The organism is Streptomyces flavofungini (assembly GCF_014650815.1).
In the GTDB taxonomy this organism is placed as follows: domain Bacteria; phylum Actinomycetota; class Actinomycetes; order Streptomycetales; family Streptomycetaceae; genus Streptomyces; species Streptomyces flavofungini.
In genome coordinates, this window is record NZ_BMVR01000016.1 from 57,672 (window position 1) to 114,332 (window position 56,661).

Consider the following 56,661-nt stretch of genomic DNA (forward strand, 5'->3'; position numbering starts at 1 on the left):
GGAGGCATGCACACATGGGCATGAGCGTGACCATCTCGGAGGCGGCCGACACGGACGCCGAACAGATCCTCAAACTGCAGTACCTCTGCTACCAGAGCGAGGCCGAGCTGTACGGCGACTACTCCATCGAGCCGCTGACGCAGACCCTCGACTCCATCAAGGCCGAGCTGGCCGCGGGCAGCGTCCTGGTGGCGCGGCTCGGCGCGGAGGTCGTGGCGTCCGTGCGGGGCACGGTCGACGCGGCGGCCACGGCCCGCATCGGCAAGCTCATCGTGCACCCGCGGATGCAGCGGCACGGCCTGGGCGGCCGCCTCCTCGAGGCCATCGAGCGCCGCCTCGCCGAGGGTGGCGTGGCCCAGCGCTTCGAGTTGTTCAGCGGCCACCGCAGCGAGAGCAACCTCCAGCTCTACCGCAAGCACGGCTACGCGCCGGTGAGCACCCGGCGCGTGGACGAGCGGCTGACGGTGGTGACCCTCTCCAAGGACGCGGAGGCGGGCGCGTACGTCACGAGCGCCTAGGCGTCGGCGGGACCGCCGGCCCCGGCGGTCCCGGTCCGCGCACGCGACTTCCGCAGCCAGAACACCGCGGTCACGGGCAGCAGCACGGGAATGAACAGATAGCCCATGCCGAAGTCCGACCAGACCGTGGCGTCCGGGAACGCGGAGGGCTCCGCGAGGGTCCAGGCCCCGACGGCGAGCACCCCGGCGAGCTCGGCGGCGCAGCACACGAGCGCCGCCTTGCGGGCCCGCTCCCCGCCGCGTACGAGCGAGTACGTGATGAAGCCGTAGACGACACCGGCGATCGCCGACAGCGTGTACGCCAGCGGGGCCTTGCCGAAGTCCGTGGAGATCTGGACCGCCGAGCGCGACACGGCACCCACGACCATCACGCCGTACAGCCACACCAGCAGGATGCCGGGGCCGGTGATCAGCTTCTGCCGCTGCGGCTTGTCCGTGCGGGGCTCGTCGTCCGTCACCGCCACCTCAGCCTCCCCAGATGTCATGGAGCCGCACTTCCAGCACGGCGAGGACCACGCCGCCCGCGGCGACGGTCACCGAACCCCAGCGGGTGCGCTCGGCGAGCGACATGAAGCCCGCCGCCGGAACGCACGCGAACGAGCCGATCAGATACGCCACGAAGATCGTCGTGCCCTGCTCGGGGTCCTCGCCCCGCGCCAGCCGCACGATGCCGACGATCAGCTGGACCAGCGTCAGCAGGGTGACCACACCCATGCCGATGAAGTGCCAGTCCTTCGTCGGCTGGTCCCGGTAGGCGGCGAAGCCGCACCAGGCCGCGAGCGCGAGCGCGGCCACGGAGGTCGCGACGGTCAGGGCAACAAGCATGCCGAGACCCTATTACGGGCCAAAAGGCCCGGTGTCCTCGGCCCCGGGGGCCCAGGATCCGCCGCCGCGCCCCCACGTACGCTCGAAGGCATGAAGATCCAGGCTGACGCGCTCCTGTTCGACAACGACGGCACCCTCATCTCCTCGATGGAGTCCGTCCGCCGCTGCTGGACCCGGTGGGCCCAGGAGTACGGGATCACCGCCGCGGACTTCGCCGAGGTCGAGCTGCACGGCCGCCCCGCCGTCGAGATCGTCGCCGACCTGCTGCCCGCCGATCTGGTCGAGGAGGCCGTGGCCCGGATCGAGGAGCTGGAGGTGTCCGACGTCGCGGGCGGCGTACTCGCCCTGCCCGGCACCCTCGACCTGCTCGCCGCGCTGCCGCCCGAGCGCTGGGCCGTCGTCACCTCCGCGACCCGCCGCCTGGCCGAGGCCCGGCTCGCCGAGGTCGGCATCCGCCCCAAGACGCTGATTGCCGCCGACGACATCACCCGCGGCAAGCCCGACCCCGAGCCCTTCCTGCTCGCGGCCCGGGTGCTCGGCGTGGACCCGGCGCGCTGCGTGGTCTTCGAGGACGCCCCCGCCGGTCTCACCGCGGGCCGGGCCGCCGGGATGACCACCGTGGCGTTGACCACAACGCATGGGGTGGGGGAGCTGTCCGCCGACGTCGTCGTCAAGGACCTGTCCGCGGTGTCGGTGCAGGCCACGGCGGGTGGCGTGGAGATCGTCACCGGCGCCTGAGCGCGGTGTCGGAGCGGGCAGGCCGTCTCGCCCGTTGTCCAAAGTCTGTCCGCTATTCGGACAGCGGTGGCGGGGCGCGCCCGCACGCGTGTTTTACTGGTCCGCATGACCACGACGAGCAGCCGCACCCTTGCGACCGAGGCGATCACGACGCCCGGTGCTCGTTGTATGTGTCGAATGTGCGCCTTCTGAGGGCCCCCGCACCACTGAGAGCCTCGCGCCCCGAAGCGAAGCCGCTGTGCCGCGCCACTACGCCACGTACGCATCCGTAGGAGTCCCGTACGCACGTAGGGAGCGAGCCGCCCCGCGCACACGTCCTCCGGTTCCATCGCCACCGCGAGAACCGTGCCGCGTTCCGAACGAATGCCCCGTGCCCGGCGTCACCGCGCCGCGCACTCGACAGTGACGGAAACCCAGTGATCACCACTTCCGGCCTGACCAAGGTCTACCGCTCACGCGGTCGTGAAGTAACCGCCATCGACGGAGTCGATCTCCATGTGCGCGAAGGCGAGGTGTACGGCGTCATCGGCCAGTCCGGTGCCGGTAAATCCTCGTTGATCCGCTGCGTGAACCTCCTGGAGCGCCCCACCTCCGGCACCGTGACCGTGGACGGCCAGGACCTCACCGCGCTCGCGGGCCGCGGCCCGCGAGCCGGCCGGGAACTGCGCGCCGCCCGCAACCGCATCGGCATGGTCTTCCAGCACTTCAACCTGCTGTCCTCGCGCACGGTCCAGGCGAACATCGAGCTGCCCCTCGAAATCCTCGGCCTGTCCGGCAAGGAGCGCTCCCGCAAGGCGCTCGAACTCCTGGACCTGGTCGGCCTCGCCGACAAGGCCAAGGCCTACCCGGCGCAGCTCTCCGGCGGCCAGAAGCAGCGCGTCGGCATCGCCCGCGCGCTGGCCGGCGAGCCGAAGGTGCTGCTCTCGGACGAGGCCACCAGCGCCCTCGACCCCGAGACCACCCGCTCCATCCTCCAGCTCCTGCGCGACCTCAACCGGCAGCTCGGCCTGACCGTCCTGCTGATCACGCACGAGATGGAGGTCGTGAAGACGGTCTGCGACTCGGCCGCGCTGATGGAGCGGGGCCGGATCATCGAGTCCGGCACCGTCAACGAACTCCTCGCCACGCCGGGCTCCCAGCTCGCCGCCGCGCTCTTCCCGGTCAGCGGCGACGCCACCGGCGCCGACCGCACCGTCGTCGACGTGACGTTCCACGGCGAGGCCGCGACCCAGCCGGTCATTTCCCAGCTGTCGCGCACGTACAACATCGACATCTCGATCCTCGGCGCCGCGATGGACACCGTCGCGGGCAAGCAGGTCGGCCGGATGCGCATCGAGCTGCCGGGCCGCTTCGAGGAGAACGTCGTCCCGATCGGCTTCCTGCGCGAGCAGGGCCTGCAGGTCGACGTCGCCGACGCGCCCGCCGGGTTCCTGGCGCAGGACGTGCCCGCGACCGCCGCCCCGCTGGTGAAGGAAGGTGCCAAGTGACCTGGTCGGAGATGCAGCCCCTGCTGGAGCAGGCCTGTTGGGACACCCTCTACATGGTCGGCTGGTCGGCGCTCATCGCCGTCGCCGTCGGGCTGCCGCTCGGCATCCTGCTGGTCCTCACCGACCGCGGCGGGCTGTTGCAGAACACGTTCGTGAACAAGGTGATCGGGCAGGTCGTCAACATCGGCCGCTCGATGCCCTTCATCATCCTCATGGTCGCCCTGATGGGCTTCACACGCTCCATCGTCGGCACCTCCATCGGCCGTGACGCCGCGATCGTGCCGCTCGCGATCAGCGCCATCCCGTTCTTCGCGCGCCTGGTCGAGACGGCCGTCCGCGAGGTCGACCACGGCCTGGTCGAGGCCGTGCAGTCGATGGGCGGCAACACCTGGACCGTGGTCCGCAAGGTCCTCGTGCCCGAGTCCCTGCCGTCGCTGATCTCCAGCGCGACCACGACCGTCGTCGCCCTCATCGGCTACTCGGCGATCACCGGCACCGTCGGCGCGGGCGGCCTCGGCGACCTCGCGGTCCGCTACGGCTACCAGCGCTTCGAGACCGAACTGATGTGGATCACCGTCGGCGTGCTCGCCGTGGTCATCTCGATCATCCAGTTCATCGGCGACTACGCCGCCCGGAGCCTGCACCGCCGCGGCGGTCACTCGGGAGCCGCGCCGCGGCTGAAGTTCCTGCGCGGCAAGGCGCCCGTGGCGGCCACGACGGCGTCGGTGAAGTCCGCCGGGCCGGCCGCCGCCGCGGACACCGAGCCGGACCGGGAGCCGGTCAAGGTCTCCTGAGCCCCTCAGCCCCCTGAGGCCTCTCAGGCACCTGAGGCCTCTCAGGCACCTGAGCCCCTCGGTCCCCTGAGTTCACCCAGCACCACCCCGCACCACCATCGCGGGGTTGTACCACCCATGGAGAAAGGCACTTTTCGTGCGTAACACCACCAAGATCACCGCTGCTGTCCTCGCCGCCGGAGCCCTCACCCTCGGCCTCACCGCCTGCGGCTCCGACAAGGGGTCCGCGGGCGACAAGGACGGCCCGCTCGTCGTCGCCGCCACCCCCACCCCGCAGGGCGCGATCCTCGACTACGTCAAGAAGAACCTGGCGAAGAAGGCGGGCCTCGACCTGGAGGTGAAGGAGTTCACCGACTACGTCACGCCCAACACCGCCGTGCAGCAGGGCGAGGTCTTCGCGAACTACTTCCAGCACAAGCCGTACCTGGACGACTTCAACAAGAAGAACAAGACGGACATCGTCCCCGTCCCGGGCGCGACGGTGCACCTGGAGCCGCTCGGCGTCTACTCCAAGAAGATCAAGAAGCTCGACGACCTCAAGAAGGGCGCGACGGTCGCCGTCCCGAACGACACGACCAACGAGGCCCGCGCCCTGAAGCTCCTCGCCGACAACGGCGTCCTCAAGCTCAAGGCGGGCGTCGGCTTCGCGGCCACCCCCAAGGACGTCGTGTCGAACCCCCTGAACCTCAAGTTCAAGGAGCTGGAGGCGGCCCAGCTCCCGCGCTCCATCGACGACGTCGACGCCGCGGTGATCAACGGCAACTACGCACTCGAGGCCGACCTCAGCCCCGCCAAGGACGCCCTCGTCGCCGAGAAGGCCAAGGGCAACCCGTACGGCAACTTCCTCGCCGTCAAGAAGGGCGACGAGAACGACCCGCGCGTGAAGAAGCTCGCCAAGCTCCTCACCTCGCCCGAGGTCAAGAAGTTCATCGACGATAAGTACGACGGCTCCATCGTCGCGGCCTTCTGACATGCGCCGGCCCGTTATCGCCGCCGCGGCCGGGGCCCTGGCCCTGTCGCTCGGCCTGACCGCCTGCGGTTCGGGCTCCGGCTCCGACGGCGACAAGCTCGTCGTCGGGGCCACCCCGACCCCGGCCGGTGAGGTCCTCGCGTACATCCAGCAGAACCTGGCGAAGAAGGCGGGCCTGGACCTGGAGGTGAAGGAGTTCACGGACTACGTGACCCCCAACACCGCGCTCCAGGAGGGCTCCCTCGACGCCAACCTCTACCAGCACACCCCGTACCTCGACGACTTCAACGAGTCCAAGAAGACGGACCTGGTGCCGGTGACCGAGGTGTACCTGCCCCCGATGGGCGTGTACGCGGACGGCGGCAAGCTGAAGGACGTGACGGGGCTGCGCTCCGGCGCGACCGTCGCCGTACCCAACGACACCACCAACGAGGGCCGGGCGCTGCAACTGCTCGCCTCCAAGGGCGTGATCGAGCTCAAGAAGGGCACGGGCGCGAACGCCACCCCCGAGGACATCGCGGCCAACCCGAAGAAGCTCACCATCAAGGCCCTGGAGCCCGCGCAGCTGCCGCGCTCCCTCAAGGACGTCGACGCGGCCGTCATCAACAACAACTACGCGCTCGACGCGGGCCTGAGCCCCAAGAAGGACGCCATCCTCCTGGAGTCGGCGAAGGACAACCCGTACAACAACGTCCTCGCCGTCAAGAAGGGCGACGAGGACGACCCGAAGGTCGAGAAGCTGGCCAAGCTGCTGACTTCGCCCGAGGTCAGGAAGTTCATCGAGGACAAGTACAAGGGGTCCGTGCTGCCGGTCACGGCGGGCTGACGCACACCTCTTTCCCGTCCCCGCCCACGGGGTCCACTCCACGATCCGGAGCGGACCCCGTGGTGCGTCCGCGCGCCGCCATGCTGCATGCTGGGCACTTCGGCAGGCCTGAAGGTCCTTGAGGCCCTTGACGGTTCAATGGTTCGACGGTTCACAGAGCGGCAGGCCCATGAAGCTTACGGAGCGGCGCATGACGACAGCCTCGGGGTTCCCCGACATCTCCATCAGCACGGAGCGGTTGGTGCTGCGCCCGTTCGAGGAAGCGGACATCCCGGCGTACGCGGAGATGATGAACGACGAACTCGTCACCGCCTGGACCGCCGCGCCCCAGCCGTACACCGAGGCCGACGCCCGCGAGTACATCATCGACGTCGCCCCCGCCGAGCGCGCCGAGGGCCGCGGGATCGTCCTCGCCGTGGCCGAGTTCCTCACCCAGCGCCTGGTCGGGGCCGTACGGCTGCGCCACACCGACTGGCGGATCCGCTCCAGCGAACTCAGCTACGTCACCGCGCCCTGGGCCCGCGGCGAGGGCTACGCCTCCGAGGCCGCGCTCGCCACCGCCCAGTGGCTCTTCCACGACCAGAAGTTCGAGCGCATCGAACTGCGCACGGCCGCCGACAACACCGCCGCCCAGCAGGTGGCCCAGAAGATCGGCTGCATCAGCGAGGGCGTCCTGCGCGGCGCGTGGATAGCACGTGTCAGAAACGGCGGCGACCCCCTCGGCGGCTGGCTCGACCTCCGCACCGACCTCATCGTCTGGAGCCTCCTTCCCGAGGACCTGGAGGGCGTCTCGGACCAGTTGACGGACAGCGGCTTCACGTCCTTCTCCGACTGGAACTGATTCCGGCGGGGGCGCCTCGACCGGCGTTCACGGCCCTGCGGGCCTCGTCCTCGATCGCCGGACGGGCTTTGTTTTCCCGCCCGGAACATTCCAGCGTCGCGGGGCCACCCCATGGTGTCGGGGAAGGGGTGGGCCCGGGAGCCGCCCGGCAGGGCACCAGGTACGCTCCCCTCCTGGCCGCACGCGGCGGCCCCCGCACCGCAGACCCAAGACCCCAGGAGACAGACGACCATGGCCGACCGGGTCACGGTGATCGGCTGGGACGGCTCGCCGCGGACCACCGCGGCCCGCTCCGCCCTGAGCGCCGCAACGCTCGTGGCGGGCGCCCCCCACCACCTCGCCCTCCCCGAGGTCCCGCCGACCGCGGAGCGCATCCGCCTGGGCAGCGTCGCCCTGGCGGCCCGCCGCATCGCCGCCCACCGCGGCACGGCGGTCGTCCTCGCGGACGGCGACCCCGGCTTCTTCGGCGTCGTACGCACCCTCCGGGCCCCCGAATTCGGCCTGGAGGTCGAGGTGGTGCCCGCCGTCTCGCCCGTCGCCCAGGCCTTCGCCCGCGCCGGTATGCCCTGGGACGACGCCGCGATCGTGGTCGCCCACCGCCGCACCCTGCGCCGCGCCGTGAACGTCTGCCGCGCGCACAGCAAGGTCGCCGTCCTCACCTCGCCCGGCGCGGGCCCCGCCGAACTCGGCCTGCTCCTCGAAGGCGTCCACCGCACCTTCGTGATCTGCGAGGAACTTGGCACCGAACGCGAGCAGGTCACCGTCGTCACCTCCGACAAGGCCGCCGACCACTCCTGGCGCGACCCGAACGTCGTCATCGTCATCGGCGGCCCCGGTGCCACCGGCGGCCCCGTCGCCCGCGACACCGGCTGGATCGCGGGCCGCGAACCGGGCACGGAACCGCGCGGCTGGGCGCTGCCCGCGGCGAGCTACGGCGGCGAGCAGGAACTCGGCGAGGGCGAGAGCGACCGCATCCGCGCCGCCCAACTCGCGCGCCTCGGCCCGCGCGTGGGCGACCTCGTCTGGGACATCGGCTGCGGCACCGGCGCCTTCGCCGCGGAGGCGGCCCGCTTCGGCGCCGCCGTCATCGCCGTCGACCGGGACGCGGACTCCTGCGCCCGCACGACCGCCGTCGTACGCCGCTACGGAGTGCACGCCCAGATCGTGCACGGCATCGCGCCGCACATCCTGGAGGACCTGCCCGAGCCGGACGTCGTGCGCGTCGGCGGCGGGGGAGTGGCCGTGGTCTCGGCGGTCGCCGACCGCCGCCCCGAGCGCATCGTCACGCACGCCGCGACCCGCGACGACGCCGAACTCCTCGGCCGGGACCTGACGGAGCACGGCTACGCGGTGGAGTGCGCGTTGCTGCAGTCCGTCGAACTCGACACCCGCGCCTGGACGGAGCGGAAGCGGACCGTCGTCTTCCTGGTCTCCGCGCTCCTTCTCGACCGAACGCCGTGACCCTGGCGCCCCTGTCGCGGCGCCGTGCGCGGTAGGCTGGACGATCGTTGTACCGCACCTGGGCGCCCGGCGATTCGTAGGTCTGTGTCAGTCAAAGTCCGGAAAGCTCGCCCGTTTTGGGGGGTGCGTGTGGTACGGCGGACCGCGGGACGCGCGACGTGGCGCAGTCCACAGCGGACCGTGGCCGATCAAGCTGCCGCGGCGGCGGTGCTACCGCGACAATGCCTGTGGTCCGTACGCGGTGCGTGCCGCGCGGCACGTGCGCTCGTTGTTGATGACGGGCGGTCAAAGAAGGACTAACCGATGGGCGAGGGGTACGCATGACCGACACCGGCCAGGTCCCGGGCGAGGGACTGCCGGAGAGCGCAGGCACGGTGGAGCAGCCGGGCCTTCCCGCCCCGGCGGCGTACACCTTCGCCGACCCCTCCGAGAACCCCGCCGAGGACGACGACCTGCTGCTGATGCCGGGTGCCCAGGGCGCGTGGAGCGAGGCGCAGACGGCGCAGCCCGGCGGCGGACAGCCGGGCCCGGCCCAGGGCGCGCACGCGCCGCCCGGGGCCGACGCGGCCCCCCGCACCCAGGAGCCGGTCGCGCAGGCGGCGTTCGGGCAGGGGGCCGCGGACCAGTCGGCCACCGCCCAGCCGTACGCCGACCCGGCCGTCGCAGGTCAGCAGCAGTACGCGGGCCAGGCGGCCGTCGGCCAGGCCGTGGCCGCCGACGCGCAGAACGGCCTCGCGGGCACCGGCAGACCGGCCTTCGCCCACCAGCCGGGACCGCACGAGACGTCAGGCCGGGACAGCGGCTCCGTCGACCTCACCGGCGTCCCCCTGCACGCCTCCCACGGCGCCTCCCCGGCCGCCCAGCACAGCCCCACCCGGCGCCCGCTGCACCGCGGCCCCGCCGCACCCGCTGTGCCCGACGGCGCCGGCAGCCCCGTGCGCTCCCTGGCCGACCGGGGCCCCGCGGGCGCCACACCGCATCCGATGCCCGCCCGGCACGCGGGCCCGCCGACCAGCGGCCCCGAATACCTCGACATCCCGCGCGACGACGCGGGCGCGCTGGCCGGTCCGCAGCTCGGCGAGATCCCGCCGCAGGCCGCGGCGCCGTGGACACCGCAGCCGCAGAGCCCCCAGGGGGCAGCAGCAGAAACGGTCGTCCCAGGGGGCGCGGGGGCCTCTGGGGTCACGACAGTCTCTGGGGACACGGGGAACTCTGTGGTCGCGGTGGACTCCGTGGTCACGGCGGACTCTGGAGTCGCGACGGCCGCTGGGGTCGCAACAGGCGCAGGGGTCACAGACGTCACACCTGGCACAGCTGTCCCCGGCGGGTCCGGTTTCGCTCCGGCTCCGGCCGACGTCTCGGCGGCGGGGGTGGGGGCCGGTCCGATGGACGGGCTTGTGCCGATGGACAGTGCGGTGCCGGTGGACGGGTCGGGGCCGATAAGTGGGTCCGTTCCGGTGGACGGCGGCGGATCGGTGGGTCGCAGCGTTCCGGTGGACGGTGGCGTTGCCATGAGCGGCGGCGTTCCTGCGGGCGGCAGTGCCGCGGTGGAGGGTGCGGTTCCGGCGGACGGGTTGGTTCCGTTGGACGGCACGGTGCCCGTGGGCGGCACGGTTCCTGTGGACGGCGGCGCGCAGCCGGGCGGTGCCGTCCTGGCGGATGGCTCTGTACCGGCGGACAACGCTGTTCCGGGGGACGGCTCTGCCTCGGGTGGCTCCGCCCCGGCGATCGGTTCCGTCCCGGTTGACGGCTCGACTCCGGCGGACGTTTCTGCTGCGGTCGACGCCACCGGCCCGGTCGACGGCTCTGCCCCGGCCGGTGCAGTGGCACCCGTAGGCCCCGCGGCGACAGCCGCCCAGCTCGGCGCCGCCGACCCGGCAGCGCCCGACGGTCCGGCCCAGGCCGGTCTCCCGGCCGCCGCGGCAGGCCCCGCGGACCCCTCCACCCCCGCGCCCGCCCCGCACGCCCCCGGCGTGCTGGAGGCATCGGGTGCACTCGAAGCGGGCGGCGCCCCGCACGCGCCCGCCGGAGCACAGGCTTCCGTCGAGGCGCAGGCCGCGCAGTCGGCGCACGCCTCCGGCGCCACGCCCGCTTCCGGCACCCCGGGTACGGCGGTCGCACCGGAAACGTCGGCCGCCGCGCACACCGCAGAAGCGGACACGCACGTCTCCCAGAAGATCGCGCCCGACCCGGCCACAGCCGAGGCCCTCGCGGCCGAGGCCGTCACCGCCGACGTCACCCCGGCCGACCCCGCCGCGCCCGCCCACGCGGACTCCCCGCTCGCGGGCGACAGCGGCGCCGACGCCTCGGCGACCCCGGCCGAGCCGACCGCGTCGACCCACGCGACCTCCCCCTCCGTATCTGAGGCCGAGCCACATACCGGAGCGGACGAGTCCGGTACCGGTACCGCAGTCCAGGACGCCGTGGCGACCCCCTCCGCTCCGGAGTCCCCGACCGCGCCCGAAGGTCCCGAACTCCCGTCCGCATCCGGCCCCGAATCCGCCGCGACCCCGCTCCCGCAGGCCGCGTCCCTCGGGGGAGCCGTCGCACCCGGAGCCCACCCGGGCACGCCGACCCCCGTCGGCACCCTCGGGTCGCCGGGTGCGCCCGGCGCGCACGCCGCGGCCCACGCGGCTGTCGCCCCGCAGGCCCCCGACGCCGCCCAGCCGTGGCCGGACGCGCACGCCGGGCAGGGCCCGCACCTCGCGGGGGCCACCTGGATGCCGGACGCCGACGGGTCCGCGCAGCCCTTCGTCGAGGTCCAAGAGGCGCCGCCCATCGGCCAGTTCGTGCCGGTCGACGGCCTGGTGCCGACCACCCCCCACCTGGCGCCGACGCCGCCGCGCCCCCTCTCCGTACCGCCGGAGTACTTCGCTCCGGAGCCGGTGGACGAGACCCGTACCCCGGCGGCCGGGCCCGTCCCGGCGGACGTAGCCCCGGAGCAGGCCGACACCACCCCGGGCGCCGAGCCGGAAGCGCAGCCCGCGCCCGGCACGCACCCCGAAACCGGGCAGCAGCCCGCAGCCACCGTGCCCGCACCCCGCGACGGAGCCCGGCCGACCGCCGCGCCCGCCGGGACGGCACCCGCACCCGTCGACGCGGCGGAGGACGGCACCGCCTTCCCGTCCGCCCCGGAGACGACCGACCCCGACGAGCCGATGCACGCACCTCACCCGGCCGGTCCGACCGACCCCGCAAGCCACCCCGAGCAGCCCGCCCCGGTCGTCCTCGTCGACGCCGACGAGGCCGAGGACCTGTCCGCACCCGCCGCAGCGGCGGACGTGGACGGCTCCCCGCAGCCCCTGCTGCTCATGGAAGACCCGGAAGACCCGGAAGGCCCCGGCGGCGATCCCGGCCTCGCCGAGCCCCTCGCCCCCGCGGCCGACACCTCGGTGGAGCCGCCCGCTCCGGGCTACGCCGACGCCGAGCGCGAGGCCGTGCTGCGCGTCATGCGCGAACGCCGCGACATCCGCAACGGCTTCCGCAGCGACCCCATCCCGCACGAGGTGCTGCTGCGCGTCCTGGAGGCGGCCCACACCGCGCCGTCCGTGGGCCACTCCCAGCCCTGGGACTTCGTGGTCATCCGCTCCGCCGAGACCCGCGGCACCATGCACGAACTGGCCCGCCGCCAGCGCGAGGCGTACGCGAAGTCCCTGCCCAAGGGCCGCGCCAAGCAGTTCAAGGAACTGAAGATCGAGGCCATCCTCGACACCCCGGTGAACATCGTCGTCACCGCCGACCCCACCCGCGGCGGCCGCCACACCCTCGGCCGGCACACCCAGCCGCAGATGGCCCCGTACTCCTCGGCGCTCGCCGTCGAGAACCTGTGGCTCGCCGCCCGCGCCGAAGGCCTCGGCGTCGGCTGGGTCAGCTTCTTCGACGAGCGCGAGATGGTCCGCGCGCTCGGCCTGCCGGAGCACCTGGAGGTCGTCGCGTACCTGTGTGTCGGCTACGTCGACGAGTTCCCGGAGGAGCCGGAGCTGATGCAGGCAGGCTGGTCCAAGCGGCGCCCGCTGTCCTGGGTCGTGCACGAGGAGACGTACGGCCGCCGCGCGCTGCCCGGCGAGGACCCGCACGACCTGCTGGCCGAGACCGTGGGCAACATCCGCCCGCTGGACGCCAAGGCGCTCGGTGAGGCGTGGGAACGTCAGAAGCGCATGACGAAGCCCGCGGGCGCCCTGGGCATGCTGGAGATCATCTCCGCGCAGCTCAGCGGCCTCTCCCGGATGTGCCCGCCGCCGATCCCCGAGCCCGCCGCGGTCGCGATCTTCGCGGGCGACCACGGCGTGCACGCCCAGGGCGTCACGTCCTGGCCCCAGGAAGTGACCGCCCAGATGGTCGCCAACTTCCTCGGCGGCGGCGCCGTCTGCAACGCCTTCGCCAACCAGGTCGGCGCGGAGGTCTGCGTCATCGACGTGGGCGTCGCCGGCGAACTGCCCGCCACGCCCGGCCTGCTGCCCCGCAAGATCCGCGCCGGTACGGCCGACATGACCACCGGCCCCGCGCTCACCCGCGAGGAGGTCAAGGCCGCGATCGAGGTGGGCATCGAGACGGCCCGCGACCTGGTGGCGGCGGGCAACAAGGCGTTGCTCACCGGCGAGATGGGCATCGCGAACACCACCGCGTCCGCCGCCCTCATCTCCGTCTACACCGACACCGACCCCGCCGACGTCACCGGCCGCGGCACCGGCATCAACGACGAGATGCACGCCCGCAAGGTCGAGGTCGTCCGCCGCGCCCTGGACCTGCACCAGCCCGACCCGGCCGACCCCATCGGCGTCCTCGCGGCGATCGGCGGCCTGGAGCACGCCGCGATGGTCGGCCTCCTCCTCGGCGGCGCCTCCCTGCGCACCCCCGTCATCCTCGACGGCGTCAGCGCGGGCGCGGCGGCCCTGGTCGCCCGCGCCATCGCCCCCGAGGTCCTCGCGGCCTGCATCGCGGGCCACCGCAGCGCCGAACCGGGCCACGTGGCCGCCCTCAACAAGCTCGGCCTGCGCCCCTTGGTCGACCTGGACCTGCGCCTGGGCGAGGGAACGGGCGCCCTCCTGGCCCTCCCCGTGGTCCAGAGCGCGGCAAGGGCGATGCACGAGGTGGCGACGTTCGACTCGGCGGGCGTGACGGAGAAATAGCCACGCGACGGGCGATCCCCGTGTCAGCCCGTCCGACGCTTGAGTACGAGGCCGACCCGTTCAGCCCGTCCGGCGTTCGAGGACGAAGCCGTCCAGGCCGATACGGGGGCCCGGGGGCGGAGCCCCCGGTTTCGGGAAGGGGTGGGATGGGGGAAAGCCCCGCAGGGCCCACCCCACCCCACCCCACCCCCGCCCCACCCCACCCCGCCCCCAGGAACGGCGCACAAGGAGCCCCCATGGCCGCAGAACACCCCGCCTACCCCGTAGGCCTCCGCCTCACCGGCCGCCGCACCGTGGTCCTGGGCGGCGGCCAGGTGGCCCAACGCCGCCTCCCGGCCCTCATCGCCGCAGGCGCGGACATCACCCTGATCTCCCCCTCGGCCACCCCCTCGGTAGAGGCGATGGCGGACGCGGGCGAACTCACCTGGCACCGCCGGACGTACGCCGACGGCGACCTCGCCGAAGCCTGGTACGCGCTGATCGCCACCAGCGACCCCACCGCCAACGCCGCCGCCTCCGCCGAGGCGGAACGCCACCGCGTCTGGTGCGTGCGCTCCGACGACGCCGACGCGGCGACGGCCTGGACCCCCGCCACCGGCCACAGCGAGGGCGTCACCGTGGCTGTCCTCACCACCGAGGCCAAGGGCCGCGACCCCCGCCGCACGGCCGCCATCCGCGACGCGGTGGTGGCAGGCCTGCGCGACGGCACGCTGGTCGCCCCGCACCACCGCACCCGCACCCCGGGCGTGGCCCTGGTCGGCGGCGGCCCCGGCGACCCGGACCTGATCACGGTCCGCGGCCGCCGCCTCCTCGCCGAGGCCGACGTCGTCATCGCCGACCGCCTCGGCCCGCGCGACCTCCTCAACGAGCTCCCGCCGCACGTCGAGGTGATCGACGCGGCGAAGATCCCGTACGGCCGTTTCATGGCGCAGGAGGCCATCAACAACGCGCTGATCGAGCACGCGAAGCAAGGCAAGTCGGTCGTGCGCCTCAAGGGCGGCGACCCGTTCGTGTTCGGCCGCGGCATGGAGGAGGCCCAGGCGCTCGCCGAGGCCGGCATCCCCTGCACGGTCGTACCGGGCATCTCCAGCTCGATCTCGGTGCCGGGCGCCGCGGGCATCCCCGTGACGCACCGGGGCGTGGCCCATGAGTTCACCGTGGTCAGCGGCCATGTGGCACCCGACGACGAGCGGTCCCTGGTCGACTGGGCGGCGCTCGCCCGGCTCCGCGGCACCCTGGTGATCCTGATGGGCGTCGACAAGATCGGCCGCATCGCCGAGACCCTGACCGCCCACGGCAAGCCGGGGGACACCCCGGTGGCCCTGGTCCAGGAGGGCACGACGGCCGCCCAGCGCCGCGTCGACGCCACCCTCGCGACGGTCGCGGAGGCCGTCCGCTCGCACGAGGTGCGGCCCCCCGCGGTGATCGTGATCGGCGAGGTCGCCGGGATGAACCCCGCCCCGCCCGCCTGACCGAGGTCCCGGACGGGACCCGGGACCGCCCCGCCCACACCAACGTAACCACCGGTAACGGAACTGGTTCCCAGCCGTTGGCACCTCACCCCGGACAAGGCAGTATCACCCTGTGGCCGATCTCCTCACCATCGAAGATCCCGACGACCCGCGCCTGCGCGACTACACGGGCCTGACCGACGTCGAGCTGCGCCGCAAGCGCGAGCCCGCCGAGGGCCTGTTCATCGCCGAGGGCGAGAAGGTGATCCGGCGCGCCAAGCTCGCGGGCTACGAGATGCGCTCGATGCTGCTCTCCGCCAAGTGGGTCGACGTCATGCGCGACGTCATCGACGAGGTCCCGGCGCCCGTGTACGCGGTCAGCCCGGACCTCGCCGAGCGGGTCACCGGCTACCACGTGCACCGCGGCGCCCTCGCCTCCATGCAGCGCAAGCCGCTGCCCACGGCCGACGAACTCCTCCAGTCGCACCGCCGTGTCGTGGTGATGGAGGCGGTCAACGACCACACGAACATCGGCGCGATCTTCCGCTCCGCCGCGGCCCTCGGCATGGACGCCGTCCTGCTCTCACCGGACTGCGCCGACCCGCTCTACCGCCGCTCGGTGAAGGTCTCCATGGGCGCGGTCTTCTCCGTGCCCTACGCCCGCCTGGACTCCTGGCCGAAGGGCCTCGAAGGCGTCCGTGAGGCCGGCTTCAACCTGCTGGCCCTCACCCCGGACGAGAAGGCGAAGACCCTCGACGAGGCGGCGCCCCACCGCATGGACCGCGTCGCCCTGATGCTCGGCGCGGAGGGGGACGGCCTGTCCAGGCAGGCCTTGGTCGCGGCCGACGAATGGGTCCGCATCCCGATGGCGCACGGCGTGGACTCGCTCAACGTGGGCGCGGCGGCCGCGGTCGCGTTCTACGCGGTGGCTTCGGGACGCCCGGGCGCCTGAGGCCGGGCTTCGGGGTGCTGCGCCCGCTCCTGTACGACGCTCACGCCGCCGTGCCCGTCACGGTCGGCGCCGAGCCCGCGCGCGGGGCCCTGGCAGCCCTGCGCGGCGGCGATCCCCAGGGCGACCAGCAGCGTCACGACGACGAACACGAAGAGCCGCTGCCGCAGCAGCCGCGGGTTGGCGGGCCGCAGCCCCGTGCCCGTGTTGCGCGGACCCTGCCGCCCGGTGCCGCTGCGGGGCGCGGGCCTGCCGCCCGAACGCGAGCCGCCACGCGACGCCGAGGGCCGCGACCCGGACTGCGACCCGCCGGTGCGGGAGCCGCCCGTACGGGACCCGCCGGTGCGCGAGCCGCCGGTCCGCGAGTCCCCGGTGCGCGGGTCGCCCGTGCGGGACCCGCCCGTACGCGACCCACCTGTCCGTGAACCCCCCGTGCGCGGGGCGCCGGGACGCGAGGAACCGGTCCCGAACTCCCCGTGCTCCGTGTCGACACCGCCGTACTCGCCGTACGCGTCGATGGCCGTCGGCCGGTCCTGATCCTGGCGGGGCGCGGGCGGCCGCACATCGCTGAGGCCCTGCGCCTCGCGAGCCGCGATCTCCTTGAGCCGCAGCGACAGTTGGAGCGTGCTGGGACGTTCCTCCGGGTCCTTGGCGAGACAGGCCCGCAGCAGCGGGGCGAGCGCGTCCGGCACCCCCTGGAGCTGGGCCTCCTCGTGCACGACCCGGTACAGCATCACTTCGGAACTGCCGTGCCCGAAGGGCGAGTCGGCCATCGCCGCGTACGCGAGCGTGGCGCCGAGCGCGAACACGTCGGTGGCGGGCGTGACGGCGGCGCCGCGCACCTGCTCGGGGGCGAGGAAGCCGGGCGAGCCGACGGCCGTGCCGACATGGGTCAGGGTCGAGGCCCCCGTCGCCCAGGCGATGCCGAAGTCGATGATCCGCGGCCCCTTCGGGGACAGCAGGATGTTGGACGGCTTGAGGTCCCGGTGCACGACACCGGCCTCGTGCACGGCGACGAGCCCCTCGGACAGCGCGGAGCCGACGACGGCGACCTCGGCCGCGGCCAGCGGGCCTTCGGCGGCGACCTTGTCGTGCAGCGAGGGTCCGGGCACGTACTGCGTCGCGAACCAGGGGCGGTCGGCCTCCAGATCGGCGGCGACGAGCCGGGCGGTGCAGCCGCCGCGGATGCGCCGGGCGGCCGACACCTCACGGGCGAAGCGCGAACGGAACTCCTGGTCCTCCGCCAGATCCGGCCGGATCACCTTCAGGGCGACGCGCTGACCACGGCGGTCGGAGCCCAGATAGACCACGCCCATGCCGCCGGCACCCAGCCGCCTGTGCAGCCTGAACGAGCCGACGACACGCGGGTCCTCGCGCCTCAGGCGCATCATCGCCATGTTCATCCCCGCTGCCCGGTCCGTCTGACGAGCCACAGCTTACGTTTCCGCGGCCGGGCACGTGCAGAGGCCGCGCCCTCGTGGGCCGACCGATTGTCAGTGCCTGGTGGGAAACTTGAAAAGTGGTCAGGCGCCGCGGTGCGCAGGGCACTCACCGCCGCCCGACCGCCCAACCAGCCGTCGCTGAAGGGGGATTGATCGCGTGAAGGGTGACCGCGTGGAGATAGTGGTGGACGCCGGCGACACGACGCGTACGTACGAAGTGGTGGCGAGCCGGGCGGGCCGACGGGTGGAGACAGCCGTCCGCAGGGGAGTGGTGGAAGTGAGCGAAGTCACCCGCTGGGGGCGCCCCCACGCCGTTTGGGCAGTGGGGGAGGTTCCGTGGTGCGCACGGCACGCTTCATGGCGACCCGGGTCCTGGCCCTCGTGGAGCAGCCCGTCCCGAGGGAGGACAGCTCCGAGCGGCCCGGACGCCCCCTCGGGGAAGACCCTGAGTCCTAGGTCCTCGTCTCCACCCACGGGAGTACTTGTGTGACGACCGGTCATCCTCGGGGAGGCCCGCCAATCGGTACGAGGGCATGACGACCAGCCCTCCCGGTGGACCTAGATTTGAGGTCAAGCGGCGGGTGCAGCACTCGTCCCCCGAGGTCAGACACCCGCCGCTGCCAGCCTCACCAGAACCGACAGAACACCAACAGAACGAACAACAAGGTCAGGAAGGGAGAGAACCATGGCTGACACCGCGCCGCGGACGATGATCCGCACTCAGGGGCGGAAGCTCTCCACCTTGGGCGTGCGGCCTTCCGGAACGCGCCACCCCCTGGTGGCCACGCTCATGGTCCTCCCCCTGGCAGCCCTGCTCACGGTCGCCTTCGGCGGCTGGGACGCAGTGGTCACACAAGCGTCGTCCGTGGGCGTGATGCTGGGGCGCTGAGCGGCGCCCCAGGCCCGGAAGAGCGGTCCGGGCGGGGACATCCGGCCATGAAACCCCGTGGGGACGGGGGTGCGGCGGACGGCACAACAGCCCGCGCAGCTGGGGAGCTGCGCGGGCTGTTTCTTTTCCCGCACATCGGGCACCGACCCGTCCCGGTCATCAGGCACCGACCCGTCCCGGTCATCAGGCATCGAGCCGTCCCGGCCACCGGGCACTGATTCCGTCCCGGTCACCGGGCCCGCCGGGGTCCCGTACGCTCACGCGGTACCCACAGCCGCACCCCGGGGGACCCGTGACCGCCCTGCTGCCCGCCCTGACCGCCCAGGCCAGACTCAGGGCCCGCCACAGCGACGACTGCGCCTGCAGCGACCCGCACGGCGTCCTCGCCGACCGCCCGGACGCCACCGTCGTCCGGCACGCCCAGGTCGTGGCGAAGGCACACGCCCCCGGCACCCCCGAACCCACGCTCACCGCCCGCCTCGCCGCGGCCGCCCACCCGGACCTGGCGGACACCCTCCTCGCCCCGCTGACCGCACGGCCCGACCGCCTCCACGACCGCCTGGTCACCCTGTGGCCGCACGGCACCCCGGTGGACCGCGACGACCCGGACGCCGCCCCCTGGGAAGCGGTGGCCGCCCTCCTCGCCCGGCTGCACCGCACGCCGCCCGCCCGCTTCCAGGCCGGGCTCCCGCCGATGCGCGGCCCCGAGAAGGCGGCCCGTGCCGTGGCCCGCATGCGCGCCTCGGCCCCCCACCCCGCCGCGTCCCCGGTGGAGCGGGCGTGGTCGGTCCTGCCGCCCTGGGCCCGCGACGAGGCTCCGTACCCGGGCCCGCCGCACCTGTGCCACGGCGACCTGCATCTCGGCCAGCTCGTCCGCACGCCCGAGGACCGGTGGCTGCTCATCGACATCGACGACCTGGGCACCGGCAACCCGGCCTGGGACCTGGCCCGCCCCGCGGCCTGGTACGCCTGCGGGCTGCTGCTGCCCGAGGAGTGGACGTCGTTCCTGAACGCCTACCGCGCGGCGGGCGGCCCCGCCGTGCCCGCCGACGGCGCCGACCCCTGGCCCGCCCTCGATGTGCCGGCCCGCGCGCTGACCGTGCAGACGGCGGCACTTGCGATCACGAAGGCGGTGGCGGGGGAGCGGGCCCTGGACGAGGTCGAGGAGACGCTCGTGGACGCCTGCCGCCGGATGGCCGCCGTCCCGCCCGATTTGGCGCCGACCTGCACGAAGTAGGGTGCACTGCACCACGGCCGGGCAGACATCCGGCGAAGCAGTCACGAACGGCGAGGAGTTGAGCCGCCCATGCAGTGCCCCAAGTGCCATGCACCGATGCACACGTACAACCGCAATGGCGTCCAGATCGAGCAGTGCAGCGGTTGCCGCGGGATATTCCTCGACTACGGCGAGCTCGAGGCGCTGACCCGGCTCGAGAGCCAGTGGAACGGTCAGCCCCCGCAGGCCCCACCGGCGGCCCCGGCCTACCCCGCCGCGCCCGCGCCCGCCTGGGGCGCCCCGCAGGGGAGCCACCACGGCCACGGACATCACGGTCATCACGGCCACAAGCGGCACAAGAGCTTTGGGCACATGCTCTTCTCCTCCTGAGCGGCGCACGAACCGAGCCGCACACGACGAAGCCCCCGGCCGTGGAGACGGCCGGGGGCTTCGTGTTCCTTGTGCGCGATACTGGGATTGAACCAGTGACCTCTTCCGTGTCAGGGAAGCGCTCTCCCGCTGAGCTAATCGCGCAGGTCGCCCTGCAGATGCAGAAGCTGGTGGGGCGTACTGCGTGCGCGATACTGGGATTGAACCAGTGACCTCTTCCGTGTCAGGGAAGCGCTCTCCCGCTGAGCTAATCGCGCGGGGAAACCTCTGAATGATCAAGAACCCATGATCAGAGATTCCAGTGGACGATACTGGGATTGAACCAGTGACCTCTTCCGTGTCAGGGAAGCGCTCTCCCGCTGAGCTAATCGTCCTTGGAGGTGGAGACGGGATTTGAACCCGTGTAGACGGCTTTGCAGGCCGTTGCCTCGCCTCTCGGCCACTCCACCAGGAGTTACGGGGGTTCGGGAAGATCCCCCGCGGTTCCTGCGAGCGGACGACCAGGTTCGAACTGGCGACCTCAACCTTGGCAAGGTTGCGCTCTACCAACTGAGCTACGTCCGCTTGTCTTTCCCGGCCCGCTTCCGCGTCCCGGCGACGTGTTGAACTCTAGCGGATTCCTGGGCCAGTACAAAAACGCGTTTGCGCAGCGTGCTGCGCTGGTCACCCGCTCCCCGAGGCCCGGGGCGCGCTCGGGGCGCCGGTCATAGACTCGACGCCGTGCACGACCTGTCTCCTCTGGCGCGCTTCGGCGGCCTCGTCGCGACCGATCTCCGGGACGTGACCAGCGACCCTTCCGCCCTGGACTCGTCCGGCTTCTGGGCGGTGTCCGCGGATTTCGAGGGCCGTCTGGTGTGCGCGCGCTTCGGGCGCGTGCGCCCGGAGCCCGTGCCCACGCCGGCCCCGGGCGCCTGGCGCGGTCCGGCCGCCGGTGACTGGACGTCGTCGCTCGACCGCGCCGCGTATACGGACGGCGTGCGGGTCGTCCGCGACCGCATCGCGGCCGGGGACGTGTACCAGGCGAACCTCTGCCGTGTGCTGTCCGCACCGGTCGCCGAGGGCGCCGACGTGGACGCCCTCACGGCGCTCCTGGCGCGCGGGAACCCGGCCCCGTACGCCGGTACGGTCCGCCTGCCCGGCCACGGCGTGGAGATAGCCACCGCGTCGCCCGAACTGTTCCTGCGCCGCGCGGGCGACGTCATCGAGTCGGGGCCCATCAAGGGCACCGGGCGCACCGAGGCGGACCTCCTGGAGAAGGACTACGCCGAGAACGTCATGATCGTCGACCTGGTCCGCAACGACCTGGGCCGGGTCTGCGGCACCGGCACCGTGACCGTCCCGGACCTGTGCGTCGTCGAGAAGCACCCCGGCCTCGTGCACCTCGTCTCCACCGTCCGCGGCGAACTGCGCCCCGACGCGGGCTGGCCGGAACTGCTCGCCGCCACCTTCCCGCCCGGCTCCGTCACCGGCGCCCCGAAGTCCAGCGCCCTGCGCGTCATCGACGCCCTGGAGACGGCGCCGCGCGGCCCCTACTGCGGCGGCATCGGCTGGGTCGACGCCGACCGGCGCACCGGCGAGCTGGCCGTCGGCATCCGCACGTTCTGGATCGACCGCGGCGAAGGCGTGCTGCGCTTCGGTACGGGGGCGGGGATCACCTGGGGCTCGGACCCCGAGGGCGAGTGGCGCGAGACGGAGCTGAAGGCCGAACGGCTGCTGAAGGTAGCCTCGGGCACGTTCGCACCCAGTGAAGGATCCCCCTCGTGAAGATTTGGCTCAACGGCGGCCTGCAGGATCTCGATTCCGCGCGCGTCTCCGTGCTCGACCACGGACTGACCGTCGGCGACGGCATCTTCGAGACCGTGAAGGCGGTCGCCGGACGGCCGTTCGCGCTCACGCGCCACCTGGACCGGCTGGCCCGCTCCGCCCGCGGCCTGGGGCTGCCCGAGCCGGACCTGGACGAGGTGCGCCGCGCCTGCGCCGCCGTCATCGCCGCCAACCCGATGGCGCTCGGGCGGCTGCGCATCACGTACACCGGGGGTCTCTCGCCGCTCGGCTCCGACCGCGGCGACCAGGGCCCCACGCTCGTCGTCGCGCTCGGCGAGGCCGCGCGCCGCCCCGACTCCACCGCCGTGATTACCGTCCCCTGGACCCGCAACGAACGCGGCGCCCTGACCGGCCTGAAGACCACCTCGTACGCCGAGAACGTCGTCGCCCTCGCCCGCGCCACCGAACAGGGAGCCACCGAGGCGCTGTTCGCCAACACGGTGGGGCAGCTCTGCGAGGGCACCGGGTCCAATGTCTTCGTCGTGCTCGACGGCGAGATCCACACGCCGCCGGTGTCCTCTGGGTGCCTGGCGGGGATTACGCGCGCGCTGGCCGTGGAGTGGACCGGCGCGCACGAGACCGACCTGCCGCTGGACGTCCTCGACCGCGCCGACGAGGTCTTCCTCACCTCGACGCTGCGCGACGTGCAGGGTGTGCACCGCGTCGACGACCGCCAACTGCCGGGCGCGCCGGGACCGGTGACGGCCAAGGCGATGCGGGTCTTCGACGAGCGCGCGGGCGACGACCTCGACCCGTAGGGGGCGAGCGGTCGCGGGGCCGGGACCGGGCGCCGAGGGCGCGTGGCGCGTAAATCCGGATGACGGGGCGGCGCCCAGTGGGTACAACTCCCGTGATGACCACGACCCTGCGGCCGTCCGGGCCGCTCCACGAGAGCTCCAAGGGCGCCAAGTCGCGCGACTACGACGTCTGCGTGAACAGCCGCCCTGTCGGCCGGATCAAGCTGGCCACGCACGCCGCCTTCGGGCCGGGCGTCGCCGAGATTCTGGACCTGCGCATCGACGACCCCGACCGGGGGCGGGGCCGCGCCACGGTGGCGGCGCTCGCCGCCGAGGAGGTGGCGCGCGGCTGGGGCTGCGCCCGGATCGAGGCGATCGTCCCCGCGGGCGCCCCCGGCGCGCTCGCCCTCGCGACGGCGCTCGGCTATGTGGAACGCAACCGGCTGATGGCCAAGCCGCTGCCCCTCAGCCCGCCCGAGCTGCCGGAAGGCACGACGGCACGGGCGATGACGGAGGACGAGTACACGGCGTGGGTCGGCCACACCAGGGCGGCCTACGCGCAGGACTGGATCGACCGGGGCGTACCGGCGGCCCAGGCGCACGCCAAGGCCGAGGCGGACATGAGCAGTTCCCTGGCCGACGGCCTCGCCACCCCCGGCGCCCGGCTCAGCGTCCTGGCCCACGGCGACGAGGTCGTCGGCACCCTGTGGGTCGCGGAGCGCGGCAGTGAGATCTACGTGTACGACATCGAGGTCCGTGCCGAGCACCGCGGCCGCGGGTACGGCCGCGGCCTGATGCTCCTCGCCGAACGACAGTGCCTGGAGGCGGGCAAGGACCGCGTCGGCCTGAACGTCTTCGCGGGCAACACCCCGGCACTGCGCCTGTACGAATCCCTGGGCTACGAGGCGACGGCGTACGCGGTGTACAAGCCGTTGCTCTAGGCACGGCCGCTGCAGGCCGCGGGCGGTCGCGCACGGCCCTGGCGTCCCCCTAGGGCCGACCCATCGGCCAGGCCCTAGCCCGCGAGCAGGCGGTCGGCGATCTCCTCGACGCGCTCGCGCAGGCCGTCCTGGCTCTTGCCGCCGTCCAGGCGCTCCCCGCCCACGACGTACGTCGGCGTCCCGGTGACCCCGATCGCCTTGCCCTCGGCCTGGTCGGCGTCGACGATGAGGATGTGCCGGCCGTCCACCAGGGCGGTGTCGAACTCCTCGGCGTCCAGACCCAGTTCGCGCGCCACCTCCACCAGGAGGGGTTCGCCCTTACGGTCCAGGTCCCCGACCCGGGCCAGGACCGCCTCGACGTACTCCCAGCCCTTCCCCTGCGCCAGCGCCTCCTCGGCGGCCTGCGCGGCGGCGAAGGCGTGCTTGTGCTTCTCCAGGGGGAAGTGGCGCAGCCGCAGCTCGGCCCGGTCGCCGTAGCGGGCCCGTAGGGCGCGCACGTCGTCCAGGGCGGTGCGGCAGTCGGGGCACTGCAGTTCGCACCAGAGGTCGATGACGAGGGGGACGGCGGGGGCCGCGGGGGAGGAGTCGCTCATGCGCACAGTCTCCCAGCCCGCGGGAGCGGGCCCCAACCGGGACCTGTGGCCCGCCCACCGGCACCTGGGGAGGATTCCTGACCCGGATATCTCCCTGATGTCCTCGGTGACCATGGCTTCCGGCGCCCCACCAGGTGCAGGATGGAGGGGAGACCAGCGACACCGCACCGCGCCCGCACGCCTGGAGGACCGGGATGATTGCCGAGACCATCTGCTCCGCCGTAGCCGCGGCCGGCCTCGGCATCGCGGCCGTCACGGCCTACCGCAAGCGTTTCCTGGCCGCGGCCCGCCTGGCCGCGTACGCCCTGGTCCCGATCGGCCTGGTCATGACCGGGGCCGTGGAGTGGGCCGCCGAGACGGCCTTCAGCCCGGTCGCGTGGACGGGCTTCGGCGTCCTCGGCGCGGCCTGGCTGCTGTTCCTGGCGACCCGCGCGGTGGAGCGCCGCACCGGCGGCACCCGCAAGGAGCGCAGGGCCGCCGCGAAGGCCGCCCAGCGCGAGGCCGTCGCCCCCGCCGCGTCCGCCCCCTCCCTGGGCCAGGCCGCCCGCCCGCAGGCCGCGCCCGCCGCCAGGCAGAAGCAGCAGAAGGCCGGCGGCGGCGAGGACTTCAGCGACATCGAGGCGATCCTGAAGAAGCACGGGATCTGAGGTGCCGCAGCGGCACTGAGGAAGGGCTGGCCGAAGCACTGAAGGAGCCCTGACCGAAGCGCTGAAGGGGCACGGAACGCGGCGCGCGCACCGGGCCGCGTTCCACATTCCGGGACCTCGTTCGAGCGTATCCACGGACACCGTTCGCAGGTGCGCCGCGCCGGGCCCACCAAGGTCACGGAATGCGGCGAACTCCCCCATGATCCGCGCGTGTTGGTAAGCGGCGCCCACCGCGCTGCGTCATCATCACCGCGAGATGCTGGACACCACCACACAGAGCGATCCCGCCCCGCTCGACGAGCGGGCAACCGCCGCCGCGGAGCGCGGGACCGACGACGAACCGCGAGGCTGTCTCTTCGCGCTCTCCCAGCCACCGCTGATGATCTTCCTGGCGGTGATCGGCGGCCTGTTGCTCATGGCCTCCCTGCACGACCTGCTGCTGCTCTAGGAACTGTCCGAGCCGCGGGGCCCACGTCGCGCCCTGGGCGCCCGCGCGGGGCCCGGTGTCCCGGTGGGGCACCCGCGCGGGGCCCGGCGCTCTAGACCACCTTCTGGTGCTCCCTGACGTCCGCCGCGCGCGGATGCTGCGGGTCGCCGGTGTCCTGCGCGTCCTGTTCGAGGCCCGCGGCCTCCCGGCGGCGGGCCCGGTACGCGGCGACGTGCAGCCGGTTCCCGCAGGTGCGGCTGTCGCAGTAGCGGCGCGAACGGTTGCGGGACAGGTCGATGAAGGCCCGTCGGCAGTCCGGCGCCTCGCACCGGCGCAGCCGCTCCTGCTCGCCCGCGACGACGAAGAAGGCGAGCGCCATCCCGCAGTCGGCCGCGAGGTGGTCGGCGACGGAGGCGCCCGGCGCGAAGTAGTGCACGTGCCAGTCGTAGCCGTCGTGGTCGGTCAGGCGCGGCGTGGTGCCCGCCGCCGCGATCAGCTCGTTGATCAGGGTCGCCGCCGCATGCGGCTCGGTGGCCGCGAAGACCTCGGCGAACCGGCCCCGGATGCGGCGCACGCCCGCGAGATCCCGCTCCGTGAGCACACCGACGTCGCTGATCGCGTTGCGCTGCACGAACGCGTTGAGCGCCGCCAGGTCCGCGAGCCCGTCGGCGCTCTCAGCGCGGCCGCCGTGCCCGCTGCTCTCCCCGCTTTCGCCGCTCTCCTCGTCTGGCGCGGAGTTCACCAGATCGACCACGGCGTCGAGCGCACACCGGGTGTCGTGGGTGATCAGCACGATTCGCTCCCTGGCCTGGGGGTCGGGCCGGCGCCCGCCTGATGCTGGCCGATGCTAGCGGCTCGCGCCCAGCACGCCACGGCGCCGGTGCCGCGGAAATCCGCGGCACCGGCGCCGGTGCCTGCTGCCTGCCGATATGTCGTTGTCGTACCCGCGCCGTCGCCCCGAGTCGGACGGCGCCCTGCGGCTCCCGGATCTTGGCCGGACTAGCTTTCGGCCAAAATGTGCGAGAGCTCCGTGTCGAGATCGAAGTGGCGGTGTTCGGTGCCGGGCGGCACGGCCGCGTCGGTACGCTTCAGAAACGATTCCAGGGCCCGCGCCGGGGCCTCGAGCAGAGCCTCACCCTCGGGGGAGCTCAGGGCGATGCAGACAACGCCCTGGCCATGGCTTCGGGACGGCCAGACTCGGACGTCTCCGGTGCCGGTGGGCCGGTGCAGGCCCTCGGCGAGGAGATCACGGGCGAACACCCATTCGACAGTCTCCTCGGCTCCGGTGTGGAAGGTGGCGTGCACGGCATAGGGATCGGCCGTGTCATACCGCAGTCCTGCGGGTACAGGCAGTGAGGACTCGCTCGACACAACGAGGCGCAGGTGCAGCTCGCAGCTGACCGTGGTGTTCATAAGCGCCAGGGCCTTTCGCTCAGTGTGCGCTCGGGGATTCGCACGTCGGCGAAATCGACATGCCACCTACGGTGCCGTTGTAAACCCCTCTGGGAGTTTTGGGTGTCTTTAGGTGGCTCGTATGGCGGACTGTCCGATTGGTTCGTACGGCCATTCCGGTGACGGGTTTCTGTCCGGTAAGGTTTGGCTGCATGAATACGGGGAGTGACGAGTCGAAGGTGGTCGACACCGTCGACGACGTGGCCGGGCAGGCCAAAGCCGAGAAGCCCTTCGGATCGCGGGCGCCTGAGTTCATCAAGGCCCGCCGGTCGCTGCACCTGAGCTGGCAGGTCGGCGTGTTCATCGTGGGTCTGGCTGTGGTCGTCGCGGGCATCATCATGCTGCCCCTGCCGGGGCCGGGCTGGGTGGTGATCTTCGGCGGCATGGCGATCTGGGCGACCGAGTTCGTCTGGGCGCAGCTGGTGCTCCGCTGGACGAAGCGGAAGGTCACCGAGGCCGCGCAGCGCGCCCTCGACCCACGGGTGCGCCGCCGCAACATCATCCTCACGAGCATCGGCCTGTTGATCTTCGCGGCCCTCGGCGGGATCTATCTGTGGAAGTTCGGCATCCAGATGCCCTGGAAGATCAACGATCAGTGAGGCGGGCCCCGTCGGGGTGCGTGCCACCCCGGTCGGGGTGGTCGGAGGCACCCTCTGACATGGGGTAATGTTCTCTCTGCGCCCGGGCGATTAGCTCAGTGGGAGAGCGCTTCGTTCACACCGAAGAGGTCACTGGTTCGAACCCAGTATCGCCCACCCGGGATTGTGGCCCGGAGGCTGGAAACAGCCTCCGGGCCACAGTCGTATGCCCAGACGCATGCCGGGTCGTATACACGGCCGTATGTGACGGCCTTTCATGGAAATTCACACCCCGTGCGAGCCTTGCGGAATAACTCGTTCCTATTTCTGTGAGTTGACGATCCGTCCGCTCTGTCGCGCGGAAATCACCCCGGGCGCAGACTGGCCCCATGGACTGGTGCCATTACCGCTTCCGCAGCGTATGGAATCTGCCCGCCGCCCCCGAGACGGTGTACGCCGTCCTGGAGCAGGCCCAGGACTACCCGCGCTGGTGGCCGCAGGTGCGCGCCGTGGCCCCGCTCGACGAGCGCACCGGCACCGCACGCCTGCGCTCCCTGCTCCCGTACGACATCGTCGTCACCGCCGAGGAGCGCCGCCGCGACCCCGGCCACGGCGTCCTGGAGATCGCCATGACCGGCGACCTCGAAGGCTGGGCACGCTGGACCCTCACCGCCGCCGACGGCGGCACCCGGGCCCGCTACGACCAGGAGGTCGAGGTCCGCAAGGCCCTCATGCGGCGCCTCGCCGTACCCGGCCGGCCTCTCTTCCGCGTCAACCACGCCCTGATGATGCGGTCGGGGCGGCGGGGGCTCGTCGCGTACCTGGAAGCGGTTTGAACCAACCGCGTCCGGACCTGTATTGTTCAGTGCGTTCCCGGGCGATTAGCTCAGTGGGAGAGCGCTTCGTTCACACCGAAGAGGTCACTGGTTCGAACCCAGTATCGCCCACCCGGAGAATGCCGGTCCGTCCCCGACGGACCGGTTTTTTCATGCCCGCGCCCGACGGGCCGCGCCCCGACGGTCAAGCCGCAGCGGGCAGTTCGGGACGCAACGGCCACGCGGGATCCACCAGCTCCGGCGTACCGCTGCGCGCGAACCACGCCTGCAGCCCACGCGCCTGCGCCGCGTGCCACACCGCCTGCAACGTGTGCAACTCGGCGGGGGACAGGCGCTCCAGACGACCGGAGAAACGGCGCCCCACCGCACGCACGACATCCAGCGCCGCCTGCGCGTCGGCCGCCGCGTCGTGCGCGCCCGCCAACTCCACCTCGTAGTGCTCGCACAGGTCCGTCAGCGTGCGACGGCCCTTGCGATAGCGGTCCAGATGGCGGTCCAGGACCCGCGGATCCAGGACGCACAGCGGACGACTCTCCAGATAGCGCGAGAGCGACGAGGCCCGATGCCTGCGCAACTCCCGGTCGAACAGCGTCAGATCGAACGGCGCGTTCATCACCACCAACGGCCTGCCCGCCGCGCCCTGCTCCGCCAACTCGCGCCCTATCTCCTCCATCACCGGAGCCGGCCAACGGCCGTTGCGCTCCAGATGCTCCTGTGTCAGCCCGTGCACCGCGGTCGCGGCGGCGGGCACCGGGACGCCCGGGTTCACCAGCCATCGGGTGACACGGGGCCGGGCCCCCGCGCCGTTCTGGACGACGACGGCGGCCGACACGATCCGGTCGGTCTCGACGTCCACACCCGTGGTCTCTGTGTCGAATGCGGCCAAAGGGCCCTCGTACCAGCACGTCATCCTGACGCAACTCCTCGTTCAGCTCCGGCAGTTGACCTGCGTAACTGCCCACGCTGGTGATACCCGAGCCGTTTGCGCCGAACCCGGCCCGGAGACAACACAGGTACAGGGCACGGACATCGACCGGCCCGAGCGGGAAAACGTCTGGTTCGGAAGGCTTGTTGAACATGGCGCTCGCGCAGCCCGAACAGGGTGGGCTGCTGCCCGAGCGGATCGCACCGCCGCGCGGCACACTCGCCACCACCGCCTGCATGGAGACCCTTCAGGTGGGCTATCTGCACGCCGTCGCGGCAGCGGCCGGGTGCTCGCTCTCCCAGCCCTTTCCGGACAACGGCATCGACTGGCACGTCAGCCACAGCGCCCCGGGGCACACGGTCGACGACGAAGTCACCATCAAGGTGCAGCTCAAGTGCACCTACCAGATCCCGCCCCGACCGGCCGGGCCCGCCTTCTCCTTCACCCTGGACAACCCGCACCTGGAGAAGCTCGCCCGTACCCCCGTGTCGGTGCACAAGATCCTCGTCGTGATGATCGTGCCCCGCTCCCGCGACGACTGGCTGCGCGCCGGACACGACCGGCTCGACCTGCGGCACTGCTGCTACTGGACCAACCTCGCCGGACACCCGGTGACGGGTCGGCGAAGGACCACCGTCCGCGTCCCGACCTCGCGGATCTTCGACGACCGCGCGCTCTGCGAGATCATGACGCGGGTCGGGACGGGAGGGAGACCCTGATGCACCGCCCGATCGACGAGCCCCCGCCGCCCCGCGGCCCCCGGCCCCACCCCGTCCACACCCCCGGCCTCTGGTCCGACCCGCCCGCACCCGGCCAGGTCGACCCCGCCGTCCTCGGCGCCCTCCTCGACCGGCACGGCTGGCACCGCCGCGGCGGCGCCGCCGGACGCTACTCCCGCTGGACCCCACCAGGACCCGGCACCGGCGGCACCAGCCTGCTCGTACCGGAGAGCCGCGCCTTCCCCGACTGCGAGGACCTGATCGGCGAGGCGCTGACCGCACTCGCCCGCAGCTCCTCGCCGTCCGCCCGCGAAGTCCTCGTCTCCCTCACCGTGCCCAGCGACGAGATCCGCTGGTGGCGCGACGTGCCCAGCGGGCCCGCCGACACCGCGCCCTGGACCGTCGAGGAACGCCTGCGTGCCGCCGCCCGCCGGATGCTGCTCGCCGGAGCACTCGCCGCGCGGGCCCGCGCCGGGTACTACGGCGCACGCCACCGCCGCCCCGCGACCGCACTCCTGGAGGAGATCCTCGTCGGCCCCGCCCCCGGCGGACGCCGCCTGACCGCGTTCGTACCGGTCACCGCCGGGCGGCCGCTCGCCGTCCGGCTGCACCAGGCGCTGTACGCCGCCCGTGAGGCCGTCGACTACCGGCGGGCCACCGGCGGCATGGACGCCTTCGACGGAGCCGTCGCCGCGGGCGTCAGCCACGAACTCATCGAGGCCGTCGTCGCCCTCGTCCGCGGCACCGAGGGCGCCCGGGTCGAAGTCGCCTGGTCACCCGCGGCCGGGGTGCCCGAGGGCTGCGCCGCGGCCGTCGAGCCCGTCGAGTTCTCGCCCGGGGACCTGCCCGTGCTGCGCGAGGCCAGCGCCCGCTATCGGCACGCGGAGCCGTCGGTGCCGGTGCGGATCACCGGGGCCGTGGTGCGCATGCGGCGGTCGGGGCCGCGGGGGGCCGGGACGGTGCGGGTGCGGGTGCTCGCGGGCGCGGAGGTCCCGCACGTCCGGATGGCCCTCGACGAGGAGGACTACCGCATCGCCGGGCAGGCGCATCTGGTCGGCCTGCCGATCCGGGTGCACGGCCGTCTGGAGAGCCGGGGCGGCTTCCGCAGGCTCACGGAGGCGGCCGAGGTGGTGCCGGTGCAGGTCGACGAGGCCGAGCGGGACCGCCTGATGAAGTCGCTCCAGGAGAATCTGGACTTCTTCGAGGAGGCGTGCAGCGGGGACTGAGGAGGCGCCCGGCGGGGACTGGAGGGCGTGCGGCGGCCGGGACTGGAGGGCGGGGCGGGGGCTTGCGCGCGGGCGGTGGCGGGCGTGGTGGGCCGGGGCCGTGCTTAACCGTTTCGCGATGGGCCCCCGGGGCTCGGTACGATTCGTTGCGCGTGCAGGAGCAGATCTGCCGCGGCCCGCTTCCAGGCAGGGCAGCCCCCTTCAGGCAGGAGAAACCGGTGTCAGACGTCCGTGTGATCATCCAACGCGATTCCGAGCGGGATGAACGCGTGGTGACCACGGGCACCACGGCCGCCGACCTGTTCGACGGCGAGCGCACCGTCGTCGCGGCCCGCGTGGGCGGCGAGCTGAAGGACCTGGCCTACGCGGTCGCCGACGGCGAGGTCGTCGAGCCCGTCGAGATCTCCTCCGAGGACGGCCTGAACATCCTGCGGCACTCCGCCGCGCACGTCATGGCGCAGGCCGTGCAGAACCTCTTCCCCGACGCCAAGCTCGGCATCGGCCCGCCCATCCGGGACGGCTTCTACTACGACTTCGACGTCAAGGAGCCCTTCACCCCCGAGGACCTCAAGCGCATCGAGAAGAAGATGCAGGAGATCCAGAAGCGGGGCCAGCGCTTCGCGCGCCGCGTCACCAACGACGACGACGCCCGCGTCGAGCTCGCCGACGAGCCGTACAAGCTGGAGCTCATCGGCCTCAAGGGCAACGCCGCGAACGCCGCCGACGGCGCGGACGCGGAGGTCGGCGCCGGCGAGCTGACCATCTACGACAACGTGGACGCCAAGACCGGCGAGCTGTGCTGGAAGGACCTCTGCCGCGGTCCGCACCTGCCCACCACCCGGAACATCCCCGCGTTCAAGCTGATGCGCTCCGCCGCCGCCTACTGGCGCGGCAGCGAGAAGAACCCGCAGCTCCAGCGCATCTACGGCACCGCGTGGCCCTCCAAGGACGAGCTGAAGGCGCACCTGGAGTTCCTCGCCGAGGCCGAGAAGCGCGACCACCGCAAGCTCGGCGCGGAGCTCGACCTGTTCTCCTTCCCGGAGGAGCTCGGCCCCGGCCTCGCGGTCTTCCACCCCAAGGGCGGCGTGGTCCGCAAGGTGATGGAGGACTACTCGCGGCGCCGCCACGAGGAGACCGGCTACGAGTTCGTGAACACCCCGCACATCTCGAAGGAGCACCTCTTCGAGACCTCGGGGCACCTGCCGCACTATGCGGAGGGCATGTTCCCGCCCATCGAGTTCGACGGGCAGAACTACCGCCTCAAGGCCATGAACTGCCCGATGCACAACCTGATCTTCAAGTCGCGCGGCCGTTCCTACCGTGAACTGCCGCTGCGCCTCTTCGAGTTCGGCACGGTGTACCGCTACGAGAAGTCGGGCGTCGTGCACGGCCTGACCCGCTCGCGCGGCTTCACCCAGGACGACTCGCACATCTACTGCACCAAGGAGCAGATGGCCGAGGAGCTGGACAAGCTCCTCACCTTCGTCCTCGACCTGCTGCGCGACTACGGCCTGAACGAGTTCGAGCTGGAGCTGTCCACCCGCGACGAGTCGGACAAGTTCATCGGCACGGACGAGGACTGGGCCGAGGCCACGGAGGCGCTGCGCCAGGCCGCCGAGAAGCAGGGGCTGCCGCTGGTGCCGGACCCGGGCGGAGCCGCGTACTACGGCCCGAAGATCTCCGTGCAGGCGCGGGACGCGATCGGCCGGTCCTGGCAGATGTCGACCCTCCAGGTGGACTTCAACCAGCCCAAGCGGTTCGGTCTCGAGTACACCGCGGCGGACGGCTCCAAGCAGCAGCCCGTCATGCTGCACCGCGCGCTGTTCGGTTCGATCGAGCGGTTCTTCGGTGTGCTGCTCGAGCACTACGCGGGCGCCTTCCCGGCGTGGCTGGCGCCGGTCCAGGCGGTCGGGATTCCGGTCGGGGACGCGCACGTGCCGTACCTCCAGGAGTTCGCGGAGGAGGCCAGGAAGCACGGGCTCCGGGTCGAGGTGGACGCCTCGTCCGACCGGATGCAGAAGAAGATCAGGAACGCGCAGAAGGCCAAGGTCCCGTTCATGATCATCGTCGGTGACGACGACATGAACGCGGGCGCGGTGTCCTTCCGCTACCGGGACGGGTCGCAGGAGAACGGGATCGCCCGTGCCGAGGCGATCGCGAAGCTCGTGGACGTGGTGGAGCGCCGCGCTCAGGCGTGATGTCCGCCGCCTGAGGCGGCCAGGCACGGAGGGGCGGTCCCGTTCGGGGCCGCCCCTCGTCACGTCCTCATCGGGGAATATGCTGGCGACCATGACGATTGAGCCGGAGCAGCAGATCGGAGTGGGGACGCAGGACGCGTTCCAGCGCCTGTGGACGCCCCATCGGATGGCGTACATCCAAGGGGAGAACAAGCCCACCGGTCCCGAAGCCGACGACGGCTGTCCGTTCTGCTCGATCCCGGCGAAATCGGACGAGGACGGACTCGTCGTCAAGCGCGGCGAGCACGTGTACGCGGTGCTCAACCTGTACCCCTACAACGGTGGCCACATGATGGTCGTCCCGTACCGGCACGTCGCCGATTACACGGACCTCACCGGGCCGGAGACCGTCGAGCTCGCGGAGCTGACGAAGCAGGCGATGACCGCGCTGCGCAAGGCGTCCGGCGCCCACGGCTTCAATCTGGGCATGAACCAGGGCACCGTCGCCGGTGCCGGTATCGCCGCCCACCTGCACCAGCACATCGTGCCGCGCTGGGGTGGCGACACGAACTTCATGCCGGTCGTCGGCCACACCAAGGTGCTCCCGCAACTCCTCGCGGACACCCGCAAGATGCTCGCGGAGGCGTGGCCTGCGGCCTAGCGTACGGACGTACGCGAAGGGGGGGGCGGCGCGATCCGATCGCGCCGCCCCCCTTCGCGTGGCCGGAGCTACGTCCCGTACACGTCGGCGTTGCGCGGCATCGGGTCCTGCACCGCTCCGCTGAGGAACGTGGCGCGGCCGCTGAAGCGGTCGGTGTTCACGCCGTTCTCCTCCAGGACCTTGATGGCCGCGGAGTGCACGACGCGCAGCACCGGGGTGGCGGCGCGCAGCGCGTCGTCGGCCATGAAGCGGTGCCGCCAGGGCTTGTCGGCCCAGGCGTGGCGGAGGCCGAAGGGCTCGGGCAGGACGAGCTTGCCGCCCAGGTAGTCCAGTATCGGCGGATACCAGGTGAAGGGGGCGCGGACGGCGAGGCGCACCACCTCCTGGGCGTCGACGAGCGGCAGTTGCCGGGTCTTGGTCTCCCAGAACTTGATGGTCTTGCTGACGGTCTTGGTCTTGGGGGAGGGCTTGCTGGTGAACAGCGAGTGCACGGGGCCGAGGGCGTGGCCGGTGACCTCGATGCGCAGGGTCTCGTGCAGGACGGTCACGGTGATGAGCATGGTGATCACCAACTGGCCGTCCCAGAGGGTGAACTGAACGCCCAGGTAGTGCCGGTCGCCGCTGCCGAACTGCTGCTCGTTGCAGATGCGCTGTATTTCGTGGCCCTTGATCTGGAAGGCGTCGACGTCGGTGCCGGAAGGGCGGGAGACTGATCCGGCGTTCTCTCCGATGGGGGTGACGACCCAGTGCCTTATCGACGGCGTGGGGAAGCCGCCGGTGTGCAGCGGGCCGCGCTCCAGCATGCGGAGCTGGTCGTGCACCGCGCGTATGACGTCCCAGCTGCGGAACGGGTTGATCTCCTTGCCCTCGTCGCGTGGGGTGAGCTCCTCGGCGAGCTGCCAGCTGCCCCAGCGGGTGCCCATGCCCAGTATTCCCTTGGGCCCGGCGTAGAAGACGGAGTTGGACTGCTGCTCGGCGGAGAGGCGGGCGAGGCCCTGGCGCAGCCGCTCGGCGGCGGTCTCGCCGGGGCTGCCGGGGACGGCTTCGGGGATCTTGGCGCCGATGCCGCCGCCCGCGAGCAGGCTGTCCCAGCGGTCGCGCAGGTCCCTGGCGGTGCCTTCGGCGACGTGCTTGGCCCAGAACCAGCCGAGCACGGGCACGATGAGGCAGATCCGCAGATACCAGGCCCAGAAGCCGCCGAAGGGCAGCTTGATCAGGAGCAGCACGACGAGGACGCCGAGGGCGACGAGGAGGGCCGTGGCGATCGCCTGGGTGCGCTTGTCCTTCTGCTTGGAGATCCACCGGCGGGCGGTGAAGACCAGGAGCCAGGCCAGCAGACCGGGCAGGAAGAGCAGTCCGCACAGCACCATGACGGCCGTGAGCCAGCTGTCGCGCTGCCTGCGGATGCGGTTGGCCGCTAGACAGTGCTCGACGACCGCCTGCGGTTCGGTGCCGAAGGACTGGATGAGCGCCGGGCGGGCGCCGCCGAGCATCCGGACCTGCACGGTCCGTGAGAAGGCCTCGCCCAGGCTGGGCTTGCACAGCGACCACAGTCCGGGCTTCACCACGGATTTGTGCCAGTCGCTGTTGGCCTTCAGGATGTCGTCGACCTCGCCGTCGCGATACGCCGCCGAGGCCAGGGCATGCGTCGCCGCGGTCTGCCCGGCGGCTCCCGACAGCGGGACCTGGGCCCCCGGCCTGAAGTCGAATACGTCGTCCGCCACCTGCCGCCCCCAACGCCGCATCGCCCCTGGCGCCGCGACTCTTCCCGACTGCGTTGTTCCCGAGATTCCCGACTGCGCTGCCCGGCACACCTGTTGACCTGGCCGGTACAGCTTTTGATCAGGTCATCAGCGTATCGGTGCGCACTGACATCCGGCAGGGGGCGGTGAAATGCCGCCCGCCGAAGGGGTTCTCGGCGGGCGGCATCGTGGCCGGTCGGGTCAACTAGACGCCGTTTTCGGCCTGTTCGCGGATCTTCTGGGAGAGCTGCGGGGGCATCGGTTCGTGCCGGGCGTAGCACCGGCTGAAGCGTGCGGTGCCCTGGGAGAGGGAGCGCAGGTCCACCGCGTACCGGCCGATCTCGATCTCGGGCACCTCGGCCCGTACCAGGGTGCGTCCGCCCGGGGCCTGTTCGGTGCCGACGACGCGGCCGCGCCGTCCGGACAGGTCGCTCATGACGGAGCCCACGTGCTCGTCGCCGACGAGGACGCGCACCTCGGCGACGGGTTCGAGCAGGTGGATGGTGGCGTCCGCGGCCGCTTCCCGGAGCGCGAGCGCGCCGGCCGTCTGGAACGCGGCGTCGGAGGAGTCCACCGAGTGCGCCTTGCCGTCGAGGAGCGTGACACGTACGTCGATGAGCTGGTAGCCGGCCGCGACGCCCTTGGCCGCCTGGGCGCGGATGCCCTTCTCCACGGAGGGGATGAACTGCCGGGGCACCGCGCCGCCGACGACCTTGTCGACGAACTCGATGCCGCTGCCGCCGGGCAGCGGCTCCACCTCGATCTCGCAGATGGCGAACTGGCCATGGCCGCCGGACTGTTTGACGTGGCGGCCGCGCCCGGTGGACTTGCCGCCGAACGTCTCCCGCAGGGAGACCTTGTGGGGTACGAGGTCGACCTGCACGCCGTAGCGGTTGCGCAGCCGCTCCAGGGCGACGTCCGCGTGCGCCTCGCCCAGGCACCACAGGACCACCTGGTGGGTGTCCTGGTTCTGTTCGAGCCGCATCGTCGGGTCCTCGGCGACGAGCCGGGAGAGGCCCTGGGAGAGCTTGTCCTCGTCGGCCTTGCTGTGCGCCTCGATGGCCAGCGGGAGCAGCGGGTCGGGCATGTCCCAGGGCTCCATCAGGAGCGGGTCGTCCTTGGCCGAGAGGGTGTCGCCGGTCTCGGCGCGGCCGAGTTTGGCGACGCAGGCCAGATCGCCCGCGATGGCCTGGCTGAGCGTGCGCTGCTGCTTGCCGAACGGGGAGGACAGGGCGCCGACGCGCTCGTCGACGTCGTGGTCCTCGTGGCCCCGGTCGGCGAGGCCGTGGCCCGACACGTGCACGGTCTCGTCGGGGCGCAGCGTCCCGGAGAAGACGCGGACCAGCGAGATTCGGCCGACGTACGGGTCGGAGGCGGTCTTGACCACCTCGGCGGCGAGGGGGCCCTCGGGGTCGCAGGTGAGGGCCGGACGGGGCTTTCCCGCGGGGGTGGTGACGGCCGGGGCGGGGTGTTCCAGGGGGGTGGGGAAGCCGCCGGTGATGAGCTCCAGGAGTTCGACGGTGCCGATGCCCTGGCGGGCGCCCTCGGCGGCGGGGGCGGCGGCGAGCACGGGGTGGAAGATGCCGCGCGCGACGGCCCGTTCCAGGTCCTGGACGAGGGTGTCGTAGTCGATGTCCGCGCCGCTGAGGTAGCGGTCCATCAGGGACTCGTCCTCGCTCTCGGCGATGATCCCCTCGATGAGTTTGTTGCGGGCCTCCTCGATCAGCGGCAGTTGGTCGGCGCCGGGTTCGGACTCCTTGCGTTCGCCCGACGCGTAGTCGAAGACCCGCTGCGAGAGCAGTCCGACCAGGCCGGTGACGGGCGCGTGCCCGTCGGGTCCCTGCTCGCCGTGGAGCGGCAGGTACAGCGGGAGCACGGCGTCGGGGTCGTCGGCGCCGAAGGCCTCGGCGCAGCACCGCGTCATGTCCGTGAAGTCGGCGCGCGCCGCCTCCAGGTGCGTGACCACGATGGCCCGGGGCATGCCGACGGCCGCGCACTCCTCCCACACCATGCGGGTCGCGCCCGTGATGCCCTCGGCGCCCTCGGCCGCCGAGACGACGAAGAGGGCCGCGTCCGCGGCGCGCAGACCGGCCCTCAGTTCACCGACGAAGTCGGCGTATCCCGGGGTGTCCAGGATATTGATCTTGTAGCCGCCCCATGCGACGGGGACGAGGGACAGCTGTACGGAGCGTTGCTGGCGGTGCTCTATGTCGTCGTAGTCCGAGACCGAGGTGCCGTCCTCCACCCGGCCCGCCCGGTTCACCGCCCCCGCGGTCAGCGCGAGGGCCTCCACCAGAGTCGTCTTGCCCGATCCGCTGTGGCCGACCAGCACCACATTCCGTACGGACGCGGGATGGTCGGCCGTCGCTGCCCTGCCGGCGGCTCCGGGGTGTGCATTCGCCTTGTCGCCCATGCCTTGGCCTCCCGGTTACGCGCATGGATGAGGAGGCTCAGCCCCCTCAGGGATGCTGGCTGTGCGCGGACACGCGGGACCCGCGTGCGGGGGCGGCTCCGGCGACGCCCGCGGTGCTTCCGAGCTTTGCACTCGTGTCACGGTGCGTCCATACGTCGTACGCGATCGTGAGGGGGCGAGCCGGTGTGTCGCGGGCGTGACTACGATGGGCCAGCCGGTGGCCAACGGGGCCGCCATGGGCACCGACCCTCGGGAAGGCCATGCTGAACAAGTACGCGCGTGCATTCTTCACGCGTGTCCTCACACCGTTCGCCGCGTTTCTCATCCGCCGCGGGGTCAGTCCCGACACGGTGACGTTCATCGGCACGGCCGGTGTCGTGGCGGGAGCGCTGGTCTTCTACCCCAGGGGAGAGTTTTTCTGGGGCACGGTCGTCATCACGCTGTTCGTGTTCTCGGACCTGGTCGACGGCAACATGGCACGCCAGCTCGGCCGCTCCAGCAGGTGGGGGGCGTTCCTCGACTCCACCCTCGACCGGGTCGCGGACGGCGCGATCTTCGGTGGCTTCGCGCTCTGGTACGCCGGGTCCGGCGACGACAACATCCTGTGCGCGGTCTCCCTCTTCTGCCTGGCCAGCGGCCAGGTCGTGTCGTACACGAAGGCACGCGGCGAGGCGATCGGGCTGCCGGTCGCCGTCAACGGCCTGGTCGAGCGGGCCGAGCGCCTGGTGATCTCGCTGGTCGCGGCGGGCTTCGCGGGGCTGCACAAGTTCGGGGTTCCGGGCATCGACGTGCTGCTTCCCGTCGCCCTGTGGATCGTCGCCGTCGGCAGCCTCGTCACGCTGGTGCAGCGCGTGGTGACCGTGCGCCGCGAGGCGGAGGAGGCGGACCAGGAGGCCGCCAACGAGACGCCCCAGGAGAGCGAGACGGCCTCATGAGCCGCACTACGGAGAAGCTCACTGACGCGCTGTACGGCCTCGGCTGGAGCACCGTCAAGAAGCTTCCCGAGCGCACCGCCGTGCGCCTGGGCCGCACCATCGCCGACCTCGCCTGGAAGCGGCGCGGCAAGGGCGTCCTGCGCCTGGAGGCGAACTACGCGCGCGTGGTGCCCGACGCGTCCCCGGCGCGCCTGGCCGAGCTGTCCAAGGCGGGCATGCGCTCGTACATGCGGTACTGGATGGAGTCCTTCCGGCTGCCCGCCTGGAGCAAGGACCGGATCAGGAACGGGTTTGCCGCCGACGATCTGCACCACCTCACCGACGGCCTGGCCTCGGGCCGGGGCGTGATCCTCGCGCTGCCGCACCTGGGCAACTGGGACCTGGCCGGGGCCTGGGTCACCACGAAGCTGGAGACCCCGTTCACGACCGTGCAGGAACGGCAGAAGCCCGAGTCCCTGTACGACCGCTTCGTGGCCTACCGCAGCGGCCTCGGCATGGAGGTCCTGCCGCACACCGGCGGCTCCGCCTTCGGGACGCTGGCACGCCGCCTGCGCGCGGGCGGGCTCGTCTGCCTGGTCGCGGACCGCGACCTGTCGGCTTCCGGCGTCGAGGTGAAGTTCTTCGGCGAGAGCGCGCGGATGCCCGCAGGGCCCGCCGCGCTCGCCCAGCAGACCGGGGCCCTGCTGCTTCCGGTGACGCTCTGGTACGACGACTCGCCCATCATGCGCGGCCGCGTCCACCCGCCGGTCGACGTGCCCGAGACGGGGACGCGCGGCGAGAAGACGGCCGCCATGACGCAGGCGCTCGCCGACGCGTTCGCCACGGGGATCGCCGACCATCCGGAGGACTGGCACATGCTGCAGCGCCTGTGGATCGCGGACCTGGACCCGGCGAAGGCGCCGTCTTCGGAGTCATCGCCTTCCGAACCGTCGCCTTCCGAACCGTCGCCTTCCGCGCCGACGCCTTCCGCACCGTCGCCCACGGAGACATCGCCTTCCACATCGAGGTCTACGGAGACGCCGGGCGAGGGGTCGCCGTGAAGGTCGGCATCGTCTGCCCCTACTCCTGGGACGTGCCGGGCGGCGTCCAGTTCCACATCCGCGATCTGGCGGAGCACCTCATCCGCCTGGGACATGAGGTCTCCGTCCTCGCGCCTGCGGACGACGAGACCCCACTGCCGCCGTACGTGGTGTCGGCGGGCCGGGCCGTTCCGGTTCCCTACAACGGCTCCGTGGCACGGCTGAACTTCGGATTCCTTTCGGCCGCGCGGGTGCGGCGGTGGCTGCACGACGGCACCTTCGACGTGATCCACATCCACGAGCCGACCTCCCCGTCGCTCGGCCTGCTCACGTGCTGGGCGGCGCAGGGTCCGATCGTCGCCACGTTCCACACCTCCAACCCGCGCTCGCGAGCCATGATCGCCGCGTACCCGATCCTGCAGCCCGCCCTGGAGAAGATCAGCGCGCGCATCGCGGTCAGCGAGTACGCGCGCCGCACGCTCGTGGAGCACCTGGGCGGCGACGCGGTGGTCATCCCCAACGGCGTCGACGTCGAGTTCTTCGCCCGCGCCGAGCCCAAGCCCGAGTGGCAGGGCCAGACGATCGGCTTCATCGGGCGCATCGACGAGCCCCGCAAGGGCCTGCCGGTGCTGATGCGGGCCCTGCCCCGGATCTTCGCGGCGCGCCCCGAAGCCCGCCTCCTGGTGGCCGGCCGCGGCGACGAGGAGGAGGCCGTCGCCTCCCTGCCCGCCGAGCTGCGCTCCCGCGTGGAGTTCCTCGGCATGGTCAGCGACGAGGACAAGGCGCGCCTGCTGCGCAGCGTCGACGTGTACGTCGCCCCGAACACCGGCGGCGAGAGCTTCGGCATCATCCTCGTCGAGGCGATGTCCGCGGGCGCCCCCGTACTCGCCAGCGACCTCGACGCCTTCGCCCAGGTCCTCGACCAGGGCGCGGCGGGCGACCTGTTCGCCAACGAGGACGCCGACTCCCTGTCCGACGCGGCGATCCGCCTCCTGCGCGACCCCGGCCGCCGCGAGGAGCTGCGCGAGCGGGGCAGCAAGCACGTCCGCCGCTTCGACTGGTCGACGGTCGGAGCGGACATCCTGTCGGTCTACGAGACGGTGACGGACGGCGCGGCGGCGGTGGCCACGGACGAACGCACGGGCCTGCGGGCACGCTTCGGCTTGGCGAAGGACAAGTTGTAGCGCTGGGCGCGACGGGGTGCGGGGGCCCGTCCGGCCGACGGGGGAAGCAATCAGCCCGTCCGGCGCTTGAGGACGAAGGCGAAGGCCGATATCGGCACCCCGGCGGACGGCGCCTCCGGGACGGCCCGAGGCCGCGGCCGACCAGCCCCCGCTGTCCAGGGCGCCCCCGCCAGATACCTTTGCGGGCGTGACCTCCACGTTGATCTGGATCGCCGTCGGCCTCTTCGCGATCGGCCTCTACCTGAGCTGGACCGCCGGCCGCCTCGACCGGCTGCACGCGCGCATCGACGCGGCCCGCGCCGCCCTCGACGCGCAACTGCTGCGCCGCGCCTCGGTGACCCAGGAGGTGGCCACCTCCGGCGTGCTCGACCCGGCGGCGTCCATCGTCCTGTACGAGGCGGCGCACGCGGCCCGGCAGGCGGAGGAGGAACACCGTGAGGTCGCCGAGAGCGAGCTGAGCCAGGCGTTGCGGGCCGTCTTCGAGGACGCGGGGCAGGTCGACGCGGTGCGGGAGGCCCCGGGCGGCGAGGGGGCCGCGACCGAGCTGGCCCAGGCGGTCCGCCGGGTGCCGATGGCCCGGCGCTTCCACAACGACGCCGTACGCGCCGCCCGCGCCCTGCGCCGCCACCGCAAGGTCCGCTGGTTCCGGCTCGCCGGACACGCCCCGTTCCCCATGGCCTTCGAGATGGACGACGTGGCCCCGCCGGTGCTCGCGGACCGGCCGGGGACGTAGAACGGGCCGGGGACGTAGAGACGTAGAACGGGCCGGGACGTAGAACGGGCCGCCCGGAGCGTAATCGCGCCACCGCTCACGGCGAAAAACGATCCACGGCCTCACCATTGGCCCTTGCTGTGGCCTGGTCCCGGGACGTTTCCTCGATACCAGCGGAAACGCGACGGAAGCCGGACGGGAGCCGGATTCCGGCCGCCGTCCCCGCCCGGCGGCGCCCCCGCGGCGTGCCCGCCCCCTGTCACCGCCTTCGCACCGAGTGAGGTCAACCCGTGTCCAGCACGCTCTCCAGCAGCCCCCAGCCCGCCGAGAACACCGCGACCGGCACCGCCCGCGTGAAGCGCGGCATGGCCGAGCAGCTCAAGGGCGGCGTGATCATGGACGTGGTCGACGCCGAGCAGGCGAAGATCGCCGAGGACGCGGGCGCCGTCGCCGTCATGGCCCTGGAGCGGGTCCCGGCCGACATCCGCAAGGACGGCGGCGTGGCCCGGATGTCCGACCCGAACATGATCGAAGAGATCATCGAGGCCGTCTCCATCCCGGTCATGGCCAAGTCCCGCATCGGCCACTTCGTCGAGGCCCAGGTCCTGCAGTCCCTGGGTGTCGACTACATCGACGAGTCCGAGGTCCTGACCCCGGCCGACGAGGTCAACCACAGCGACAAGTTCGCGTTCACGACCCCCTTCGTGTGCGGTGCCACCAACCTCGGCGAGGCCCTGCGCCGCATCGCCGAGGGCGCCGCCATGATCCGCTCCAAGGGCGAGGCCGGCACCGGCAACGTCGTCGAGGCCGTCCGCCACCTGCGGCAGATCAAGAACGAGATCGCCAAGCTGCGCGGCTTCGACAACAACGAGCTGTACGCCGCGGCCAAGGAGCTGCGCGCCCCGTACGAGCTGGTCAAGGAGGTCTCCGAGCTGGGCAAGCTGCCGGTGGTCCTCTTCTCCGCCGGTGGTGTCGCGACCCCCGCCGACGCCGCGCTGATGCGCCAGCTCGGCGCCGAGGGCGTCTTCGTGGGCTCCGGCATCTTCAAGTCCGGCGACCCGGCCAAGCGCGCCGCCGCCATCGTGAAGGCCACCACCTTCTTCGATGACCCCAAGATCATCGCGGACGCGTCCCGCAACCTCGGCGAGGCCATGGTCGGCATCAACTGCGACACCCTGCCCGAGTCCGAGCGCTACGCCAACCGCGGCTGGTAACCCGTGAACGACACCCCCGTGATCGGTGTCCTGGCCCTCCAGGGCGACGTACGGGAGCACCTCGTCGCCCTGGCCACGGCCGACGCCGTGGCCAGGCCGGTGCGGCGCCCCGAAGAACTCGCCGAGGTGGACGGCCTGGTCATCCCCGGCGGCGAGTCGACCACCATCTCCAAGCTGGCGGCGCTCTTCGGCCTTCTTGAGCCCCTACGCGCGCGCGTGCGTGAAGGCATGCCGGTCTACGGCACCTGCGCGGGCATGATCATGCTCGCCGACAAGATCCTCGACCCGCGTTCGGGCCAGGAGACGCTCGGCGGCATCGACATGATCGTGCGCCGCAACGCCTTCGGGCGGCAGAACGAGTCCTTCGAAGCGGCCGTCGACATCAAGGGCGTCGCGGGGGACCCTGTGGAGGGCGTCTTCATCCGCGCGCCGTGGGTGGAGTCGGTCGGCGCCGACGTCGACGTGCTCGCCGAGCACGAGGGACACATCGTCGCCGTACGCCAGGGCGACGCGCTCGCCACGTCCTTCCACCCCGAGCTGACGGGCGACCACAGGGTGCACGCCTTGTTCGTCGAGATGGTGCGGGCGAAGCAGGCGCCGCGGTCCTTGTAGGATCTCTGGCGTTCGTACTGGTTGGTTACGCGAAGGAGACAGGCAGATGTCCGGCCACTCTAAATGGGCTACGACGAAGCACAAGAAGGCCGTGATCGACGCCAAGCGCGGCAAGCTCTTCGCGAAGATGATCAAGAACATCGAGGTCGCGGCCCGCACGGGCGGCGCCGACGTGTCCGGCAACCCGACCCTCTTCGACGCCATCCAGAAGGCCAAGAAGAGCTCGGTGCCGAACAAGAACATCGACTCCGCGGTCAAGCGCGGCGCCGGTCTCGAAGCCGGTGGCGCCGACTACGAGACGATCATGTACGAGGGCTACGGCCCCAACGGCGTCGCGGTGCTCATCGAGTGTCTGACCGACAACCGCAACCGCGCGGCGTCCGACGTGCGCGTCGCGATGACCCGCAACGGCGGCTCGATGGCCGACCCGGGCTCCGTGTCGTACCTCTTCAACCGCAAGGGCGTCGTCATCGTCGCCAAGGGTGAGCTGACCGAGGACGACGTCCTGGGCGCCGTGCTCGACGCGGGCGCCGAGGAGGTCAACGACCTGGGCGAGTCGTTCGAGGTGCTGAGCGAGGCCACCGACCTGGTCGCGGTGCGCACCGCGCTCCAGGAGGCCGGCATCGACTACGACTCGGCCGAGGCCAACTTCGTCCCGACCATGCAGATCGAGCTGGACGAGGACGGCGCCCGCAAGATCTTCAAGCTCATCGACGCCCTCGAGGACAGCGACGACGTGCAGAACGTCTTCGCCAACTTCGACGTCTCCGACGACGTCATGGCCAAGGTCGACGCCTGAGCGGCACACCACGGCAACCGGCGAACGGGCCGACGGGACACACCCCGTCGGCCCGTCGCTTTGTCAGTGGCACCCGATAGCCTGCACAAACAGGCGATCGAAGAGGGGGAGTCGAGTGCGGGTTCTGGGGGTTGACCCGGGGTTGACCCGGTGCGGCGTGGGTGTGGTCGAGGGCGTCGCCGGCCGTCCGCTGACCATGCGCGGCGTCGGCGTCGTGCGCACCCCCGCGGACGCCGAGCTCGGCCACCGCCTCGTCGCCATCGAGCAGGGCATCGAGGAGTGGCTGGACCAGTACGAGCCCGAAGTCCTCGCCGTGGAGCGGGTGTTCAGCCAGCACAACGTGCGCACGGTCATGGGCACCGCCCAGGCCAGCGCCGTCGCCATGCTGTGCGCGTCCCGCCGCGGCATCCCCGTCGCCCTGCACACCCCCAGCGAGGTCAAGGCCGCCGTCACCGGCAGCGGCCGCGCGGACAAGGCCCAGGTCGGCGCGATGGTGACCCGCCTGCTCCGCCTGGACGCGCCCCCCAAGCCCGCCGACGCGGCCGACGCCCTCGCCCTCGCCATCTGCCACATCTGGCGCGCCCCCGCGCAGCACCGCCTCCAGCAGGCAGTCGCCCAGAACCGCCTCCAGCAGGCGACAGCCCGGCACGCCCAGCAGGCCCAGCGAGGCCACCAGGCCCTGCAATCCAAGCAATCCAAGCAAGCCCAGCCAGCCCAGCCAGCACTGAAAGGCCGTACGCCATGATCGCCTTCGTCAGCGGCCCGGTCGCCGCCCTCGCCCCGGACTCCGCCGTGGTCGAAGTGGGCGGCATCGGCATGTCCGTCCAGTGCGCACCGAACACGCTGTCCGGGCTCCGCATCGGCCAGCAGACCAAGCTCGCCACGTCCCTGGTCGTGCGCGAGGACTCCCTGACGCTGTACGGCTTCGCGGACGACGACGAGCGCCAGACCTTCGAGCTGCTCCAGACCGCGAGCGGCGTCGGCCCCCGCCTGGCGCAGGCGATGCTCGCCGTGCACAGCCCGGACGCCCTGCGCCGCGCGGTCGCCACGGGCGACGAGAAGTCCCTGACCGCCGTGCCCGGCATCGGCAAGAAGGGCGCCCAGAAGCTGCTCCTGGAGCTGAAGGACCGCCTCGGCGAGCCGCTCGGCACCGGCGGCCCCGCCATCGGCGCCCCCGTCACCCAGGGCTGGCGCGACCAGCTGCACGCGGCGCTGATCGGGCTCGGGTACGCGACGCGCGAGGCGGACGAGGCGGTCACCGCCGTCGCTCCGCAGGCCGAGGCCGTCGAGGGCATCCCGCAGGTGGGCCAGCTCCTGAAGGCCGCGCTCCAGACGCTGAACCGCACGCGCTGAGCCCCCGCCGGGCGGGCGCCCCGCTGATCCGCAGCCGGACGCGGCCAGCCGCCCGACGCGGGCCGATCCACCGCTACACGCAGACCGCAGACTCACGTACGGACGCGAGGCACACCGCATGAACTGGGACGACACGAGCGACGAGACCACGGCCGACGCGGCCGAGCACCTCGTCGGCCCCGCCGAGGAGCGGCTGGTGGGCTCGGTCGCCGACGGCGAGGACCAGGCGGTCGAGGCCGCCCTGCGCCCCAAGGACCTGGGTGAGTTCATCGGCCAGGAGAAGGTCAGGGAGCAACTCGACCTCGTGCTGCGCGCCGCCCGCGCGCGCGGTGCCACCGCCGACCACGTGCTGCTCTCCGGCGCCCCCGGCCTCGGCAAGACCACCCTGTCGATGATCATCGCCGCCGAGATGGGCGCCCCGATCCGCATCACCAGCGGCCCGGCCATCCAGCACGCGGGCGACCTCGCCGCGATCCTGTCCTCCCTCCAGGAGGGCGAGGTCCTCTTCCTCGACGAGATCCACCGCATGTCGCGGCCCGCCGAGGAAATGCTGTACATGGCCATGGAGGACTTCCGCGTCGACGTGATCGTCGGCAAGGGGCCCGGCGCCACCGCCATCCCGCTCGAACTGCCGCCCTTCACGCTCGTCGGCGCCACCACGCGCGCGGGCCTGCTGCCGCCGCCGCTGCGCGACCGCTTCGGCTTCACGGCGCACATGGAGTTCTACGAGCCCGCCGAACTGGAACGGGTGGTCCACCGCTCCGCGAACCTGCTGGACGTCACCATCGACGCCGCAGGTGCCGCCGAGATCGCGGGCCGCTCCCGGGGCACCCCCCGTATCGCCAACCGCCTGCTGCGCCGCGTACGGGACTATGCGCAGGTCAAGGCCGACGGCGTGATCAACCGCGAGATCGCGGGCGCGGCCCTGAGCGTGTACGAGGTCGACGCCCGCGGCCTGGACCGCCTGGACCGCGCGGTCCTCGAAGCCCTCCTGAAGCTGTTCGGCGGCGGCCCCGTCGGCCTGTCCACCCTCGCCGTCGCGGTGGGGGAGGAGCGGGAGACCGTCGAGGAGGTGGCCGAGCCCTTCCTCGTCCGGGAGGGGCTGCTCGCCCGGACGCCCCGGGGGCGGGTGGGGACGCCCGCGGCATGGGCCCATCTGGGTCTCGTACCGCCCCGGCAGGGAGCGGGAACTGGACAACAGGACTTGTTCGGGTCGTGACCTGAAGCGCGGCGGCGCGGAGAGTCGCACCATCCGGAACTGCGGTGCCATGCTGAGCGTTGTTCGTATGGTGCGGACTCGCTTAGACTCCGCCGATGCCGCCCTTGTGGGCGGCGCCGCCCACCCCCATCCATCAGGCCGCACAAGAGCGCGGTCGTGCGAAGGAAACTCCGTCCCGTGAATATCGTGACCCTCCTCCCCTTCATCGTGCTCATCGGGGCCATGTTCCTGATGACCCGGTCCGCCAAGCGGAAGCAGCAGGCGGCCGCCCAGATGCGCAACGACATGACGCCTGGCACCGGCATCCGCACGATCGGAGGCATGTACGCCACCGTCAAGGAGGTCCACGACGACGCGGTCCTCCTCGAGGTCGCCCCCGGCGTCCACGCGGTGTACGCGAAGAACTCCATCGGCGCCGTCCTCGACGACGACGAGTACAACCGCATCGTTCACGGCACCGAGGACGACCTGAAGTCCGACGACGCCCCCGTGGTGCCCGACGACGCCTCCTCCCTCACCGAGACCGACGAGGCCGCCGACGCTTCGGACGACTCGCGCATCGACCTCGGCAAGAAGGACACGGCCGACCCGGTCGACGAGGCCCCCGAGGCCGCAGACGCAGAGCCGAAGAAGACCGACGGCGAGTCCGGCGCGAAGTAGTCACGGCCGGGGGCCGGACCTGCGCCCGCTCGCGCACCGCGGCCCCCGCCCCAGGTGATTTCGCGCCGCGTCTCGACACAACTTCATGGCCGCCCGCCCGGGGCCCCTCCCGCACAGGCCTCCGCTCAGCGCAGGTGACAGGGGAGACACCCCGCAGGCCGGACGGTTGGACAGGGAGAACGAGAAGGTGGCAGCACCCAAGAAGGGCCGTAGGCAGGCCGCCCCGGGGAAACCGGGCCGCACCCTGGTCCTGATCATGATCGCCCTGGTGGCGCTCACCGGCGGGATGTTCCTCTCCGGGCACACCACGCCCCGCCTCGGCATCGACCTCGCCGGGGGTACGAGCATCACGCTCGAGGCGAAGAACGAGCCGGGCCAGAAGAACGCGATCAACCAGACCAACCTGAACACGGCTGTTGACATCATCAACAACCGTGTCAACGGCCTGGGTGTCTCCGAAGCCGAGGTGCAGACCCAGGGCGACCGGAACATCATCGTCAACATCCCCAAGGGCACCAACGCCAAGCAGGCGCGGGAGCAGGTCGGCACGACCGCTCAGCTCTACTTCCGCCCCGTCCTCGCCCAGCAGCCCAGCACCGGCCCGGCCCAGCAGCCGAAGCCGAAGCCGACGCCGTCGTCCTCCGACAAGGGCGACAAGCCCAAGGAGAGCGACAAGCCCGAGGACAAGGCGACCACGCCGAGCGGGACGCCGACGACCCAGGGCCGTTCCGTCACCGACGGCCTGAAGGACGAGCCCACTCCGACCGGAACGCCCACGGGCGACGCCAAGGACAAGGGCGACAAGGGCAAGGACGACGGCAAGAAGGCGCCGACGCCGCCCGCCGACCCCACCGCCAACCTCCAGGAGCAGTTCACCAAGCTCGACTGCACCGACGAGAAGGCCCGCCTGAAGGTCAAGGAGGGCGTCAAGCCCACCGACACGGTCGTGGCCTGCGGCAAGAGCGGTGACGGCAAGGGCTGGGACAAGTTCATCCTCGGACCCTCCGAGGTCAACGGCAAGGAGGTCGATGACGCGAAGGCCGTCTACGACACCCAGGGTGCCGCTGGCTGGAAGGTCACGATGAAGTTCTCCGGCAAGGGGACGAAGCAGTTCGGTGACATCACCGGCAAGCTCGCCAGCAAGCAGCCGCCGCAGAACGAGTTCGGCATCGTCATGGACGGCGAGGTCGTCTCCGCTCCGTACGTGCGGCAGGCGCTGACCACCGGCGACGCCGAGATCTCCGGCAGCTTCACCCAGGACGAGGCCAAGGACCTGGCCAACATCCTGTCGTACGGCGCGCTCCCGCTGACCTTCAAGGAGCAGAGCGTCACCACGGTCAGCGCGGCCCTCGGCGGCGAGCAGCTGCACGCCGGTCTCATCGCCGGCGCCATCGGCCTCGCGCTCGTCATCATCTACCTGGTGGCGTACTACCGCGGCCTGGCCTTCATCGCCATCGCGTCCCTCGGCGTCTCCGCGGCGCTGACGTACACGATCATGACGCTGCTCGGCCCGACCATTAAGTTCGCGCTGAACCTGCCCGCGGTCTGTGGCGCCATCGTCGCCATCGGTATCACCGCCGACTCCTTCATCGTCTACTTCGAACGCATAAGGGACGAGATCCGCGAGGGCCGTACGCTGCGGCCCGCCGTGGAGCGCGCCTGGCCGCGCGCGCGGCGCACCATCCTGGTGTCCGACTTCGTGTCGTTCCTCGCCGCCGCGGTGCTGTTCGTCGTCACGGTCGGCAAGGTCCAGGGCTTCGCGTTCACGCTGGGTCTGACCACGCTGCTCGACGTCGTGGTGGTGTTCTTCTTCACCAAGCCACTGATGACGATCATGGCTCGCAAGAAGTTCTTCGCGGGCGGCGGAAAGTGGTCCGGACTCGATCCGAAGCGTCTCGGTGCCAAGCCGCCGCTGCGCCGCTCGCGCGCCGGCGCGACCGCCGCCCCCGCCGACTCGACCCCGAAGGAGGCGTGAGATGTCGAAACTCGGAGATCTCGGCGCCCGGCTCTACCGCGGCGAGGTCGGCTACGACTTCGTCGGCAAGCGCAAGATCTGGTACGGCATCTCGATCCTCATCACCATCACGGCCATCGTCGGCCTGGCGGTGCGCGGCCTGAACATGGGCATCGAGTTCGAGGGCGGCGCCGTCTTCAACACGCCGAAGACCAGCGTGTCGGTGTCCAAGGCGGAAGAGGTCGCGGAAGAGGCCTCCGGCCACGACGCGCTCGTGCAGAAGCTCGGCAACGACACCCTGCGCATCCAGATCGCCGGTGTGGACACCGGGAAGTCGGACCAGATCAAGGACGAGCTCGCCAAGAAGCTCGACATGAAGGCCGACGACATCAACGCCGACCTCGTGGGCCCCAGTTGGGGTGAACAGATCGCCAACAAGGCCTGGCAAGGCCTGGCGATCTTCATGATCCTGGTCGTGGTCTATCTGGCGATCGCCTTCGAGTGGCGCATGGCCGTGGCCGCGCTCATCGCGCTCATCCACGACATCACGATCACCGTGGGTGTGTACGCCCTCGTGGGCTTCGAGGTCACACCGGGCACGGTGATCGGTCTGCTGACCATTCTCGGTTATTCGCTGTACGACACGGTCGTGGTCTTCGACAGCCTCAAGGAACAGTCGAAGGACCTCGTCAAGCAGACCCGCTTCACCTACAGCGAGGTCGCCAACCGCTCCATCAACAGCACGCTGGTGCGTTCCATCAACACCACGGTGGTGGCGCTCCTGCCGGTCGCCGGTCTGCTGTTCATCGGCGGCGGCTTCCTCGGCGCGGGCATGCTGAACGACATCTCGCTGTCGCTGTTCGTCGGCCTCGCGGCGGGCGCGTACTCCTCGATCTTCATCGCGACCCCGCTGGTCGCGGACCTCAAGGAGACCGAGCCGCAGATGAAGGCGCTCAAGAAGCGGGTGCTCGCCAAGCGCAGGGCGGCCGCGGCCAAGGGCGAGTCCGCCGAGACCCCGGCGTCCGAGGGCGATGCTCCGCAGGACACGGAGGAGCCCGACGACGACGCGGCCCCGGCCGTGGTCGGCCCGCGCTCGGGCCCCCGGGCGCAGCCCACCCGCAACCGCGGCCGCGGCCGCCCGTCGGGGAAGCGCCGATGACCGAGCTCGTCGACGTCAACGCGCTGCTGCTCAGCCGCATCCGTGACGTGCCGGACTATCCCGAGCCCGGCGTGCTGTTCAAGGACATCACGCCGCTGCTCGCGGACCCGGCCGCGTTCACCGCTCTGACCGGCGCCCTCGCCGACCTGAGCGTGCGGCACGGGGCCACCAAGGTCGTGGGTCTGGAGGCGCGCGGGTTCATCCTGGGCGCCCCGGTCGCGCTCCGGGCCGACCTCGGCTTCATTCCCGTACGCAAGGCGGGCAAGCTCCCCGGAGCGACCCTCAGCCAGCGCTACGACCTGGAGTACGGCAGCGCCGAGATCGAGGTGCACGCCGAGGACCTCAAGCCCGACGACCGCGTCATGGTGATCGACGACGTCCTCGCCACCGGCGGCACCGCCGAGGCCTCGCTGCGGCTCATCCGCCGCGCCGGGGCCCAGGTGGCCGGGGTGGCGGTGCTGATGGAGCTGGGCTTCCTGAACGGTCGCGAGCGGCTGATTCCCGCTCTGGACGGGGCACCCCTGGAGGCGCTGCTCACGGTCTGAGGACCTGGAAGAGGGCGCCAGCGGCCCTCGGGGGAGTGCCCGGCCGCGGCGGCCGGTCCGGGAGTTCCCCGCACCACCCCAGCGATGAAAGAGGCGGGCCCGGCGGAATCCGGCGCCCGCCTCTGGTGTTTCTCCAGTACAGAGCCGTCTCACCGGCCGAGGGCGAGCCGTCGGCCCAGGATCGATACCATGGGCACTTCGGGACCTCACCGGGGGACCCGATCGCGCACAGGGAGCGCTCTTGCCAGACGAGTCCCAGCCACTTGCCGCCGCCAAGTCCGCCCAGCAGGCCGAGCGAGCCGCGGCGCCCGCCGTCGCGCCCGCGAAGAAGGCACCGAGCGCGCCCGGCGGGACGTCCGCACAGGGCGAGCAGGGTGCGTCGCGACCCGCCGAGACGCGACCTGCCGAGACGCGCCCCGCCGAGCCGCGGTCGGCCGGGCAGACCGGCCCCAAGCCGTCCGCCGAGCCGCAGTCCGCCCCGCCGGTCCGCCCGGCCCCCGGCCGGACCCCGGCCCCGAGCAAGCCCCCCGTCAGCGGCAAGGCCGAGCGCTCCGGCTCCTCCAACCGCGTGCGCGCCCGCCTCGCCCGCCTCGGCGTCCAGCGCTCCAACCCGTACAACCCGGTCCTGGAGCCGCTGCTCCGGATAGTGCGCAGCAACGACCCGAAGATCGAGACCGCGACGCTGCGCCAGATCGAGCGCGCCTACCAGGTCGCCGAGCGCTGGCACCGCGGCCAGAAGCGCAAGAGCGGCGACCCGTACATCACGCACCCGCTCGCCGTCACCACCATCCTCGCCGAGCTCGGCATGGACCCGGCGACCCTGATGGCCGGTCTCCTGCACGACACCGTCGAGGACACCGAGTACGGCCTGGACACCCTGCGCCGCGACTTCGGCGACCAGGTCGCGCTGCTCGTCGACGGCGTCACCAAGCTCGACAAGGTCAAGTTCGGCGAGGCCGCGCAGGCCGAGACCGTCCGCAAGATGGTCGTCGCCATGGCCAAGGACCCCCGCGTCCTGGTCATCAAGCTCGCCGACCGCCTGCACAACATGCGCACGATGCGCTACCTCAAGCGCGAGAAGCAGGAGAAGAAGGCCCGCGAGACGCTGGAGATCTACGCTCCGCTGGCGCACCGCCTGGGCATGAACACCATCAAGTGGGAGCTGGAGGACCTCGCCTTCGCGATCCTCTACCCCAAGATGTACGACGAGATCGTGCGTCTGGTGGCCGAGCGCGCCCCCAAGCGCGACGAGTACCTGGCCATAGTGACCGACGAGGTCCAGGCCGACCTGCGAGCCGCCCGCATCAAGGCCACGGTCACCGGCCGACCGAAGCACTACTACAGCGTCTACCAGAAGATGATCGTCCGCGGCCGTGACTTCGCGGAGATCTACGACCTGGTGGGCATCCGTGTCCTGGTCGACACGGTCAGGGACTGCTACGCCGCCCTCGGCACCGTGCACGCGCGCTGGAACCCGGTCCCCGGCCGGTTCAAGGACTACATCGCGATGCCGAAGTTCAACATGTACCAGTCGCTGCACACGACGGTCATCGGCCCCAACGGCAAGCCCGTCGAGCTGCAGATCCGCACCTTCGACATGCACCGCCGCGCCGAGTACGGCATCGCCGCGCACTGGAAGTACAAGCAAGAAGCCGTCGCCGGTGCCTCCAAGGTGCGCACCGACGTGCCGAAGAAGACCGGCAAGGACGACCACCTCAACGACATGGCGTGGCTGCGCCAGCTCCTGGACTGGCAGAAGGAGACCGAGGACCCCAGCGAGTTCCTGGAGTCCCTGCGCTTCGACCTGTCGCGCAACGAGGTCTTCGTCTTCACGCCGAAGGGCGACGTCATCGCCCTCCCGGCGGGCGCGACCCCGGTCGACTTCTCGTACGCGGTGCACACCGAGGTCGGCCACCGCACCATAGGCGCCCGGGTCAACGGACGGCTCGTACCGCTCGAATCGACCCTGGACAACGGCGACCTGGTGGAGGTCTTCACCTCCAAGGCCGCGGGCGCGGGCCCCTCCCGCGACTGGCTCGGCTTCGTCAAGTCGCCGCGGGCCCGCAACAAGATCCGCGCCTGGTTCTCCAAGGAGCGCCGCGAGGAGGCCATCGAGCAGGGCAAGGACGCCATCGCGCGCGCCATGCGCAAGCAGAACCTGCCGATCCAGCGCATCCTCACCGGCGACTCCCTGGTCACGCTCGCGCACGAGATGCGCTACCCCGACATCTCGTCGCTGTACGCGGCGATCGGTGAGGGGCACGTCACCGCGCAGAGCGTCGTGCAGAAGCTCGTCCAGGCGCTCGGCGGCGAGGAGGCCGCCAACGAGGACATCGCGGAGAGCGCGCCGCCCTCGCGCAGCCGGACCAAGCGCCGCTCCAACGCCGACCCCGGAGTCGTCGTCAAGGGCGTCGACGACGTGTGGGTCAAGCTCGCCCGCTGCTGCACACCGGTGCCGGGCGACCCCATCATCGGCTTTGTCACGCGCGGCAGTGGCGTATCGGTTCACCGCAGCGACTGCGTGAACGTGGACTCGCTCTCCCGTGAGCCCGAGCGCATCCTCGAGGTCGAGTGGGCGCCCACGCAGTCGTCGGTGTTCCTGGTGGCCATCCAGGTCGAGGCCCTGGACCGCTCCCGGCTGCTCTCGGACGTCACGCGCATCCTCTCCGACCAGCACGTCAACATCCTGTCCGCGGCCGTGCAGACCTCCCGCGACCGGGTCGCCACCTCCCGCTTCACCTTCGAGATGGGCGACCCCAAGCACCTGGGCCATGTGCTCAAGGCGGTCAGGGGAGTCGAGGGCGTGTACGACGTGTACCGCGTGACCTCGGCACGCCGACCGTAGACCGGGCCACCAACTACGGAGAGGGGCTCCCACACGTCCTGTGTGGGAGCCCCTCTCCGTAGACAGCGAAAAACTCAGCCGCCGAACTCGTGCAGACCCTTCAGCGCCTGGTCGAGCAGCGCCTGGCGGCCGTCCAGCTCCTTCTGGAGCTTGTCGGCCTTCGCGGTGTTGCCCGCCGTGCGAGCGGCCTCGATCTGGCCCTGGAGCTTGTCCACGGCGGCCTGCAGCTGACCGGTGAGACCCTCCGCGCGGGCCCGCGCCTCCGGGTTCGTCCGGCGCCACTCGGCCTCCTCGGACTCCTGCAGGGCCCGCTCGACCGCGTGCATCCGGCCCTCGACCTTCGGCCGGGCGTCGCGCGGGACGTGGCCGATGGCCTCCCAGCGCTCGTTGATGGACCGGAAGGCCGCGCGGGCCGTCTTCAGGTCCGTCACCGGGACGAGCTTCTCGGCCTCGTCGGCGAGCTCCTCCTTGAGCTTGAGGTTCTCGCCCTGCTCCGCGTCGCGCTCGGCGAACACCGAGCTGCGGGCGGCGAAGAACACGTCCTGGGCGCCGCGGAAGCGGTTCCACAGGTCGTCCTCGTGCTCGCGCTGGGCGCGGCCCGCCGCCTTCCAGTCGGCCATCAACTCGCGGTAGCGCGCGGCCGTCGGGCCCCAGTCCGTCGAGCCCGAAAGCGACTCGGCCTCCGCGACCAGCTTCTCCTTGGCCTTGCGGGCGTCCTCGCGCTGCGCGTCCAGGGACGCGAAGTGGGCCTTGCGGCGCTTGGAGAACGCCGAGCGGGCGTGCGAGAAGCGGTGCCACAGCTCGTCGTCGGACTTACGGTCGAGGCGGGGCAGCCCCTTCCAGGTGTCCACCAGGGCCCGCAGCCGCTCACCGGCCGCCCGCCACTGCTCGCTCTGGGCCAGCTCCTCGGCCTCGGCGACCAGCGCCTCCTTGGAGTGCCGCGCCTCGTCCGACTGCTTGGCCTTCTGGACCTTGCGCTCCTCGCGGCGCGCCTCGACGGTCTCGACCAGCTTGTCGAGCCGCTTGCCCAGCGCCTCCAGGTCGCCGACGGCATGCGCGTCGACCACCTGCTGGCGCAGGTGGTCGATGGCGGTCGTCGCGTCCTTGGCCGACAGGTCGGTCGTCTTCACCCGGCGCTCGAGAAGTCCGATCTCGACGACCAGACCGTCGTACTTGCGCTCGAAATAGGCCAGGGCCTCCTCGGGAGATCCTGCCTGCCACGATCCGACCACTCGCTCGCCGCCGTCGGCCGTACGCACGTACACGGTCCCCGTCTCGTCGACGCGGCCCCACGGGTCGCTGCTCACAGCGCCTCCTCCACATGATGCCTGCACAAGGCCACGGGCCCCCGGCATCGTCCACAGTTTCGTCACCGCCAACATAGGCGACCGGCGGGGCGGCTGTCCGCATCCAGCGCGAGCGAAATTCGCCCGCCGGTGGTCAGGATTTACGCACGGTGGCCTTGTCGATGACGACCGTCGCGTTCGGTGCGCCGTCGCCCTGGCCGCTGCTCTCACCGGCCGCGGCGATCTTCTTGAGGACCTTCATGCCGGAGTCGGAGACGGTTCCGAACGGTGTGTAGTCGGCCGGCAACTTGCTGTCCTGGTAGACCAGGAAGAACTGGCTGCCGCCGGTGTCGCGGCCCTTCTTGGTGTCCGGCTTGTACTTGTTCGCCATGGCGACCGTGCCCGCCGGGTACACACCGCCCCGCAGCCGCTTGTCCTTCAGATTCTCGTCCGGAATGGTGTAGCCGGGGTCGCCCTCGCCGGTGCCCTTCGGGTCGCCGCACTGCAGGACGTTGACGTTGCCCGCGGTGAGGCGGTGGCACGCCGTGTGGTCCAAGTACCCCTTGTTCACCAGGAAATTGAACGAGTTCACGGTGTGCGGGGCCTTCGCCGTGGCCATGTCGATGCCTATGTCGCCGCACGTCGTGGCCAGTTTCATCGTGTACGAGGCCGACTTGTCGACGGTGAGCGCCGGTTCCTTCTTGAAGCCGAGCGGCTTGATCTTGCCCGGGGCGGCCTTGCGGCAGGGATCCGCCGGCTTGCTGGGCGTCGGCTTCGCGGCCGCGTCGTCGTTCGTCGAGCCGCCGTCGTCGAAGGCGCCCGCCGCGTACGAGACCGCGCCGCCCGCCACCACCAAGGCGACCGCACCGGCGATCACCGCGTTGCGCATCCGCCGCCGACGTCGCGCGGCCTCCCGCCGCTGCTGCTGCCGCAAGAACTTCTCCCGCGCGAGCTGCTTGCGCCGCTGTTCCTGGCTGACCACCGGGTGCACTCCCTGTACGTCTCGGTCGGCGCGTCTGTCGTACGTCGCCTGGATCGTCGTCGCGCGCGGCGTGACCGGCCGCGTGTGCCCCGTACCGTATATGGGTTAGCTGTGGAATCGGCAGCGCCGGTAGGCTCTGAACTGCCGCAATCTCCGCTGCCACCTCCGCCGGACGACGAAACGAAGGACGATCGTGCTCATTGCCGGGTTTCCCGCCGGGGCCTGGGGGACCAACTGCTACCTGGTCGCCCCCGCCGCAGGCGAGGAATGCGTGATCATCGACCCGGGGCACCAGGCCACCGAAGGAGTCGAGGAAGCGCTCCGGAAGCATCGGCTCAAGCCCGTCGCCGTCATCCTCA

Annotated in this window: 52 protein-coding genes, 7 tRNA genes and 1 pseudogene (1 of these 60 cut by a window edge); 44 read left to right on the forward strand and 16 right to left on the reverse strand. The window is 71.7% G+C overall.

From position 1 onward, the window contains the following. The first annotated feature begins 14 nt into the window (after nt 1-14). Entirely contained in the window at nt 15-518 is a 504-nt protein-coding gene (locus IE274_RS32450) for a GNAT family N-acetyltransferase (protein ID WP_190119518.1), read from the forward strand. On the opposite strand, the gene IE274_RS32455 is transcribed toward IE274_RS32450, so the two are convergent. Beyond that, nucleotides 515-1,003 carry a hypothetical protein gene (locus IE274_RS32455; protein WP_229909960.1) on the reverse strand — a complete coding sequence of 163 codons (489 nt, stop codon included), beginning with the start codon at nt 1,001-1,003 and terminating at the stop codon, nt 515-517. The genes IE274_RS32450 and IE274_RS32455 overlap by 4 nt on opposite strands. Further along, on the reverse strand, nt 984-1,343 hold the full coding sequence (locus IE274_RS32460) for a hypothetical protein (protein WP_190119519.1): 360 nt from the start codon (nt 1,341-1,343) through the stop codon (nt 984-986). The genes IE274_RS32455 and IE274_RS32460 overlap by 20 nt, the downstream gene beginning before the upstream one ends. Nucleotides 1,344-1,433: 90 nt before the next feature. On the opposite strand from IE274_RS32460, the gene IE274_RS32465 reads away from it, so the two are divergent. From IE274_RS32465 to IE274_RS32510, 10 genes are all read left to right on the forward strand, one after another. Then, entirely contained in the window at nt 1,434-2,081 is a 648-nt protein-coding gene (locus tag IE274_RS32465) for an HAD family hydrolase (RefSeq protein ID WP_190119520.1), read from the forward strand. A 416-nt stretch (nt 2,082-2,497) separates the two neighbouring features. Beyond that, nucleotides 2,498-3,568 (forward strand): methionine ABC transporter ATP-binding protein, encoded by a 1,071-nt coding sequence (locus IE274_RS32470; protein ID WP_190119521.1) that lies wholly within the window; start codon nt 2,498-2,500, stop codon nt 3,566-3,568. After that, on the forward strand, nt 3,565-4,362 hold the full coding sequence (locus IE274_RS32475; protein WP_190119522.1) for a methionine ABC transporter permease: 798 nt from the start codon (nt 3,565-3,567) through the stop codon (nt 4,360-4,362). Before IE274_RS32470 ends, IE274_RS32475 begins: the two co-directional genes overlap by 4 nt. A gap of 136 nt (nt 4,363-4,498) precedes the next feature. Beyond that, entirely contained in the window at nt 4,499-5,332 is an 834-nt protein-coding gene (locus tag IE274_RS32480) for a MetQ/NlpA family ABC transporter substrate-binding protein (protein ID WP_190119523.1), read from the forward strand. A 1-nt stretch (nt 5,333) separates the two neighbouring features. After that, nucleotides 5,334-6,158: a MetQ/NlpA family ABC transporter substrate-binding protein gene (locus IE274_RS32485; protein ID WP_190119524.1), complete on the forward strand. Its 825-nt coding sequence runs from the start codon at nt 5,334-5,336 to the stop codon at nt 6,156-6,158. Nucleotides 6,159-6,348: 190 nt separating this feature from the next. Further along, nucleotides 6,349-6,999, forward strand: coding sequence for a GNAT family N-acetyltransferase (locus tag IE274_RS32490; protein WP_229909961.1), 651 nt, complete (start codon nt 6,349-6,351; stop codon nt 6,997-6,999). A gap of 231 nt (nt 7,000-7,230) precedes the next feature. After that, on the forward strand, nt 7,231-8,460 hold the full coding sequence (cbiE, locus tag IE274_RS32495) for a precorrin-6y C5,15-methyltransferase (decarboxylating) subunit CbiE (RefSeq protein WP_190119526.1): 1,230 nt from the start codon (nt 7,231-7,233) through the stop codon (nt 8,458-8,460). Between the two features lie 320 nt (nt 8,461-8,780). Continuing rightward, nucleotides 8,781-13,589 (forward strand): nicotinate-nucleotide--dimethylbenzimidazole phosphoribosyltransferase, encoded by a 4,809-nt coding sequence (cobT, locus tag IE274_RS39775; protein ID WP_229909962.1) that lies wholly within the window; start codon nt 8,781-8,783, stop codon nt 13,587-13,589. 236 nt (nt 13,590-13,825) lie between these two features. Then, nucleotides 13,826-15,061 carry a uroporphyrinogen-III C-methyltransferase gene (cobA, locus tag IE274_RS32505; RefSeq protein WP_190119527.1) on the forward strand — a complete coding sequence of 412 codons (1,236 nt, stop codon included), beginning with the start codon at nt 13,826-13,828 and terminating at the stop codon, nt 15,059-15,061. Between the two features lie 112 nt (nt 15,062-15,173). After that, entirely contained in the window at nt 15,174-15,992 is an 819-nt protein-coding gene (locus IE274_RS32510) for a TrmH family RNA methyltransferase (protein ID WP_190119528.1), read from the forward strand. Here the strand turns inward: IE274_RS32510 and IE274_RS32515 are convergent. Continuing rightward, nucleotides 15,959-17,392 (reverse strand): serine/threonine-protein kinase, encoded by a 1,434-nt coding sequence (locus IE274_RS32515; RefSeq protein ID WP_190119634.1) that lies wholly within the window; start codon nt 17,390-17,392, stop codon nt 15,959-15,961. The two genes, IE274_RS32510 and IE274_RS32515, sit on opposite strands and share 34 nt — an antisense overlap. A gap of 196 nt (nt 17,393-17,588) precedes the next feature. On the opposite strand from IE274_RS32515, the pseudogene IE274_RS32520 reads away from it, so the two are divergent. The 4 genes and pseudogenes from IE274_RS32520 to IE274_RS32535 all read left to right on the forward strand — a co-directional run bounded on the left by IE274_RS32520 (nt 17,589) and on the right by IE274_RS32535 (nt 19,926). Further along, nucleotides 17,589-17,887, forward strand: a pseudogene (locus IE274_RS32520) (DUF8836 family protein). Nucleotides 17,888-18,116: 229 nt separating this feature from the next. Continuing rightward, a complete protein-coding gene (locus IE274_RS32525) occupies nt 18,117-18,320 on the forward strand; it encodes a hypothetical protein (protein ID WP_190119529.1) in 204 nt (67 codons plus the stop codon). 292 nt (nt 18,321-18,612) lie between these two features. Continuing rightward, the gene (locus tag IE274_RS32530) at nt 18,613-19,557 is read left to right on the forward strand and encodes an aminoglycoside phosphotransferase family protein (protein ID WP_190119530.1); all 945 of its coding nucleotides are present in this window, start codon (nt 18,613-18,615) and stop codon (nt 19,555-19,557) included. Nucleotides 19,558-19,626: 69 nt separating this feature from the next. Then, on the forward strand, nt 19,627-19,926 hold the full coding sequence (locus IE274_RS32535; protein WP_190119531.1) for a TFIIB-type zinc ribbon-containing protein: 300 nt from the start codon (nt 19,627-19,629) through the stop codon (nt 19,924-19,926). Between the two features lie 72 nt (nt 19,927-19,998). Here the strand turns inward: IE274_RS32535 and IE274_RS32540 are convergent. From IE274_RS32540 to IE274_RS32560, 5 genes are all read right to left on the reverse strand, one after another. After that, a tRNA-Val gene (locus IE274_RS32540) sits at nt 19,999-20,070 on the reverse strand. A 41-nt stretch (nt 20,071-20,111) separates the two neighbouring features. Then, nucleotides 20,112-20,183: transfer RNA gene (locus tag IE274_RS32545), tRNA-Val, on the reverse strand. 45 nt (nt 20,184-20,228) lie between these two features. Continuing rightward, nucleotides 20,229-20,300, reverse strand: a tRNA-Val gene (locus IE274_RS32550). Between the two features lies 1 nt (nt 20,301). Continuing rightward, nucleotides 20,302-20,375 (reverse strand) — tRNA-Cys (locus IE274_RS32555). 42 nt (nt 20,376-20,417) lie between these two features. Beyond that, nucleotides 20,418-20,490 (reverse strand) — tRNA-Gly (locus tag IE274_RS32560). 156 nt (nt 20,491-20,646) lie between these two features. Between IE274_RS32560 and IE274_RS32565 the strand changes: the two genes are divergently transcribed. The 3 genes from IE274_RS32565 to IE274_RS32575 all read left to right on the forward strand — a co-directional run bounded on the left by IE274_RS32565 (nt 20,647) and on the right by IE274_RS32575 (nt 23,428). After that, nucleotides 20,647-21,690: a chorismate-binding protein gene (locus IE274_RS32565; RefSeq protein ID WP_190119532.1), complete on the forward strand. Its 1,044-nt coding sequence runs from the start codon at nt 20,647-20,649 to the stop codon at nt 21,688-21,690. Beyond that, nucleotides 21,687-22,508 (forward strand): aminotransferase class IV, encoded by an 822-nt coding sequence (locus IE274_RS32570; protein WP_190119533.1) that lies wholly within the window; start codon nt 21,687-21,689, stop codon nt 22,506-22,508. Before IE274_RS32565 ends, IE274_RS32570 begins: the two co-directional genes overlap by 4 nt. 95 nt (nt 22,509-22,603) lie before the next feature. Beyond that, a complete protein-coding gene (locus tag IE274_RS32575) occupies nt 22,604-23,428 on the forward strand; it encodes a GNAT family N-acetyltransferase (RefSeq protein ID WP_190119534.1) in 825 nt (274 codons plus the stop codon). Nucleotides 23,429-23,502: 74 nt separating this feature from the next. Here IE274_RS32575 and IE274_RS32580 read toward each other — a convergent pair whose 3' ends face one another. Beyond that, nucleotides 23,503-24,021 carry a DsbA family protein gene (locus IE274_RS32580; RefSeq protein ID WP_190119535.1) on the reverse strand — a complete coding sequence of 173 codons (519 nt, stop codon included), beginning with the start codon at nt 24,019-24,021 and terminating at the stop codon, nt 23,503-23,505. 194 nt (nt 24,022-24,215) lie between these two features. Between IE274_RS32580 and IE274_RS32585 the strand changes: the two genes are divergently transcribed. Further along, nucleotides 24,216-24,668, forward strand: a complete 453-nt coding sequence (locus IE274_RS32585) for a hypothetical protein (RefSeq protein WP_190119536.1) — start codon at nt 24,216-24,218, stop codon at nt 24,666-24,668. Between the two features lie 256 nt (nt 24,669-24,924). Continuing rightward, on the forward strand, nt 24,925-25,116 hold the full coding sequence (locus tag IE274_RS32590) for a hypothetical protein (protein ID WP_190119537.1): 192 nt from the start codon (nt 24,925-24,927) through the stop codon (nt 25,114-25,116). A gap of 91 nt (nt 25,117-25,207) precedes the next feature. On the opposite strand, the gene IE274_RS32595 is transcribed toward IE274_RS32590, so the two are convergent. Continuing rightward, nucleotides 25,208-25,888 (reverse strand): CGNR zinc finger domain-containing protein, encoded by a 681-nt coding sequence (locus tag IE274_RS32595; protein WP_229909963.1) that lies wholly within the window; start codon nt 25,886-25,888, stop codon nt 25,208-25,210. A gap of 206 nt (nt 25,889-26,094) precedes the next feature. Next, the gene (locus IE274_RS32600; protein WP_003959770.1) at nt 26,095-26,508 is read right to left on the reverse strand and encodes an SsgA family sporulation/cell division regulator; all 414 of its coding nucleotides are present in this window, start codon (nt 26,506-26,508) and stop codon (nt 26,095-26,097) included. Between the two features lie 191 nt (nt 26,509-26,699). Between IE274_RS32600 and IE274_RS32605 the strand changes: the two genes are divergently transcribed. The 4 genes from IE274_RS32605 to IE274_RS32620 all read left to right on the forward strand — a co-directional run bounded on the left by IE274_RS32605 (nt 26,700) and on the right by IE274_RS32620 (nt 28,072). Next, a complete protein-coding gene (locus IE274_RS32605) occupies nt 26,700-27,146 on the forward strand; it encodes a TIGR02611 family protein (RefSeq protein WP_190119538.1) in 447 nt (148 codons plus the stop codon). An 84-nt stretch (nt 27,147-27,230) separates the two neighbouring features. Next, a tRNA-Val gene (locus IE274_RS32610) sits at nt 27,231-27,302 on the forward strand. 212 nt (nt 27,303-27,514) lie between these two features. Then, a complete protein-coding gene (locus tag IE274_RS32615; RefSeq protein ID WP_190119539.1) occupies nt 27,515-27,961 on the forward strand; it encodes an SRPBCC family protein in 447 nt (148 codons plus the stop codon). A 39-nt stretch (nt 27,962-28,000) separates the two neighbouring features. Further along, nucleotides 28,001-28,072: transfer RNA gene (locus IE274_RS32620), tRNA-Val, on the forward strand. A gap of 73 nt (nt 28,073-28,145) precedes the next feature. On the opposite strand, the gene IE274_RS32625 is transcribed toward IE274_RS32620, so the two are convergent. Then, a complete protein-coding gene (locus IE274_RS32625) occupies nt 28,146-28,871 on the reverse strand; it encodes a 3'-5' exonuclease (RefSeq protein ID WP_190119540.1) in 726 nt (241 codons plus the stop codon). 167 nt (nt 28,872-29,038) lie between these two features. Between IE274_RS32625 and IE274_RS32630 the strand changes: the two genes are divergently transcribed. From IE274_RS32630 to IE274_RS32645, 4 genes are all read left to right on the forward strand, one after another. Beyond that, complete coding sequence (locus tag IE274_RS32630; RefSeq protein WP_190119541.1) at nt 29,039-29,605, forward strand: DUF4365 domain-containing protein; 567 nt, start codon at nt 29,039-29,041, stop codon at nt 29,603-29,605. Further along, nucleotides 29,602-30,831, forward strand: coding sequence for a hypothetical protein (locus IE274_RS32635; RefSeq protein ID WP_190119635.1), 1,230 nt, complete (start codon nt 29,602-29,604; stop codon nt 30,829-30,831). Before IE274_RS32630 ends, IE274_RS32635 begins: the two co-directional genes overlap by 4 nt. Before the next feature lie 218 nt (nt 30,832-31,049). Further along, entirely contained in the window at nt 31,050-33,029 is a 1,980-nt protein-coding gene (thrS, locus tag IE274_RS32640) for a threonine--tRNA ligase (protein ID WP_190119542.1), read from the forward strand. 79 nt (nt 33,030-33,108) lie between these two features. After that, the gene (locus IE274_RS32645) at nt 33,109-33,669 is read left to right on the forward strand and encodes an HIT family protein (protein ID WP_190119543.1); all 561 of its coding nucleotides are present in this window, start codon (nt 33,109-33,111) and stop codon (nt 33,667-33,669) included. A 68-nt stretch (nt 33,670-33,737) separates the two neighbouring features. Here IE274_RS32645 and IE274_RS32650 read toward each other — a convergent pair whose 3' ends face one another. Then, nucleotides 33,738-35,414: an AbeC-like domain-containing protein gene (locus tag IE274_RS32650; RefSeq protein ID WP_229909964.1), complete on the reverse strand. Its 1,677-nt coding sequence runs from the start codon at nt 35,412-35,414 to the stop codon at nt 33,738-33,740. 202 nt (nt 35,415-35,616) lie between these two features. Beyond that, a complete protein-coding gene (locus IE274_RS32655) occupies nt 35,617-37,824 on the reverse strand; it encodes an elongation factor G-like protein EF-G2 (RefSeq protein WP_190119545.1) in 2,208 nt (735 codons plus the stop codon). A gap of 260 nt (nt 37,825-38,084) precedes the next feature. Here IE274_RS32655 and pgsA point away from each other — a divergent pair, with 260 nt between their 5' ends. The 15 genes from pgsA (at nt 38,085) to IE274_RS32730 (ending at nt 54,034) form a co-directional block, all read left to right on the forward strand. Further along, nucleotides 38,085-38,759 carry a phosphatidylinositol phosphate synthase gene (pgsA, locus tag IE274_RS32660; protein ID WP_190119546.1) on the forward strand — a complete coding sequence of 225 codons (675 nt, stop codon included), beginning with the start codon at nt 38,085-38,087 and terminating at the stop codon, nt 38,757-38,759. After that, nucleotides 38,756-39,799 carry a phosphatidylinositol mannoside acyltransferase gene (locus tag IE274_RS32665; RefSeq protein WP_190119547.1) on the forward strand — a complete coding sequence of 348 codons (1,044 nt, stop codon included), beginning with the start codon at nt 38,756-38,758 and terminating at the stop codon, nt 39,797-39,799. Before pgsA ends, IE274_RS32665 begins: the two co-directional genes overlap by 4 nt. Next, nucleotides 39,796-40,962: a glycosyltransferase family 4 protein gene (locus tag IE274_RS32670; protein WP_190119636.1), complete on the forward strand. Its 1,167-nt coding sequence runs from the start codon at nt 39,796-39,798 to the stop codon at nt 40,960-40,962. The genes IE274_RS32665 and IE274_RS32670 overlap by 4 nt, the downstream gene beginning before the upstream one ends. A gap of 187 nt (nt 40,963-41,149) precedes the next feature. Further along, nucleotides 41,150-41,695, forward strand: a complete 546-nt coding sequence (locus tag IE274_RS32675; RefSeq protein ID WP_190119548.1) for a LemA family protein — start codon at nt 41,150-41,152, stop codon at nt 41,693-41,695. 269 nt (nt 41,696-41,964) lie between these two features. Then, complete coding sequence (gene pdxS / locus IE274_RS32680) at nt 41,965-42,888, forward strand: pyridoxal 5'-phosphate synthase lyase subunit PdxS (protein ID WP_190119549.1); 924 nt, start codon at nt 41,965-41,967, stop codon at nt 42,886-42,888. Between the two features lie 3 nt (nt 42,889-42,891). Continuing rightward, on the forward strand, nt 42,892-43,500 hold the full coding sequence (gene pdxT / locus IE274_RS32685; RefSeq protein WP_190119550.1) for a pyridoxal 5'-phosphate synthase glutaminase subunit PdxT: 609 nt from the start codon (nt 42,892-42,894) through the stop codon (nt 43,498-43,500). A gap of 46 nt (nt 43,501-43,546) precedes the next feature. Further along, entirely contained in the window at nt 43,547-44,299 is a 753-nt protein-coding gene (locus IE274_RS32690) for a YebC/PmpR family DNA-binding transcriptional regulator (RefSeq protein ID WP_190119551.1), read from the forward strand. A gap of 115 nt (nt 44,300-44,414) precedes the next feature. Then, nucleotides 44,415-45,044: a crossover junction endodeoxyribonuclease RuvC gene (ruvC, locus tag IE274_RS32695; protein ID WP_190119552.1), complete on the forward strand. Its 630-nt coding sequence runs from the start codon at nt 44,415-44,417 to the stop codon at nt 45,042-45,044. After that, a complete protein-coding gene (gene ruvA, locus IE274_RS32700) occupies nt 45,041-45,652 on the forward strand; it encodes a Holliday junction branch migration protein RuvA (protein ID WP_190119553.1) in 612 nt (203 codons plus the stop codon). The genes ruvC and ruvA overlap by 4 nt, the downstream gene beginning before the upstream one ends. A 118-nt stretch (nt 45,653-45,770) precedes the next feature. Further along, nucleotides 45,771-46,871: a Holliday junction branch migration DNA helicase RuvB gene (gene ruvB, locus IE274_RS32705; protein WP_190119554.1), complete on the forward strand. Its 1,101-nt coding sequence runs from the start codon at nt 45,771-45,773 to the stop codon at nt 46,869-46,871. A 177-nt stretch (nt 46,872-47,048) separates the two neighbouring features. After that, nucleotides 47,049-47,531, forward strand: a complete 483-nt coding sequence (yajC, locus tag IE274_RS32710) for a preprotein translocase subunit YajC (protein ID WP_190119555.1) — start codon at nt 47,049-47,051, stop codon at nt 47,529-47,531. Nucleotides 47,532-47,718: 187 nt separating this feature from the next. After that, nucleotides 47,719-49,506 carry a protein translocase subunit SecD gene (secD, locus tag IE274_RS32715; RefSeq protein WP_190119556.1) on the forward strand — a complete coding sequence of 596 codons (1,788 nt, stop codon included), beginning with the start codon at nt 47,719-47,721 and terminating at the stop codon, nt 49,504-49,506. Between the two features lies 1 nt (nt 49,507). Further along, nucleotides 49,508-50,644: a protein translocase subunit SecF gene (gene secF, locus IE274_RS32720; RefSeq protein WP_190119557.1), complete on the forward strand. Its 1,137-nt coding sequence runs from the start codon at nt 49,508-49,510 to the stop codon at nt 50,642-50,644. Beyond that, nucleotides 50,641-51,189 (forward strand): adenine phosphoribosyltransferase, encoded by a 549-nt coding sequence (locus IE274_RS32725; protein WP_190119558.1) that lies wholly within the window; start codon nt 50,641-50,643, stop codon nt 51,187-51,189. The genes secF and IE274_RS32725 overlap by 4 nt, the downstream gene beginning before the upstream one ends. 241 nt (nt 51,190-51,430) lie before the next feature. Next, on the forward strand, nt 51,431-54,034 hold the full coding sequence (locus IE274_RS32730) for a RelA/SpoT family protein (protein ID WP_190119559.1): 2,604 nt from the start codon (nt 51,431-51,433) through the stop codon (nt 54,032-54,034). 74 nt (nt 54,035-54,108) lie between these two features. Here IE274_RS32730 and IE274_RS32735 read toward each other — a convergent pair whose 3' ends face one another. Then, complete coding sequence (locus IE274_RS32735; protein WP_190119560.1) at nt 54,109-55,341, reverse strand: DUF349 domain-containing protein; 1,233 nt, start codon at nt 55,339-55,341, stop codon at nt 54,109-54,111. A gap of 133 nt (nt 55,342-55,474) precedes the next feature. Then, nucleotides 55,475-56,302 (reverse strand): peptidylprolyl isomerase, encoded by an 828-nt coding sequence (locus IE274_RS32740; RefSeq protein WP_190119561.1) that lies wholly within the window; start codon nt 56,300-56,302, stop codon nt 55,475-55,477. 193 nt (nt 56,303-56,495) lie between these two features. Here IE274_RS32740 and IE274_RS32745 point away from each other — a divergent pair, with 193 nt between their 5' ends. After that, nucleotides 56,496-56,661, forward strand: the start of a protein-coding gene (locus IE274_RS32745; protein ID WP_190119562.1) for an MBL fold metallo-hydrolase. Its footprint extends 542 nt past the window's final position; the window shows 166 of its 708 coding nt (coding positions 1-166); its start codon is at nt 56,496-56,498; its stop codon lies beyond the right edge, outside the window.

Bases quoted from the DNA above. Each gene is read 5' to 3' on its own strand.
- IE274_RS32605 (WP_190119538.1), top strand. From the start codon at position 26,700: ATGAATACGGGGAGTGACGAGTCGAAGGTGGTCGACACCGTCGACGAC.
- IE274_RS32525 (WP_190119529.1), top strand. From the start codon at position 18,117: ATGGCTGACACCGCGCCGCGGACGATGATCCGCACTCAGGGGCGGAAG.
- IE274_RS32630 (WP_190119541.1), top strand. From the start codon at position 29,039: ATGGCGCTCGCGCAGCCCGAACAGGGTGGGCTGCTGCCCGAGCGGATC.
- IE274_RS32590 (WP_190119537.1), top strand. From the start codon at position 24,925: ATGCTGGACACCACCACACAGAGCGATCCCGCCCCGCTCGACGAGCGG.
- IE274_RS32490 (WP_229909961.1), top strand. From the start codon at position 6,349: ATGACGACAGCCTCGGGGTTCCCCGACATCTCCATCAGCACGGAGCGG.
- cobT (WP_229909962.1), top strand. From the start codon at position 8,781: ATGACCGACACCGGCCAGGTCCCGGGCGAGGGACTGCCGGAGAGCGCA.
- IE274_RS32575 (WP_190119534.1), top strand. From the start codon at position 22,604: ATGACCACGACCCTGCGGCCGTCCGGGCCGCTCCACGAGAGCTCCAAG.
- IE274_RS32450 (WP_190119518.1), top strand. From the start codon at position 15: ATGGGCATGAGCGTGACCATCTCGGAGGCGGCCGACACGGACGCCGAA.
- IE274_RS32535 (WP_190119531.1), top strand. From the start codon at position 19,627: ATGCAGTGCCCCAAGTGCCATGCACCGATGCACACGTACAACCGCAAT.
- cobA (WP_190119527.1), top strand. From the start codon at position 13,826: ATGGCCGCAGAACACCCCGCCTACCCCGTAGGCCTCCGCCTCACCGGC.
- IE274_RS32515 (WP_190119634.1), bottom strand. From the start codon at position 17,392: ATGAACATGGCGATGATGCGCCTGAGGCGCGAGGACCCGCGTGTCGTC.
- IE274_RS32655 (WP_190119545.1), bottom strand. From the start codon at position 37,824: ATGGGCGACAAGGCGAATGCACACCCCGGAGCCGCCGGCAGGGCAGCG.
- IE274_RS32650 (WP_229909964.1), bottom strand. From the start codon at position 35,414: ATGCGGCGTTGGGGGCGGCAGGTGGCGGACGACGTATTCGACTTCAGG.
- IE274_RS32645 (WP_190119543.1), top strand. From the start codon at position 33,109: ATGCTGGCGACCATGACGATTGAGCCGGAGCAGCAGATCGGAGTGGGG.
- IE274_RS32465 (WP_190119520.1), top strand. From the start codon at position 1,434: ATGAAGATCCAGGCTGACGCGCTCCTGTTCGACAACGACGGCACCCTC.
- IE274_RS32585 (WP_190119536.1), top strand. From the start codon at position 24,216: ATGATTGCCGAGACCATCTGCTCCGCCGTAGCCGCGGCCGGCCTCGGC.
- IE274_RS32690 (WP_190119551.1), top strand. From the start codon at position 43,547: ATGTCCGGCCACTCTAAATGGGCTACGACGAAGCACAAGAAGGCCGTG.
- IE274_RS32485 (WP_190119524.1), top strand. From the start codon at position 5,334: ATGCGCCGGCCCGTTATCGCCGCCGCGGCCGGGGCCCTGGCCCTGTCG.
- IE274_RS32615 (WP_190119539.1), top strand. From the start codon at position 27,515: ATGGACTGGTGCCATTACCGCTTCCGCAGCGTATGGAATCTGCCCGCC.
- IE274_RS32460 (WP_190119519.1), bottom strand. From the start codon at position 1,343: ATGCTTGTTGCCCTGACCGTCGCGACCTCCGTGGCCGCGCTCGCGCTC.
- ruvA (WP_190119553.1), top strand. From the start codon at position 45,041: ATGATCGCCTTCGTCAGCGGCCCGGTCGCCGCCCTCGCCCCGGACTCC.
- IE274_RS32665 (WP_190119547.1), top strand. From the start codon at position 38,756: ATGAGCCGCACTACGGAGAAGCTCACTGACGCGCTGTACGGCCTCGGC.
- IE274_RS32600 (WP_003959770.1), bottom strand. From the start codon at position 26,508: ATGAACACCACGGTCAGCTGCGAGCTGCACCTGCGCCTCGTTGTGTCG.
- IE274_RS32725 (WP_190119558.1), top strand. From the start codon at position 50,641: ATGACCGAGCTCGTCGACGTCAACGCGCTGCTGCTCAGCCGCATCCGT.
- cbiE (WP_190119526.1), top strand. From the start codon at position 7,231: ATGGCCGACCGGGTCACGGTGATCGGCTGGGACGGCTCGCCGCGGACC.
- IE274_RS32625 (WP_190119540.1), bottom strand. From the start codon at position 28,871: ATGACGTGCTGGTACGAGGGCCCTTTGGCCGCATTCGACACAGAGACC.
- secF (WP_190119557.1), top strand. From the start codon at position 49,508: ATGTCGAAACTCGGAGATCTCGGCGCCCGGCTCTACCGCGGCGAGGTC.
- pgsA (WP_190119546.1), top strand. From the start codon at position 38,085: ATGCTGAACAAGTACGCGCGTGCATTCTTCACGCGTGTCCTCACACCG.
- IE274_RS32455 (WP_229909960.1), bottom strand. From the start codon at position 1,003: ATGACATCTGGGGAGGCTGAGGTGGCGGTGACGGACGACGAGCCCCGC.
- IE274_RS32580 (WP_190119535.1), bottom strand. From the start codon at position 24,021: ATGAGCGACTCCTCCCCCGCGGCCCCCGCCGTCCCCCTCGTCATCGAC.
- ruvB (WP_190119554.1), top strand. From the start codon at position 45,771: ATGAACTGGGACGACACGAGCGACGAGACCACGGCCGACGCGGCCGAG.